Annotated in this window: 51 protein-coding genes; 13 read left to right on the top strand and 38 right to left on the bottom strand. The window is 60.2% G+C overall.

Going from position 1 to position 57,671, the window contains the following annotated elements:
• Positions 1-346 precede the first annotated feature (346 nt).
• From WCA85_RS12620 to WCA85_RS12495, 26 genes are all read right to left on the bottom strand, one after another.
• The gene (locus WCA85_RS12620) at positions 347-2,077 is read right to left on the bottom strand and encodes an AMP-binding protein (protein WP_424064292.1); all 1,731 of its coding nucleotides are present in this window, start codon (positions 2,075-2,077) and stop codon (positions 347-349) included.
• A 218-nt stretch (positions 2,078-2,295) separates the two neighbouring features.
• Entirely contained in the window at positions 2,296-2,721 is a 426-nt protein-coding gene (locus tag WCA85_RS12615) for a F0F1 ATP synthase subunit epsilon (protein ID WP_007180027.1), read from the bottom strand.
• A gap of 185 nt (positions 2,722-2,906) precedes the next feature.
• Positions 2,907-4,301: a F0F1 ATP synthase subunit beta gene (atpD, locus tag WCA85_RS12610; RefSeq protein ID WP_424064290.1), complete on the bottom strand. Its 1,395-nt coding sequence runs from the start codon at positions 4,299-4,301 to the stop codon at positions 2,907-2,909.
• A 100-nt stretch (positions 4,302-4,401) separates the two neighbouring features.
• The gene (gene atpG / locus WCA85_RS12605; protein ID WP_424064288.1) at positions 4,402-5,286 is read right to left on the bottom strand and encodes a F0F1 ATP synthase subunit gamma; all 885 of its coding nucleotides are present in this window, start codon (positions 5,284-5,286) and stop codon (positions 4,402-4,404) included.
• 140 nt (positions 5,287-5,426) lie between these two features.
• Positions 5,427-6,968 carry a F0F1 ATP synthase subunit alpha gene (atpA, locus tag WCA85_RS12600; protein WP_424064286.1) on the bottom strand — a complete coding sequence of 514 codons (1,542 nt, stop codon included), beginning with the start codon at positions 6,966-6,968 and terminating at the stop codon, positions 5,427-5,429.
• Between the two features lie 60 nt (positions 6,969-7,028).
• The gene (locus tag WCA85_RS12595; RefSeq protein WP_424064285.1) at positions 7,029-7,568 is read right to left on the bottom strand and encodes a F0F1 ATP synthase subunit delta; all 540 of its coding nucleotides are present in this window, start codon (positions 7,566-7,568) and stop codon (positions 7,029-7,031) included.
• Between the two features lie 2 nt (positions 7,569-7,570).
• Positions 7,571-8,041, bottom strand: coding sequence for a F0F1 ATP synthase subunit B (locus WCA85_RS12590; protein WP_424064283.1), 471 nt, complete (start codon positions 8,039-8,041; stop codon positions 7,571-7,573).
• Positions 8,042-8,179: 138 nt separating this feature from the next.
• Positions 8,180-8,449, bottom strand: coding sequence for a F0F1 ATP synthase subunit C (gene atpE / locus WCA85_RS12585; RefSeq protein WP_007180033.1), 270 nt, complete (start codon positions 8,447-8,449; stop codon positions 8,180-8,182).
• Between the two features lie 85 nt (positions 8,450-8,534).
• The gene (atpB, locus tag WCA85_RS12580; RefSeq protein ID WP_424064277.1) at positions 8,535-9,386 is read right to left on the bottom strand and encodes a F0F1 ATP synthase subunit A; all 852 of its coding nucleotides are present in this window, start codon (positions 9,384-9,386) and stop codon (positions 8,535-8,537) included.
• A gap of 153 nt (positions 9,387-9,539) precedes the next feature.
• A complete protein-coding gene (locus tag WCA85_RS12575; protein WP_424064275.1) occupies positions 9,540-10,085 on the bottom strand; it encodes an ATP synthase subunit I in 546 nt (181 codons plus the stop codon).
• A 281-nt stretch (positions 10,086-10,366) separates the two neighbouring features.
• Positions 10,367-11,515: an SLC13 family permease gene (locus WCA85_RS12570; RefSeq protein ID WP_424064273.1), complete on the bottom strand. Its 1,149-nt coding sequence runs from the start codon at positions 11,513-11,515 to the stop codon at positions 10,367-10,369.
• A gap of 12 nt (positions 11,516-11,527) precedes the next feature.
• Entirely contained in the window at positions 11,528-12,415 is an 888-nt protein-coding gene (locus WCA85_RS12565) for a ParB/RepB/Spo0J family partition protein (RefSeq protein WP_424064271.1), read from the bottom strand.
• Positions 12,416-12,453: 38 nt separating this feature from the next.
• Entirely contained in the window at positions 12,454-13,224 is a 771-nt protein-coding gene (locus tag WCA85_RS12560; protein WP_424064269.1) for a ParA family protein, read from the bottom strand.
• Positions 13,225-13,289: 65 nt separating this feature from the next.
• Positions 13,290-13,985 (bottom strand): 16S rRNA (guanine(527)-N(7))-methyltransferase RsmG, encoded by a 696-nt coding sequence (gene rsmG / locus WCA85_RS12555; protein ID WP_424064267.1) that lies wholly within the window; start codon positions 13,983-13,985, stop codon positions 13,290-13,292.
• Positions 13,982-15,940: a tRNA uridine-5-carboxymethylaminomethyl(34) synthesis enzyme MnmG gene (mnmG, locus tag WCA85_RS12550; protein WP_424064265.1), complete on the bottom strand. Its 1,959-nt coding sequence runs from the start codon at positions 15,938-15,940 to the stop codon at positions 13,982-13,984. Before mnmG ends, rsmG begins: the two co-directional genes overlap by 4 nt.
• Positions 15,941-16,113: 173 nt before the next feature.
• Positions 16,114-16,866, bottom strand: a complete 753-nt coding sequence (locus WCA85_RS12545) for an ABC transporter ATP-binding protein (RefSeq protein ID WP_424064302.1) — start codon at positions 16,864-16,866, stop codon at positions 16,114-16,116.
• Positions 16,867-16,877: 11 nt separating this feature from the next.
• Positions 16,878-18,662, bottom strand: a complete 1,785-nt coding sequence (locus WCA85_RS12540) for an ABC transporter permease subunit (protein ID WP_424064264.1) — start codon at positions 18,660-18,662, stop codon at positions 16,878-16,880.
• 4 nt (positions 18,663-18,666) lie between these two features.
• Complete coding sequence (locus WCA85_RS12535) at positions 18,667-19,722, bottom strand: branched-chain amino acid ABC transporter permease (protein WP_424064262.1); 1,056 nt, start codon at positions 19,720-19,722, stop codon at positions 18,667-18,669.
• Between the two features lie 192 nt (positions 19,723-19,914).
• A complete protein-coding gene (locus WCA85_RS12530; protein WP_424064260.1) occupies positions 19,915-21,075 on the bottom strand; it encodes an ABC transporter substrate-binding protein in 1,161 nt (386 codons plus the stop codon).
• Between the two features lie 213 nt (positions 21,076-21,288).
• Positions 21,289-22,455, bottom strand: coding sequence for an ABC transporter substrate-binding protein (locus WCA85_RS12525; RefSeq protein ID WP_424064258.1), 1,167 nt, complete (start codon positions 22,453-22,455; stop codon positions 21,289-21,291).
• A gap of 572 nt (positions 22,456-23,027) precedes the next feature.
• Entirely contained in the window at positions 23,028-23,999 is a 972-nt protein-coding gene (locus WCA85_RS12520; protein ID WP_424064256.1) for a branched-chain amino acid ABC transporter permease, read from the bottom strand.
• Complete coding sequence (locus WCA85_RS12515) at positions 23,999-24,883, bottom strand: branched-chain amino acid ABC transporter permease (RefSeq protein WP_424064254.1); 885 nt, start codon at positions 24,881-24,883, stop codon at positions 23,999-24,001. Before WCA85_RS12515 ends, WCA85_RS12520 begins: the two co-directional genes overlap by 1 nt.
• 153 nt (positions 24,884-25,036) lie before the next feature.
• Positions 25,037-26,251 carry an ABC transporter substrate-binding protein gene (locus WCA85_RS12510; protein ID WP_424064252.1) on the bottom strand — a complete coding sequence of 405 codons (1,215 nt, stop codon included), beginning with the start codon at positions 26,249-26,251 and terminating at the stop codon, positions 25,037-25,039.
• Between the two features lie 49 nt (positions 26,252-26,300).
• Positions 26,301-27,059 (bottom strand): ABC transporter ATP-binding protein, encoded by a 759-nt coding sequence (locus tag WCA85_RS12505; RefSeq protein WP_424064250.1) that lies wholly within the window; start codon positions 27,057-27,059, stop codon positions 26,301-26,303.
• On the bottom strand, positions 27,056-27,835 hold the full coding sequence (locus WCA85_RS12500) for an ABC transporter ATP-binding protein (RefSeq protein WP_424064248.1): 780 nt from the start codon (positions 27,833-27,835) through the stop codon (positions 27,056-27,058). Before WCA85_RS12500 ends, WCA85_RS12505 begins: the two co-directional genes overlap by 4 nt.
• A 242-nt stretch (positions 27,836-28,077) precedes the next feature.
• On the bottom strand, positions 28,078-29,793 hold the full coding sequence (locus WCA85_RS12495; protein ID WP_424064247.1) for a GMC family oxidoreductase: 1,716 nt from the start codon (positions 29,791-29,793) through the stop codon (positions 28,078-28,080).
• 961 nt (positions 29,794-30,754) lie between these two features.
• Between WCA85_RS12495 and WCA85_RS12490 the strand changes: the two genes are divergently transcribed.
• Both WCA85_RS12490 and WCA85_RS12485 read left to right on the top strand, forming a co-directional pair.
• The gene (locus WCA85_RS12490; RefSeq protein WP_424064245.1) at positions 30,755-31,654 is read left to right on the top strand and encodes a LysR family transcriptional regulator; all 900 of its coding nucleotides are present in this window, start codon (positions 30,755-30,757) and stop codon (positions 31,652-31,654) included.
• A 226-nt stretch (positions 31,655-31,880) separates the two neighbouring features.
• Positions 31,881-32,417, top strand: a complete 537-nt coding sequence (locus tag WCA85_RS12485; RefSeq protein ID WP_424064243.1) for a class IV adenylate cyclase — start codon at positions 31,881-31,883, stop codon at positions 32,415-32,417.
• Positions 32,418-32,491: 74 nt separating this feature from the next.
• Here the strand turns inward: WCA85_RS12485 and WCA85_RS12480 are convergent, their stop codons facing one another.
• Positions 32,492-32,983, bottom strand: coding sequence for an Lrp/AsnC family transcriptional regulator (locus WCA85_RS12480; RefSeq protein WP_424064241.1), 492 nt, complete (start codon positions 32,981-32,983; stop codon positions 32,492-32,494).
• Positions 32,984-33,151: 168 nt separating this feature from the next.
• Here WCA85_RS12480 and WCA85_RS12475 point away from each other — a divergent pair, with 168 nt between their 5' ends.
• Positions 33,152-33,571, top strand: coding sequence for a 4a-hydroxytetrahydrobiopterin dehydratase (locus tag WCA85_RS12475; protein ID WP_424064240.1), 420 nt, complete (start codon positions 33,152-33,154; stop codon positions 33,569-33,571).
• 98 nt (positions 33,572-33,669) lie between these two features.
• Here WCA85_RS12475 and WCA85_RS12470 read toward each other — a convergent pair whose 3' ends face one another.
• Positions 33,670-33,894 (bottom strand): DUF3717 domain-containing protein, encoded by a 225-nt coding sequence (locus WCA85_RS12470; protein WP_424064238.1) that lies wholly within the window; start codon positions 33,892-33,894, stop codon positions 33,670-33,672.
• 119 nt (positions 33,895-34,013) lie between these two features.
• Between WCA85_RS12470 and WCA85_RS12465 the strand changes: the two genes are divergently transcribed.
• Entirely contained in the window at positions 34,014-34,700 is a 687-nt protein-coding gene (locus WCA85_RS12465) for a response regulator transcription factor (protein WP_027815974.1), read from the top strand.
• Positions 34,701-34,859: 159 nt separating this feature from the next.
• Positions 34,860-36,356 carry a sensor histidine kinase gene (locus tag WCA85_RS12460; RefSeq protein ID WP_424064236.1) on the top strand — a complete coding sequence of 499 codons (1,497 nt, stop codon included), beginning with the start codon at positions 34,860-34,862 and terminating at the stop codon, positions 36,354-36,356.
• A 51-nt stretch (positions 36,357-36,407) separates the two neighbouring features.
• Here the strand turns inward: WCA85_RS12460 and WCA85_RS12455 are convergent, their stop codons facing one another.
• From WCA85_RS12455 to mnmC, 7 genes are all read right to left on the bottom strand, one after another.
• Positions 36,408-36,887 carry an SET domain-containing protein gene (locus WCA85_RS12455; RefSeq protein ID WP_424064234.1) on the bottom strand — a complete coding sequence of 160 codons (480 nt, stop codon included), beginning with the start codon at positions 36,885-36,887 and terminating at the stop codon, positions 36,408-36,410.
• 221 nt (positions 36,888-37,108) lie between these two features.
• Positions 37,109-38,221 carry an NADH:flavin oxidoreductase/NADH oxidase gene (locus tag WCA85_RS12450; RefSeq protein ID WP_424064232.1) on the bottom strand — a complete coding sequence of 371 codons (1,113 nt, stop codon included), beginning with the start codon at positions 38,219-38,221 and terminating at the stop codon, positions 37,109-37,111.
• Between the two features lie 148 nt (positions 38,222-38,369).
• Entirely contained in the window at positions 38,370-39,083 is a 714-nt protein-coding gene (locus tag WCA85_RS12445) for a glutamine amidotransferase (RefSeq protein ID WP_424064230.1), read from the bottom strand.
• Positions 39,084-39,206: 123 nt separating this feature from the next.
• Positions 39,207-39,845 carry a MarR family winged helix-turn-helix transcriptional regulator gene (locus tag WCA85_RS12440; RefSeq protein ID WP_424064228.1) on the bottom strand — a complete coding sequence of 213 codons (639 nt, stop codon included), beginning with the start codon at positions 39,843-39,845 and terminating at the stop codon, positions 39,207-39,209.
• A gap of 619 nt (positions 39,846-40,464) precedes the next feature.
• A complete protein-coding gene (locus WCA85_RS12435; RefSeq protein ID WP_424064226.1) occupies positions 40,465-41,580 on the bottom strand; it encodes a YbdK family carboxylate-amine ligase in 1,116 nt (371 codons plus the stop codon).
• 90 nt (positions 41,581-41,670) lie between these two features.
• Positions 41,671-42,873 carry a cation:proton antiporter gene (locus tag WCA85_RS12430; protein ID WP_424064224.1) on the bottom strand — a complete coding sequence of 401 codons (1,203 nt, stop codon included), beginning with the start codon at positions 42,871-42,873 and terminating at the stop codon, positions 41,671-41,673.
• A gap of 1,035 nt (positions 42,874-43,908) precedes the next feature.
• Positions 43,909-45,876, bottom strand: coding sequence for a bifunctional tRNA (5-methylaminomethyl-2-thiouridine)(34)-methyltransferase MnmD/FAD-dependent 5-carboxymethylaminomethyl-2-thiouridine(34) oxidoreductase MnmC (mnmC, locus tag WCA85_RS12425; RefSeq protein ID WP_424064223.1), 1,968 nt, complete (start codon positions 45,874-45,876; stop codon positions 43,909-43,911).
• A 557-nt stretch (positions 45,877-46,433) separates the two neighbouring features.
• Here mnmC and WCA85_RS12420 point away from each other — a divergent pair.
• Positions 46,434-46,712, top strand: a complete 279-nt coding sequence (locus WCA85_RS12420; RefSeq protein WP_122152956.1) for an HU family DNA-binding protein — start codon at positions 46,434-46,436, stop codon at positions 46,710-46,712.
• A gap of 85 nt (positions 46,713-46,797) precedes the next feature.
• Here WCA85_RS12420 and WCA85_RS12415 read toward each other — a convergent pair whose 3' ends face one another.
• On the bottom strand, positions 46,798-48,093 hold the full coding sequence (locus WCA85_RS12415; RefSeq protein WP_424064221.1) for a GTP-binding protein: 1,296 nt from the start codon (positions 48,091-48,093) through the stop codon (positions 46,798-46,800).
• Positions 48,094-48,225: 132 nt separating this feature from the next.
• Positions 48,226-48,672, bottom strand: a complete 447-nt coding sequence (locus tag WCA85_RS12410; RefSeq protein WP_424064219.1) for a lytic transglycosylase domain-containing protein — start codon at positions 48,670-48,672, stop codon at positions 48,226-48,228.
• A gap of 539 nt (positions 48,673-49,211) precedes the next feature.
• Here WCA85_RS12410 and gspD point away from each other — a divergent pair.
• From gspD to gspF, 3 genes are read left to right on the top strand one after another with little or no spacing between them, the layout of a single operon-like run.
• A complete protein-coding gene (gene gspD, locus WCA85_RS12405) occupies positions 49,212-51,536 on the top strand; it encodes a type II secretion system secretin GspD (RefSeq protein WP_424064217.1) in 2,325 nt (774 codons plus the stop codon).
• Positions 51,533-53,095 (top strand): type II secretion system ATPase GspE, encoded by a 1,563-nt coding sequence (gene gspE / locus WCA85_RS12400; protein WP_424064216.1) that lies wholly within the window; start codon positions 51,533-51,535, stop codon positions 53,093-53,095. Before gspD ends, gspE begins: the two co-directional genes overlap by 4 nt.
• A 4-nt stretch (positions 53,096-53,099) precedes the next feature.
• The gene (gene gspF, locus WCA85_RS12395) at positions 53,100-54,317 is read left to right on the top strand and encodes a type II secretion system inner membrane protein GspF (RefSeq protein ID WP_424064214.1); all 1,218 of its coding nucleotides are present in this window, start codon (positions 53,100-53,102) and stop codon (positions 54,315-54,317) included.
• 113 nt (positions 54,318-54,430) lie between these two features.
• On the opposite strand, the gene WCA85_RS12390 is transcribed toward gspF, so the two are convergent.
• Positions 54,431-54,844, bottom strand: coding sequence for a type II secretion system protein N (locus WCA85_RS12390; protein WP_424064212.1), 414 nt, complete (start codon positions 54,842-54,844; stop codon positions 54,431-54,433).
• A gap of 179 nt (positions 54,845-55,023) precedes the next feature.
• On the opposite strand from WCA85_RS12390, the gene gspG reads away from it, so the two are divergent.
• The 4 genes from gspG to WCA85_RS12370 all read left to right on the top strand — a co-directional run bounded on the left by gspG (position 55,024) and on the right by WCA85_RS12370 (position 57,215).
• Entirely contained in the window at positions 55,024-55,488 is a 465-nt protein-coding gene (gspG, locus tag WCA85_RS12385; RefSeq protein ID WP_424064211.1) for a type II secretion system major pseudopilin GspG, read from the top strand.
• A gap of 75 nt (positions 55,489-55,563) precedes the next feature.
• Complete coding sequence (locus WCA85_RS12380; protein ID WP_424064209.1) at positions 55,564-56,139, top strand: GspH/FimT family pseudopilin; 576 nt, start codon at positions 55,564-55,566, stop codon at positions 56,137-56,139.
• Between the two features lies 1 nt (position 56,140).
• A complete protein-coding gene (gspI, locus tag WCA85_RS12375; RefSeq protein WP_424064207.1) occupies positions 56,141-56,560 on the top strand; it encodes a type II secretion system minor pseudopilin GspI in 420 nt (139 codons plus the stop codon).
• Positions 56,538-57,215 carry a PulJ/GspJ family protein gene (locus WCA85_RS12370; protein ID WP_424064205.1) on the top strand — a complete coding sequence of 226 codons (678 nt, stop codon included), beginning with the start codon at positions 56,538-56,540 and terminating at the stop codon, positions 57,213-57,215. Before gspI ends, WCA85_RS12370 begins: the two co-directional genes overlap by 23 nt.
• Positions 57,216-57,671 lie beyond the last annotated feature (456 nt).

The raw sequence follows: 57,671 nt of genomic DNA, 5'->3' as shown, positions 1-57,671 counted from the left end.
CCACAATGCCCTTCAACGGTTTCAACACGGATGTGGCTGGGTGCGTGGTGTGAGCGGACATGATGCACTTGCCGGTCGGCGTTAGCCGAAGCCCTGTAAAGGGGCATCCCTGCTGGGGCCGTGGCTGACGCTTAGGGCGTCTACCCAGTCGGTTCCTCCAATGGTCTCCTCGCGCTAACCCCGTAGCGTGTGGTTTTTAGCGGGCTCCAGGCCCGCTTTTTTTTTCTCTAGCCAAACGTTTGCGTGTTCGTCGGTTTAGCTCTAGTCCGGCGTCTGTAGATGTTCTCGCTATGTCAGGCAGTTCCAGGCGGCGCTGCGCGATCCCTCGCGCGGCGCCGCTTTCGCATCAGGCCGTCTTGTCCTGTGTCAGTTGCAGCTCCCGGATCATCCGCTCACGCATGACGAATTTCTGTACCTTGCCGGTCACGGTCATTGGCAACTCGTCGACGAAGCGGATGTACTTCGGCACTTTGTAGTGGGCAATCTGATCGCGACAAAACGCCTGTATCTCCTCGGCGCTCGCCTGCTCCCCCGCCCGCAAAACGATCCACGCGCAGATTTCCTCGCCGTATTTTGCGTCCGGCACACCGAATACCTGCACGCTCTGAATCTTGCGGTGGCGAAATAGGAACTCTTCGATCTCGCGCGGATAGATGTTTTCGCCGCCGCGGATCAGCATATCCTTCAGCCGGCCGACAATATTGCAGTAGCCGTCGGCGTCGATCGTCGCGAGATCCCCGGTATGCATCCAGCCGTCAATGATGCTTTCCCGCGTCTTTGCTTCGTCGCCCCAATAGCCCTGCATCACCGAATAGCCCTTCGTGCATAACTCGCCCGTCACACCGACCGGCACGATCTCGCCTAACGGATCAACGACCTTCACTTCGAGGTGCGGCTGGACTCGCCCGACCGTCGACGTGCGCTTGTCGAGCGGATCCGTGGTCGAACTCTGGAACGAGACGGGGCTGGTTTCCGTCATGCCGTAGGCGATCGTGATTTCGGCCAGGTGCATCCTCGAGACGACCTTTTTCATGGTCTCGGTCGGGCATGGCGAGCCGGCCATGATGCCGGTCCGAAGCCGCGAGAGGTCAAACCTGGCGAAGTCCGGATGATCGAGTTCGGCAATGAACATGGTCGGTACGCCATGCAAGGCGGTGCAGCGTTCGTCCGCCGTTGCGGCGAGCGTCGCACCTGCGTCGAAGCCCTCTCCCGGGAACACCATGTTGGCGTCGACCGATACGCACGCGAGAACCGCCAGCACCATTCCGAAACAGTGATAGAGCGGGACGGGAATGCAAAGGCCATCCTGCTCCGAGAGGCGCATCGCCATCGCGATATAGCGCGCGTTATTGACCACGTTCCGATGCGTGAGCGTGGCGCCCTTTGGGTTGCCCGTTGTGCCGCTGGTGAACTGGATGTTGATTGGGTCGTCGGCGCTCAAGGTTGCGCCGATGGCGTCGAGCGCCACTGGGTCGAGCGTGGGACGGCCCAGTTCGATCACTTCGGAGAAATTTAGCATCCCCGGTGTTTCGGTGTCGCACGTGCGAATCACGACGCGCAGATCCGGCAGACGGGCGGCGTGCAGATCGCCGGGCACCTGCGTGGCGAGTTCCGGCGCCAAGGTCTGCAGCATCTCCAGATACATCGACGATTTGAAGCGTTCCGCGGCGATGATGGCTTTGCAACCCACCTTGTTCAACGAGTATTCGAGCTCGGCTAGCCGATAGGCGGGGTTGATGTTGACGAGCACGGCGCCGATCCGCGCGGTGGCGAACTGGGTGAGCAACCATTCGACGCGGTTTGGCGACCAGATGCCGACACGGTCGCCCTTGACGATACCGAGCGCAGCTAGCCCGGACGCGAACACATCGACCTCTCGCGCAAACTCCTGCCACGTCCACCGGATGCCCTGCTCGCGGAACACCACGGCCGGACGGTCGGGAAAGCGCTGCGCGGTATCGAGCAGGAATCGCCCAACGGTCGCATCGCTCAACGGAATATCGGTCGCGCCGCGCACGTACGATAGACCGTCCTTGGGTTCGATGAGTGCGCCTTCACCTGACGCCTGCGTTGCCATGGTGCTGCCTCCGTGACGGTACCGCTGCCTTGGTGGAATGAATTCGAAATCGATTGTGCCACCGGCGCCTGGCGCCACGGCATCAAGTCTTACCCGCAGCCCTGAGCCTTACGGACAGATAGCCCGACGTTGTGACCTTGCTAACCTTTCCGTAAACGTCAAGCTCGATGCGAAAAAAAAGCAGCCGGTTGGGCTGCTTTTCCTTTGATGCCTGATGCTCAGTGTTGACCGCGCAACTTGCGCAGACGCTGAATGGCCGCGAGTTGAGCCGTCGCATACGCGAGTTCCGCCTGAGCGGTAGCGTATTCGAGGTTCGAACCCGTGTTCTGCAGCGCCTCTTCCGCACGCTTGCGTGCGTCTTCGGCCTTGGCTTCGTCCAGGTCCTTGCCACGGATAGCCGTGTCGGCCAGAACCGTCACTGCACCCGGTTGAATTTCCAGAATGCCGCCGGCGACGAACACAAATTCTTCTTCGCCGTTTTCAGCTTCGATGCGCACCGCACCCGGACGAATCCGCGTAATGAGCGGCGTGTGGCCCGGCAGAATGCCCAGTTCACCCGCTTCGCCCGGCAGCGCGACGAATTTCGCCTGGCCCGAGAAGATCTGCTCTTCCGCGCTGACGACGTCTACTTTAATGGTTGCCATATCGACTCCTGTGCCGGCCAGAGTTAGCGCTTTAGCGCTTATTCTGGTCCCATGCAAAGCTCGACGAGTGTCAGCGCTTTAGCGCTTGCTCTCGTCCCATGAACGGCGGGTTGAGCGTGATACGTTCGGCGCGATCTCTGCGTGACTGCCGCGAAAACCGCGCCTCTTTGCCAACACTCAAACCGTTACTGGATCTTCTTGGCCTTCTCGAAGGCTTCGTCGATCGTGCCGACCATGTAGAACGCCTGCTCCGGCAAATGATCGCACTCACCGCCCACGATCATCTTGAAGCCGCGGATCGTTTCCTTCAGCGGAACGTACTTGCCCGGCGAGCCCGTGAACACTTCAGCGACGTGGAACGGCTGCGACAGGAAACGCTGGATCTTACGAGCACGCGCCACGGCGAGCTTGTCTTCCGGTGCGAGTTCGTCCATGCCCAGAATCGCGATAATGTCGCGCAGTTCCTTGTAGCGCTGCAGCGTTTGCTGCACGCCGCGCGTGATCGAGTAATGCTCTTCGCCGATCACGTTCGGGTCGATCTGACGCGAGGTCGAATCGAGCGGGTCAACTGCCGGGTAAATGCCAAGCGAAGCGATGTCACGCGACAACACGACGGTTGCGTCCAGGTGGCCGAAGGTGGTAGCCGGCGACGGGTCGGTCAAGTCATCCGCAGGGACGTACACGGCCTGAACCGACGTGATCGAGCCGGTCTTGGTCGACGTAATACGCTCTTGCAGCTTACCCATTTCTTCAGCCAGCGTCGGCTGATAGCCCACTGCCGACGGCATACGGCCGAGCAGTGCCGACACTTCAGTACCGGCCAGCGTGAAACGGTAGATGTTGTCGACGAAGAACAGCACGTCGAGACCTTCGTCACGGAAGTGCTCAGCCATCGTCAGACCCGTCAGCGCCACGCGCAGACGGTTGCCCGGCGGCTCGTTCATCTGGCCGTACACCAGCGCAACCTTGTCCAGAACGTTCGAGTCCTTCATTTCGTGATAGAAGTCGTTCCCTTCACGGGTACGCTCACCAACACCGGCGAACACGGAATAACCACCGTGTTCCTTGGCGATGTTGTTGATCAGTTCCATCATGTTCACGGTCTTGCCCACACCGGCGCCACCGAACAGACCCACCTTACCGCCCTTGGCGAACGGGCAGATCAGGTCGATCACCTTGATGCCGGTTTCGAGCAGTTCCGTCGACGGCGACAGGTCCTCGAACGCCGGCGCCTTCTGGTGAATGCCGCGCGTAACGTCCGAGTTGATCGGACCCGCTTCGTCGATCGGGCGACCCAGCACGTCCATGATCCGGCCCAGCGTCGGCTTGCCGACCGGTACGCTGATCGGCTTGCCGGTGTTCTTCACCGTCGTACCGCGGCGCAGGCCGTCGGAAGCACCCAGACAGATGGTACGAACGACGCCGTCGCCCAGCTGCTGCTGGACTTCGAGGGTCAGATCCGAACCGTCGAGAATGAGCGCGTCGTAAATCTTCGGCATGTGTTCACGCGGGAATTCCACGTCAATCACCGCGCCGATGCACTGTACGATCTTGCCTTCTACCAAAGCAGTAGTACTCATCGCTTTTCCTTTAGATACTCAATTCTTCACTCGCGCAAAGGCGCAGTTTCGGTGGTGCGCCTAACAGGCGCACACGAAGCGATATGCCTGACCGTGACGGTCAGACTGCCGCTGCGCCACCGACGATTTCCGACAGTTCTTTCGTGATCGCGGCCTGCCGGCTCTTGTTGTAAACAAGCTGCAGTTCGTTGATAACCGTCTTCGCATTGTCCGAAGCGGCCTTCATTGCGACCATCCGTGCCGACTGCTCCGACGCCATGTTTTCCGCGACGGCCTGATAGACCAGTGCTTCGACATAACGCACGAGCAACTCGTCCACCACCGCCTGTGCGTCCGGCTCGTAGATGTAGTCCCACGACGTGCTCGGCGTTGTGCCCTCGTCTTCCTTGCGCTCGAACTGGTCTGCCGACAGCGGCAGCAGCTGCTCGATCACCGCTTCCTGCTTCATCGTGTTGACGAAGCGCGTGTACGCCAGGTACACCGCCGAGATCTTGCCTTCCGAGTACATGTCGAGCTGCACTTTCACCGCGCCGATCAGCTTCTCGAGGTGCGGGGTGTCGCCCAGATGCACGACATTCGACGCGACCTTCGCGCGCAGCCGGTTCAGAAAACCGAGACCCTTGCCGCCGATCGCTGTTGCTTCGATCGTCTTGCCCTGGCCTTCCAGTTCCTTGAACTTCTGCAGCGTCGCGCGCAGCACGTTCGTGTTCATGCCGCCGCACAGACCCTTGTCGGTCGTGACGAGGATCATGCCAGCGGTCTTCGCGCCGTCGTTCGACACCATGAATGGGTGACGATACTCGGGGTTCGCACGGCTCATGTGCGCAGCGATGTCGCGGACCTTGTCGGCATACGGGCGAGCAGCGCGCATGCGCTCCTGAGCGCGGCGCATCTTCGATGCGGCCACCATCTCCATCGCTTTCGTGATCTTGCGCGTGTTTTGCACGCTCTTGATCTTGCCGCGAATTTCCTTCATTCCAGCCATTGCTTGCTCCTTTGTCGGCCCGAGTTAGCGCTTTAGCGGTTACTCGGGTCCCATGCAAAGCGTTCGAAGGAGCGCGGGGGCATTCTCATGCGGCCCGCGCCGCTTCTAGGTCCGTTTATGCCTTGCGGGTCACTCGCGGATCAATAAGCGCCGGACTTCTTGAAGTCTTTGAGGGCCGTGTGCAACAGGCCTTCGTCGTCCTTCGAGAGTTCCTTGGTATCTTCGATGCGCTTGATCAGGTCAGCGTGCTTCGACTTCAGTTGCTCACGCAGGCCCTTTTCGAACGGCAGCACTTGCGCGACTTCGAGATCGTCGAGGTAGCCGTTGTTCGCAGCGAACAGCGCAACCGCCAGTTCCCACACTTGCAGCGGTTGATACTGCGGCTGCTTGAGCAGTTCCGTCACGCGGCGGCCGCGTTCCAGCTGCTTGCGGGTCGCTTCGTCGAGGTCAGAAGCGAACTGGGAAAATGCTGCCAGTTCACGGTACTGCGCCAAGTCGGTACGGATACCGCCGGAGAGCTTCTTCACGACCTTCGTCTGAGCCGCACCACCCACGCGCGATACCGACACGCCGGCGTTAATTGCCGGGCGGATACCTGCGTTGAAGAGGTCGGTTTCCAGGAAGATCTGGCCGTCGGTAATCGAGATCACGTTCGTCGGAACGAAAGCGGTGACGTCGCCCGCTTGCGTTTCAATGACCGGCAGTGCCGTCAGCGAACCGCTCTTGCCCTTCACTTCGCCGTTGGTGAACTTCTCGACGTACTCTTCCGAGACGCGAGCAGCACGCTCCAGCAGACGCGAGTGCAGATAGAACACGTCACCCGGATAAGCTTCACGGCCCGGCGGGCGGCGCAGCAACAACGAGATCTGACGGTATGCCCAAGCTTGCTTGGTCAAGTCGTCATATACGATCAGCGCGTCCTGACCGCGATCGCGGAAGTATTCGCCCATCGAGCAACCAGCGTACGGTGCGAGATATTGCATCGCAGCCGATTCCGAAGCCGAAGCCGCGACGACGATCGTGTATTCCATCGCGCCGGTTTCTTCGAGCTTACGCACCACGTTCATGATCGACGAAGCCTTCTGGCCGATCGCGACGTAGATACAGAAGAGGTTCTTGCCCTTCTGGTTGATGATCGCGTCGACTGCCACGGCCGTCTTGCCGCACTGGCGGTCGCCAATGATCAGCTCACGCTGGCCACGGCCAACCGGCACCATTGCGTCGATCGACTTCAGACCGGTTTGAACCGGCTCCGATACCGACTTACGCCAGATCACGCCCGGAGCAATCTTTTCGATTGCGTCGGTTGTCTTCGCGTTGACCGGGCCCTTGCCGTCGATCGGGTTGCCCAGTGCGTCGACGACGCGGCCGAGCAGTTCCGGACCCACCGGCACTTCAAGAATGCGGCCCGTCGTCTTGACGATGTCGCCTTCCGAAATGTGTTCGTATTCACCCAGAATCACGGCGCCAACCGAGTCGCGCTCAAGGTTCAGCGCGAGACCGTAGGTGTTGCCCGGGAATTCGAGCATTTCGCCCTGCATCACTTCCGACAGGCCGTGAATACGCACGATACCGTCGGTCACGGAGATCACGGTGCCCTGGTTGCGAACGTCTGCGCTCGCTTCAAGGCCCTGGATCCGGCTCTTGATCAGCTCGCTGATCTCAGAGGGATTGAGTTGCATTATTCGCTCCTGATAGTCAATTCTGTTGCGTGCCAGCCGCTTCAGCGCTTACGAAGCGCTTCAGGCCGTCAGAGCCGTCTGCATGCTGGCAAGCCGCGCGCGGACCGAGGTATCGAGCACTTCATCGCCGACCGTCACGCGCACGCCGCCGATCAGCGACGAGTCGACCTCGACCACTGGCTTCAGCTTGCGCTTGAACTTGCGTTCGAGACTTGCGACGAGTTCGTTCAACTGCTCGCCTTCGAGCGGGAATGCGCTGACGATCAGCGCATCGGCCGCCCCTTCGCGGGCGTTCTTCAACTCTTCGAACTGCGTGGCGATTTCCGGCAACAGTTGCAGACGGTGGTTGTCCACCAGCATTTGCACCAGATTCTTCGCTTGCGCGTTGTCCTTGAGCGGCGACTTGACCGCGGCCAGCAGCAGATCGCTGACCTGGGCGCGGCTTACTTTCGGGCTCGTGGCGATCGACAGCACTTCGGGCAGACGCGCAACCTGTGCCAACTCCTGCACGAACGTGGACCAGGCGGCGATGTCACCGGCTTCGGCCACGCCAAACAGCGCTTCTGCGTACGGACGGGCGATGGTTGCAAGTTCGGCCATGATCAGAGCTCAGCTTTCAGTTGATTCAGCAGGTCAGCGTGAGCTGCCTGGTCGACTTCGCGCTTCAGGATCTGCTCAGCGCCCTTGACTGCGAGAGCAGCAACTTCGCCACGCAGCGCTTCGCGCGCCTTGACGACCTGTTGCTCTGCATCAGCCTTCGCTTGCGCGAGGATACGGGCGGCCTCAGCTTGTGCCTGAGCCTTGATTTCGTCAGCCAGCGCGACAGCGCGCTTTTCGGCATCAGCGATACGCTGTTGGCCGTCGTTGCGCGCCTGCGACAGTTCCTGGTCGACACGCTTATGAGCCGCTTCCAGTTCCGCCTTGCCCTTTTCAGCGGCAGACAGACCTTCGGCAATCTTCTTCGCGCGCTCGTCGAGGGCGTTGACCAACGGCGGCCACACGAACTTCATCGTGAACCACGCGAGGATCAGGAACACGACCATTTGCGCAAACAGGGTTGCGTTGAGATTCACGGTGTTTCCTTAAACGTTGCTAGTTCGGAAAGTGAAACGGCAAGGCGCTCATCGATTCTGTATTCGATCAGCGCCCGAGTGCCCGTTCCGCCCTGCGCCTTTACCAGTTATAGCTCAGGCGCAAACTTCCGAGGAACCTCAGCCTGCCAGCTTCGACAGCAGCGGGTTCGCGAACGCAAACAGCATTGCCACACCAACGCCAATCAGGAACGCCGCGTCGATCAGACCAGCCAGCAGGAACATCTTGGTTTGCAGCGGGTTCATCAGTTCAGGCTGACGAGCACACGCTTCGATGTACTTGCCACCCATCAGGCCGATACCGATACAGGCGCCGATTGCACCCAGGCCGATGATGATGCCGATACCGATGGCGGTCAGACCCTGGATGTTGGCGATGAAAGCTTGCATGATCACTCCTTTGTGAAAAGTCTTATGGAACTGGTTGGAACTAGGATTTAAAAACTTAAAGCGATTCTTTGGTCGACAGCACAGGTTAGTGCTTGTCGTGTGCCTGGCCGAGATACACCAGCGTCAGCATCATGAAAATGAACGCCTGCAGCAGCACGATCAGAATGTGGAAGATCGACCATACGGTACCGGCGATCACATGGCCGACAAAGCCAAGCACCGTCGTGTCCGCGCCGAAGCTCCAGAGGCTGCCCAGCAGGGCGATCAACAGGAACAACAGTTCGCCCGCGTACATGTTGCCGAACAGCCGCATGCCGAGCGAGACCGTCTTTGCGACGAACTCGATAATGTTCAGTGCCAGGTTCGGGATCCACAGGAGCGGATGCGCGCCGAAAGGAGCGGACAGCAGTTCGTGCGCGAAGCCGCCAACGCCCTTGATCTTGAGGTTGTAGTAAATCATCAGCACGAACACGCCAAGCGCGATGCCGATCGTGCCGTTCAGGTCGGCAGTCGGGACGATGCGATGGTGCGGAATGACTGCAGACAGACCCAGCCAGCCGATCACACGGCCCGGCAGGTCGACGGGGATGAAGTCGAGCGAGTTCATCAGGGCGACCCAGACGAACACGAAGAGCGCGAGCGGCGCAATGAAGGTACGGCTGCCGTGGATCATCGACTTGGATTGATCTTCGACCATTTCGACCAACATTTCGATGGCGCATTGGAAACGACCCGGCACGCCGGGGGTCGCCTTGCGAGCAGCAAGATGCAGGATGAAGATCGTGACCAGACCGCAGACGATCGACCAGAACAACGTATCCAGATTCCAGACGTGAATATCGAAAATCGACGTCTGGTGCGCGGTGGAAAAGTTCTGCAAGTGGTGCGCGATGTACTCGGACGGATCCATCGCGCGCGTTCCTTCGCTAGCTGCCATATCGTTAATGCCACCCAAATTGTCGAAAATCAGTCCGGGCTGCTCCCGCCGCAATACTGTATTGCGGGAACACGCCGGCACGAGTCATGTCATACTCGCGCGCCTTATGCCAGCGCCATGCGCCAGCCAGTATGTGTTGCGTTACGTCGCCGCTCACCGCCAGGCGAGCGCGATCCAGTACGTCTTCAACGCAATGAGGTAGGTCACGAGCAGCGGCACCCAGCGTACGTCGTGATACCAGAACGCGATGGCTACAAACATCGCGATCGTTGTCCCCATCTTGAGCGCTTCGCCGATCATCCAGCTCATGACTGTTTCAGCGCCGCTCAGTGTTCTTAGTCGCGCCGCGAACAGCGCGCCTGGCACCCAGCAAATTGCTCCCCCCAGGAACGCGGACAGCGCAGCAGCGCCCGGCGGCTTGTAAAACAGCCACCACACCAGCGTAACACCCAGGGACAAAACCATTTGCGCAGCCACGACCTTGAAAGGCGTAACGCGCGATGGACGACTCACGTTCGGACCAAACAGCTTTTCGGCCTCAGCCCGCGTGAGCGGAACGATATTGTTATCTTGTTGCTCGCCATCCCACGCTTCGTCGCGAGTGACTGACTGACCGGTGGCCACGGCGGAAACGGTGCGTGCTTCGCGGTGTTCGTCGTGCCCATTCTTCGGCGCTTGATTCGACGTTTTAACCGCCATCGCAGTGTTCCGAAAGTCGTGTTCCAGCCCGTTAGCTTACGCGGTACTTACGGGGTTGTCGTGCAATTAAATCCGGGCGATTGTAAGCGATAGTTGCAGGCAATTCAAGACTTTAGGCCTTTCAATAAAGCGCGTGAAAAGCCACTCCATGATGCGGAAGAGCAGGTTTTGGACCCGCAAGGACGTCAACTGTAAGACTGTCGGGCGATCGCAAAAAAGGCTGCTTAAATCAGCCCGTTTGGCTGTACGAGGTGTAGCACGATGACGCTATTATGTCCGTGTCATATATGCAACAGAAGCCAGCCACCTACTGCCCCACCAACCAGCCAGAACGGCACGGCGTAAAGGTGGAACGGCATCCACATACCGCGCTCGTTTGAAAGCCGAACGGCGATCAGGTTGGCCAGCGAGCCAATCGCGATGCCGAATCCGCCCACACTCACGCCAAATGCAAGCGCGCGCCAATCCTTGGTGAACTCGGCGAGCATGATTGCAGCCGGCACATTACTGATTCCCTGTGAGAGAACCGCCCCTGCGGCATAAGCGCGCAGCGGCGTGGCGAGGCCCAGTTGGCCCACCGTTTGATGGACCCACGGCAGCGCTGCGACGCTGCGCAACACGATGAACATGAAGACGAAGATCAGCAGGAGCAGCCAGTCGATCTTGAGCACGACTTCGCGCCGCCAGATGAGGAAGCCGACCATGACGCCCGCGAGTCCGATACCGGCGCGGTGAGAATCCGCCAGCAGGACGAAGGCGACAAACAGCAACGCCGCGACGCCGACCAGCGTGCGGTCTACCGCATGCGGCTCAGCGTCCTTGGACAGGTCGAGCGGCGCGCCGCGAAAACTGGCCGCTGCCAGCACGTAGAGCATCACCATCAACGCGGCACACAGCGGCGCCAACGCCCAGACAAAGCCGCCAAATGAGACCCCGCTCGTCTGCCACAGAAACAGATTCTGCGGATTCCCAAGCGGCGTCAGAATCGAACCGGCATTCACGGCCAACGCGATAAAGATCACGAGGCGTTTGATTGGTAATGGCGTGAGCTTGTGCAGGGACAAGGTCAGCGGGACGACCACGAACAGCGCGACGTCGTTGGTCAGCAGTGTCGAAAGCGCGGCAGCGAGACCGATCAACAGAAATGCAAGGCTGCGCTCCGAGCGAATGTGGTGTACGACGCGGTGCGCCATCCACATCAGGAATCCTGATAATTCGACGGCCTTCGTCAAAATCAGGAGTCCTGCAAGTGTCAGGACGGTCTGCCAGTCAATTAGTCCGGGGAGCGAAAGCCATGGGCGCGGGTGGAGACACTGCAGCGCGATCAGTGCGACAACAAGAACCGACAGGACCGGTTCTTTTGCCGCCAAGGAGATCAGCTTGCGCAGCGGGTTTCTTGATGTTTGAGCGTCGTGTTCTGCAGTGGTCACGGCAACCCGCGATCACGCGGTCGCGTTGCCGCGCAGTCGGACGAGAATGCCCTCCAGCGCGTCGAGGTCGCCGAAATCCACAAGCACCTGCCCGCGACCACGGCGGCCGAGCTTGATCTTGACCGTTGCGGCCAACAAGTCCGATAGCTCTTCTTCCAGACGGCGCGTGTCCCGGCCGCCATCGTTACTGGCCTTCGCCTTCACGGCCGGTACGGCCTTGGTGGTCGTGGTCACCAGCTTTTCGGTTTCACGCACCGACATCCGCTTGTTGACGACCTGATTAGCGAGCGTAATCTGCGTCGCGGCATCAACGGCCAAGAGGGCGCGGGCGTGGCCCATATCCAGATCACCGGCGAGCAGCATGGTTTGCACAGGCGAAGCCAGATTCAACAAGCGCAACAGATTCGACACCGCACTGCGCGAACGCCCTACCGATTCTGCCGCCTGTTCATGCGTAAAACTAAACTCATCGAGCAGGCGCTGGATGCCTTGCGCTTCTTCAAGCGGATTCAGGTCTTCGCGCTGAATGTTCTCAATCAGCGCCATCGCGGCGGCGGCCTGGTCGGGCACATCCCTGACCAGTACTGGCACCTCATCGAGACCGGCAAGCCGGGCCGCGCGGAAACGACGCTCGCCGGCAATGATTTCGTACTTGTCCGCCGAGACAGGACGAACGAGGATGGGCTGCATCAAGCCTTGCGCGCGAATACTGGCGGCGAGTTCCTGGAGCGCGCCCTCGTCCATGCGAGTCCGCGGCTGGTACTTGCCGGCCTGTAGCTTGCCGAGCGGCAAGACGTTCGGCGCACCCTCGATCTTCACCGCCTCGGTGATGTCCGCGCTACCGCCGAGCAACGCTTCCAGCCCCCGGCCCAGTCCCTTCTTTCTTGCTACAGCGTTCATCGTGCTTCCTCGATCTGCTTGGGATGCCTGGCCGCGCGTTAAATCGCGCGCACCCGTTCAATCATTTCCGCGCCAAATTGCACATATGCCTGAGCGCCGCGCGAAGCCCGGTCGAACACCACGCCTGGCAGCCCGTAGCTGGGCGCCTCGGCAAGGCGCACATTGCGCGGGATGACGACGTCGAATACCTTGTCGCCAAAATGCTCTTTCAGTTGATCCGAAACCTGTTGTTGCAAGGTAATGCGTGGGTCGAACATGACCCGCAGCAGGCCGATCACCTTTAGATCGCGATTCAGGTTCGCATGCACCTGCTTGATGGTGTTGACGAGGTCAGATAGCCCTTCGAGCGCAAAGTACTCGCACTGCATCGGGATCACCACGCCGTGCGCGGCACACAAGCCGTTGAGCGTTAGCAGGGACAATGCTGGCGGACAGTCGATCAACACGAAGTCGTAGTCGCCCACCACCGCAGCCAACGCATCCTTTAACTGACGCTCGCGGTTTTGCACGCTAACCAGTTCGACTTCGGCCCCAGCGAGTTCACGGTTGGCGGGCACCACGTCGTAGGTCACAGCTTCGGGACGCATCCGCGCATCTGCGATCGACACGCCATCGACCAGCACTTCGTAGACCGTGTTTGTACACGCGGCCTTGTCGATGCCGCTGCCCATTGTGGCGTTACCTTGCGGATCCAGATCGATGAGGAGAACACGTTGTCCCTGCGATGCGAGGCTCGCGGCGAGATTGACTGTTGTCGTCGTCTTGCCGACGCCGCCCTTCTGGTTCGCAACGCAGAAGATTTTTGCCATCTTTGGTGTGTCCCTTTTTGCAACCTAGATAAGTCGGAATACGCTTGTGGCTGGCTAGCCGCGGCTCAGTGCCCGGCGTCCAGCACGACTTCGATGAGGTGGCGCTCGGCATCGAGAGACGGCACCTTGAGCCGGATGATCTGTTTGGCCTGCGCGCCGGCCGGCAGCCGCTCAATCTCGCCATCCGGGCGCACACCCTTCATGGCCCAGATCGCCCCTTGCTCCGCGACCAGATGACGGGCCAGTGTAACGAAATCCGCGAGCTCTGCGAATGCGCGAGAGACAATTACATCAAATTTAGCCGGCACTTCTACACCCGGCTTCAGTGTTTCAACGCGACCGGTCACAACGGAGAGATTGTTGAGAGCAAGCTCTGCTTTTGCCTGCGACTGGAACGCCGTCTTCTTATGGACGATGTCGTTGAGCGTCACCGTCCAGTCCGGCAACACAATTGCGAGCACGATGCCGGGCAAACCGCCGCCCGAGCCCACGTCCAATACCGACGACGGCCCTCGGCCAACAAGATGCGGCACGATCGAAAGCGAATCGAGAATGTGCTGGATCAGCATTTGCCGCGGATCGCGGATCGCCGTGAGGTTGTATACGGCGTTCCATTTGCCGAGCAGGGCGACGTAGTCGAGCAGCTTGCCGAGTTGCGCCTCACTGAGATCGAGTCCCAGTTCATCGACACCTTGCACGAGCAATGTCGCCAGCGCTTCCCTGCTATCGGCCCCGCCGAAACCCTTTTGCCCTGCCGTCATTGCGTCACCGGCGTTGAATCGTTACCCGTGTCGGCCGGTTTGGTAGTCCGACGTCCGAGACCGCGTTTCAGGTGAACCATCAATAGCGAGATCGCTGCGGGAGTGATGCCAGAGATGCGCGATGCCTGCCCGATGGTTTCCGGGCGGAACTGGGTGAGCTTCTGACGCGCCTCAAATGACAGACCACGTACCTCCGCATAATCAAGCCCATCCGGCAGGCGGGTGTTCTCATGCGACTCATTGCGTTCGATTTCGCCAGCCTGACGCTCGATGTAACCCTGATACTTGATGCCGATCTCGATCTGTTCCTTGATTTGCGCCAACAGAACGTCGTCGTCGGCCAAGACTTCGGTAGACGCGCAAGCGCCTTCGCGCAAACCGCAGACGCCATCGTATGTCACACCCGGGCGCCGCAGCAGATCGGCGAGACTGTATTCATGATCAATCGCCTTGCCCAGCAATGCCGTCGCCTCTTCCACGGACAGCGTCTTGGGGTTCACCCAAGTCGTACGCAGGCGCTCTGTTTCACGTGAAACAGCGTCGCGCTTACGGCTGAAAACGTCCCAGCGCGCATCGTCTACCACGCCCAGTTCGCGGCCGATCTCCGTCAGACGCATGTCTGCGTTGTCTTCGCGCAGGCTAAGGCGATATTCGGCACGGCTCGTGAACATCCGATACGGCTCCGACACGCCGCGTGTCACCAGATCGTCGACCAGCACGCCGAGGTAAGCCTGATCCCGGCGCGGACACCACGCGTCTCTGCCCTGTACGTGCAACCCGGCATTGATCCCGGCGAGCAAGCCTTGAGCGGCGGCCTCTTCATAACCGGTCGTTCCATTAATCTGGCCCGCGAAGAACAGCCCATTGATCACCTTCGTTTCTAGCGAAGCCTTCAGCCCACGTGGATCGAAATAATCGTACTCGATCGCATAGCCCGGCCGCAGGATGTGCGCATGCTCGAGGCCGACCATCGAACGCACCAGTTCCAGTTGCACATCAAACGGAAGACTGGTCGAGATCCCGTTGGGATAGAACTCGTTGGTGGTCAGGCCTTCCGGTTCCAGGAAGATTTGATGCGACTCTTTCGACGCGAAGCGGTGAATCTTGTCCTCAATCGACGGGCAATAGCGCGGCCCCACCCCTTCGATTACGCCGGTGTACATAGGCGAACGGTCGAGACCGCCGCGGATAATGTCATGGGTGCGTTCGTTGGTATGCGTGACCCAACACGGCACCTGACGCGGATGCTGCTCGACACGGCCCAGAAATGAAAAGACCGGTACAGGATCAAGATCGCCGGGCTGTTCTTCGAGCTTGGAGAAGTCGATCGTGCGCCCATCTATACGCGGCGGCGTCCCCGTCTTAAGTCGGCCTTGCGGCAGCTTGAGTTCCTTCAGACGCGCGGACAACGATACCGCGGCAGGATCTCCAGCACGCCCGCCCGTGTAGTTGTTAAGACCCACATGGATCTTTCCGTCGAGGAACGTCCCAGCCGTCAGCACGACCGCGCGCGAACGGAAGCGGATCCCAACCTGCGTGACCGCGCCCACTACGCGATCCCCTTCCACCATCAGGTCATCCACAGCTTGCTGGAACAGCCACAGATTCGGCTGATTCTCGAGCCGGTGACGAATCGCCTGTTTGTAGAGCAAACGATCCGCCTGGGCACGGGTTGCCCGCACCGCCGGGCCCTTCGACGAGTTCAGGATGCGGAACTGGATACCGCCCTCGTCCGTAGCTGCGGCCATAGCGCCGCCAAGCGCATCGACTTCTTTGACCAGATGGCCCTTGCCAATGCCGCCTATGGACGGATTGCAGCTCATCTGACCGAGGGTTTCGATGTTGTGGGTCAGCAGAAGCGTCTTGTTACCCATGCGGGCGGACGCCAAGGCGGCTTCCGTGCCGGCATGACCGCCGCCAACGACTATTACGTCAAATTCAGTGGGATAAAGCATGCGGATATCACGCCGCGACAGCGCGTGAACCTTCTAAAGGAAAAGTATGGGCGAATTATAGCGGGTTCGCTTTAGGCCCGAATTTCGTCCGAATGGCCAGGTCACAAAAAAAAGCGATGTGTTTCACGTGAAACACACCGCTGAATTCGCCGCTGCCCCTTCTGCCGCGGCCTCTAAGCCACTTTTTTGGTCAAACCGAGATAGGTTTCGATAACACGCGGATTTTGCGCCAGATCCGCCGCCGGCCCTTCCAGCGCCAACTCCCCTGTCTCCAGCACGTAGCCGTAATCGGAGATTTGAAGCGCCGCCCGCGCGTTTTGCTCGATTAACAAAGTTGCGACACCCGTCTGCCGCAGCGCGCTAACGATGTGAAAAATCTCCTTCACAATCAGCGGGGCCAAACCGAGGCTTGGCTCATCCAGCATCAGCAATTCCGGCTTGCCCATCAATGCGCGCCCCACTGCCAGCATCTGTCGCTCACCGCCCGACAATGTGCCTGCCGCCTGCTTGCGGCGTTCCTTGAGGCGAGGAAAAAGCGTAAATACCGGCTCAAGTTGATCGAGGTAATTTCGCTCCCCGGCTCGCTTCCGCCGGTAGGCGCCCAGCACGAGGTTGTCTTCCACGCTCATCGTCGCAAACAGCTCACGCTTCTCCGGCACGAGACACATGCCACGCGCGACGCGCTTTTCGACTGGGATCGCGCTGACATCCTCGCCGTGATAAACGATTGCACCCTTGGCATGCCCCGTCACCGGCAGCGCGCCCATGACCGCGTTAAGCAGCGTGGACTTTCCCGCGCCATTGGGTCCGATCACCGAAACGATTTGCCCCGGCCGCACCTTGATCGCTGCGCCGTGCAACGCCTCGACCTTGCCGTAGCGAACCGATAAGCCTTCCACCTCGAGAATCGGCACGGCGGAGTTCATCATTGTCCTCATCATTCCACCCCGCCCAGGTAAGCTTCAAGCACCGCAGGATCCTTTTGAACGTCTTGCGGCAGACCTTCCGCAATGCGCGTTCCAAATTCCATAACCACCAGGCGATCAGTCAGATTCATCACAAAATCCATGTCGTGCTCGACGAGCAAAACGCTCATCCCCTCTTCCTTCAGCCTGCGCAGCAAATCGGCTAGCTGCTGCTTCTCCTGATAACGCAGACCGGCAGCCGGTTCGTCCAGCAGGAGTAGCGTCGGATCGCAGCACAGCGCGCGAGCAATTTCCAGAATGCGCTGCTGACCCAACGCCAGGCTGCCCGCCTCGTCGTACATATGCGCCTCGAGACCTACGCGTCGAATCTGCCGCGCCGCTTCCGCCATCAACCGCCCTTCCTCGGCGCTGTTTAGCTTCGCGACGCTGCGCCAGACGCCAGCATGGCCTCGCAAGTGCGCGCCAATCGCTACGTTCTCCAGCACGCTCATCCCCCGTAGAAGTTTGACGTGCTGGAATGTGCGGCCAATCCCCCGTTTGACGATTTCACGTGAAGTCAGGGAATCGATGCGATGGCCACGGAAGGTGATCTCTCCGCTCGTGGCCCGCAGCACGCCTGTCACCAGATTAAAGGTTGTCGACTTGCCTGCGCCGTTTGGCCCGATCAAGCCAATGATCTCTCCCGCCCTGACCTGGAAGCTGACGTCATTCACCGCCACCAGACCGCCGAACTCCTTGCGTGCCTTTTCGACGCTCAGGAGCGTTTCGCCTGTATCCGGTTTGCTGCGCTGCGGCAACGGCTCCGCCTGATCCGGTACATGCGCCTGCGGTCCACGTGGGAACAGGCGCGCCACGTAGGGCCAGACACCTTGTCGTGCGGATTGCAGCAACACGACCATCAGCACGCCAAATACGATCACTTCGAAGTTGCCGCTCTCGCCCAGCAGTTTCGGCAGCAGGGTCTGCAAATAGTCCTGCAGGATGGTCAGAATGGCCGCGCCGAGCACCGCGCCCCATACGTGCGAAACGCCGCCCACCACGGCCATGAACAGGAATTCGATGCCGTGGTTAAGGCCGAACGGCGTCGGATTCACGGCGCGTTGCAGGTGAGCGTAGAGAAAGCCAGAGATCGAGGCCAGCACCGCTGCGTAAACGAAAATGACCACTCGCATCCACGCCGTGTTGACGCCCATCGCTTCGGCCATAGCACCGCCGCCACGCAATGCGCGTATCGCCCGCCCCGGTCGGCTATTAAGCAGATTTTGAACAGACACCACCGCGATGAGCACCACTACCCAGATCAGGTAATAGATATGGCGTCCGGACTCCAGGTTGATACCAAACACATTGAGGACCGGAATGCCGTTGATGCCGTCGTACTTGCCGAGAATATCCAGATTGCCGAACAGGTAGAACAGCGCCAGTCCCCATGCGATCGTGCCCAGTGGCAGGAAGTGCCCGGAGAGCCGCATCGTCACCGCGCCAAGCATCAGCGCGATCAAAGCTGTCAGGATGACGCCGGCAATCAACGCGAGCCATGGAGACACGCCGTACTGCGTGGTCAGGAACGCCGTCGTATAGGCGCCGACACCGACAAAAGCAGCCTGTCCAAAGCTGGTCATGCCGCCAATGCCCGTCAGCAATACCAGCCCAATCGCCACGATGGCATACAGGCCGATGTAATTGAGCAGCGTCACCCAATACTCGGGAACGTGAATCGGCTGCGGCAACACCGGCAACGCGAAAATCACCACAAGGAACAACCAGAAGAACTTGTTTTGCATGATGAGTCTCATCGTGTCACTCCTCGTCCTCTTCGGCGTGCGGGCTCGCGAGACTGCGCCACAGCAGCACCGGGATGATCAGCGTGAACACGATCACTTCCTTATAAGCGCTCGCCCAGAACGACGAGTACGACTCCAGCAGCCCCACCAGCACCGATCCTGCCGCCGCCAGCGGGTAGCTGACCAGTCCACCGATGATCGCCCCCACGAAGCCCTTCAGGCCGATCAGGAAGCCTGAGTCGTAATAGACGGTGGTCAGGGGCGCGACGAGGATGCCGCACAGCGCGCCAAGGCCCGCAGCGAGCGTGAACGCGAGCCGGCCGGCCTGAGTCGTGCCAATACCAACCAGCCGCGCACCGACCCGATTGACGGACGTCGCGCGCAAGGCCTTCCCTGAGATCGACCGGTCGAAGTACAGGTAAAGCGCCGCGATCAGCACCACGGCCGTACCGATCACCCACAGGCTCTGTCCAGAGATGGAGAGGCTGCCGAGATTGAAGGTCGCGTCGGAAAAGGCATTGGTCCGCGAGCCCTCAGCACCGAACATCACAAGCCCAAGACCCACCATCGCAAAGTGCGCGGCCACCGCGACAATCAGCAGCAACAGCGTCGTCGCCTCTGCGAGCGGCTCGAAGGCCAGCCTGTACACGAACGGCCCCATCGGAATGACGATCAGTAGCGTGAGCGCAATCTGCGCGAGCATCGGGAGCGGCTGCGCGAACAAGCCGTGCGTCACCTCGTACACGGCAATCGGAAACAGCAGATACTTGCCCGCCAAGGTGATCAGCGTACGTGCCGCATTACCGCGCCGCGCCGGATGCCGTACAAGGCCCGCTGTCTCGACCACGAAACACGCCGCGCCCATGGCCATCAATAACCAGCAAGTGGCCGGAAACTTCTGCGACTGCAGTGCGGCAAGTGTCAGCGCACCGTAGGAGACGAACTCTCCTTGTGGGATAAAGATGACCCTCGTCACCGAAAACACCAGCACCAGCGCGAGCGCGAGCAGCGCGTAAATCGCTCCGGTGGTGATGCCGTCTTGTGCGAGGATCGCCGCTATTGATAGATCCATACTTCCTCGTCCTGAAACGTCGTAATTGAATCGCGGGAAACGATCGCGGCAACAGGCGTGTTGTTGACCGCAAACGGGTAAAGGGGAAATCGTACTGTCCGAAAAATAAGCGCCGCGTCGGAATACGGCGCGGCGGTTTTTGCCACATTGTTATCGACCACAAAAAAGCGCAGCGCCGCGCCCTCTGCGTCTTCAATCGCTTTGCAGCTTCCACTTCCCGTCCACAATCTCCACGATCACCCGTGCACGATCGTCGAGACCGTTGTGATCGGTCGGCGTGGTGTTCATGATGCCGTGCGCGAGTGGCAGATCCTTCAGGTTCTCGAGCGCGCTACGCAGTGCCTCGCGGAACGCTGGTGTCCCGGGCTGAGCCGTCTTCAACGCCTCGGGAATCGCCCGCTGCAGCATCTGCCCTGCGTCCCATGCGTGGCCGCCGAATGTCGACACGGAGCCCACGCCGTAGGCCTTCTCATATGCGCCTTTATAAGCAGCAGACGATTTCTTCACTGGATTGGAATCCGGCAATTGCTCCGTGACTAGAATCGGGCCTGCAGGCAGCAGTTCTCCATCGCAATCCTTGCCGCACACGCGTAGGAAGTCGTTATTGGCGACACCATGCGTCTGATAGATCTTGCCCTTGTAACCGCGTTCTTTCAGCGATTTGGCGGGTAACGCCGCCGGCGTCCCGGAACCCGCAATCAACACCGCGTCGGGATCCGACGAGACGATCTTCAACACCTGTCCTGTCACTGACGTATCCGTGCGGGCGTAGCGCTCGTTGGAAACCACCTTCAAATGATGCGCAGACGCCGCCGCGCTAAAGACGTTGTACCAGTTCTCGCCGTAAGCATCCGAGAACCCGATGAAACCCACCGTCTTGACGCCGTGCCGCTCCATGTAGTTCGCAATCGCGTCAGCCATCAGGCTGTCGTTTTGCGGCGTCTTAAAGGCCCATGCGCGCTTTGCGTCCATGGGCGCGATGATCGCCGCCGACGCCGCCATCGAAATCATCGGCGTCTTGCCCTCCGAAACGGGGTCGAGCATGGCGAGCGAATTCGGCGTCACGGTGGACCCAATGATCGCGTCGACATGATCCTCGTCGATCAGCTTGCGAGTGTTCTGCACCGCCTTGCTTGGGTCCGTTGCATCGTCGAGCACGATGTACTGCACGCTCTTGCCGCCGATCTCTTTCGGCAGCAACGCAATGGTGTTCTTCTCAGGAATCCCCAGCGATGCGGCCGGCCCCGTCGCCGACACCGTCACCCCGATCTTGATCTGCGCGAATACCCCGCTCGCGCCACACATCAGCGTGAGCGCGATAGCTGCGCGGGCCCACTGCCCTGTCTTTTTCATTGCCTGTCTCCGAACGCCTGATGCGTTTATCGTTTTATCGCGTGTTGCCCGCTATGATCCGGCTTCTGGGCCGAGTGTCTGAATCTAGTGACCACGTCCTGGTGTGCCAAGCATGGTTTTCCCTGCTGCTCATGCAGATGTCTGCGAGCAACAAAAAAGGCACGTCAACTGCACGCGCCTTTTATACCCATCAATTCGTAGCGTCGCTTTCGCTCAGTCGCCGGCGAGCTTCCACTTACCGTCAACGATCTCCACCATCACACGCGCCCGCTGATCGAGACCGGCATGGTCGTTGGCGCTCATATTGAAGATGCCGTGCGACGCTGGCAGGTCTTTAGTACTTTCGAGCGCCGCCCGCAGCGCTTCCCGGAAGGCCGGCGTCCCGGGCTGTCCCTTCTGCAGCGCGATTGGAATTGCACGTTGCAGCAACAGGCCCGCATCCCACGCGTGACCGCCGAAGGTGGACACCGAACCCGCGCCGTACGCGGCTTCGTACGCGTGCTTATAAGCCAGCGCGCTCTGCTTGACGGGATTCGCGTCGGGCAACTGGTCGGCAACCAGCAACGGACCCGCAGGCAGGAAGGTGCCTTCGCAATCCTTGCCGCATACGCGCAGGAAGTCGTTGTTGGCCACACCGTGCGTCTGATAGTACTTGCCCTTGTAGCCTCGCTCCCTGAGCGTCTTCTGCGGCAGCGCGGCGGGCGTGCCGGCGCCTGCAATCAGCACGGCATCGGGGTTCTGCGACATCATCTTCAGCACCTGGCCGGTGACTGATGTATCAGTGCGCGCAAAGCGTTCGTTGGCCACGATCTTGATCTTCGCCAGATCCGCCGCCTTGCCGAATTCCTTGAACCAGTTCTCACCATACGCGTCAGCAAAGCCGATGAACGCCACCGTCTTCACGCCGTGATTCGCCATGTGCTGAGCGATGGCTGTGGCCATCAGGATGTCGTTCTGCGGCGTCTTGAACACCCATGCGCGCTTTGCATCCATTGGCTCGACGATGGAGGCCGCTGCGGCCATTGAGATCATCGGTGTTGATGTTTCTGCGGCGACATCGATCATGGCGAGCGAGTTCGGCACGACCGTGGAGCCGACGATTGCATCGACGTGGTCTTCGCTAGTGAGCTTGCGGGCGTTCTTGACGGCCTGGGTGGAGTCCGTGGCGTCATCAAGCACGATGTAATCAATTTTCTGCCCCGCCACCTGCTTCGGCAGTAACGCGATCGTGTTCTTCTCAGGAATGCCGAGCGAGGCCGCCGGACCCGTCGCCGACACGGTCACTCCGATTTTCACGTCCGCGAATGCATGGCCGCTTAATGCCGCCGAAATACCGGTGGCTACCCATGCCGCACTCATCCATCGCAATGCCGAATTCATTCCGCTCCTCGTGCTACCTGTTAATTCGCTTGAATTGAATTTACCCGCTCGTTTGCCCGCCGATTTCTCAGCCTTGTTAGCCTGCTCATTTGACGGCTAAAACCCCAGCCCAGCGGTTAGCGAATGGCGAGTTTAGCGGAGGCCTGACGCCTGCGGCAAGCGTCTTGCAAGGATCAGTGAGGGTGAAGAGGCAGCGGACGAGGCCGCAAAAACGAGGATCGATTTGACGCGAAAACGAGTATGAAACTCAACGAGCAATTTCATGAAAGCACAAATAAAAAGCGCTGTTGGATATCAATCCAACAGCGCTTCCGTCTGGGCACTTAGTGCCTCATGTCTCCTCGTTCTCCACCTGCAAATTCGGTGTTCATCAGAACTGGGTGAAGATTAAACAACCGCCCCCATCCGGACAACTAGCATTTACCCTAGTGGTGCATCGCAGCACTGTATTGGGGCACGTTTTGCTAGTTTTGCTACATCAGCCGCCAGCCGCCTATTAACGACTCTTAGCGACCCACTCGCCACTTTGCGTCGGACACCGAACTAATTGTGCACGGCGGGTCCTCGTCCCATCACGAACGCAACGGTCGAACCCGCGCAACGATCTCTCCGACAATGCCACGCCGGAACGCGAGCACGCAGGCAATGAAAATCAAACCCGTGACTATGGTCGCCGATTCGCCGAGCGAATCGAACCATTGAACCCCTGTCCATGAAGTCAACGCACCGCCAATGTCGCCAAGCCGGTCCTCGAGTGCAACGATCAGCGCCGCGCCCAGCAATGGGCCGAACAGCGTGCCCATGCCGCCCACCAGCGTCATCAGGATCACGAGCCCTGACATGGTCCAGTAAGCGTCACTCAAGGTCTCAAAACCGAGCACCAGCACCTTTAATGATCCAGCCAATCCGGCAATGCCCGCGGACAGCACAAACGCAAGCAGCTTGAAGCGATCCGTGTCGTAGCCGAGCGAGACCGCGCGCGGTCCGTTCTCCTTGATCGCCACCAGCACCTGCCCGAACGGCGAATGCACGATACGCACGATCAGAAGGAACATCAGCACCATCACCACCAGCACGACGTAGTACAGCGTGAGATCGGACGACAGGTCCAGCATCCCGAACAGCTTGCCGCGTGGCACCGCTTGTAGTCCATCCTCGCCATGCGTGAATGGTGCTTGCAAGAACACGAAATAAACCATCTGCGCGAGCGCGAGCGTCACCATGGCGAAGTAAATACCCTGGCGGCGAATCGCAAACAACCCGACGATAAGCCCGAGCAGCGTAGCCGCTGCCGTGCCCGCGAGCACTCCCAACTCAGGTGAGTAGCCGAGCGCCTGGATTGCATAGCCGGTGGTGTAACCCGCCATGGCCAGAAACATCGCATGACCGAACGACAGCAAGCCCGTGTAGCCGATCAACAGGTTGAACGCCGCGGCAAACAACGCAAAGCACAGCACCTTCATCACGAACAATGGGTAGATGCCAATGAACGGCACCGCGAGAAGCACGAGCAGCAGCAGCCCGTAGAGTGCTTTTCTTTGCATCATTTTTCCTTGCCGAAAAGACCCGCCGGACGCACGAGCAACACGAGCGCCATGATGACAAAGACGACGGTAGCCGAGGCTTCCGGGTAGAACACCCGCGTGAACCCTTCGATCACGCCCAGCAGGAGTCCGGTCAAGATCGAGCCCATGATCGAACCCATCCCGCCAATCACGACCACGGCGAACACGGTGATGATCATGGATTGGCCCATCAGCGGCGACACCTGGATCACCGGCGCGGCCAGCACCCCGGCAAACGCGGCGAGGGCCACGCCGAAACCATAGGTGAGCGTAATCATCAACGGCACGTTGACGCCGAACGCTTCGACCATTTTTGGGTTTTCAGTACCGGCACGCAGGTATGCGCCCAGGCGTGTTTTCTCGATCACGAACCACGTCGCGAAGCACACCACCAGCGATGCCAGCACGACCCACGCGCGATAGTTCGGCAGAAACATAAAGCCGAGATTGGTAGCACCGGACAGCGCCTCAGGCACGTCGTAGGGCTGTCCAGAGGACCCATAGATAGAGCGGAACACGCCTTCCACGACCAGCGTCAGACCAAAGGTCAGCAACAGCCCGTACAGATGGTCGAGTTTGTACAGCCAGCGCAGCATCGAACGTTCAATGACGATTCCGAACGCGCCGACAACCAGCGGCGCCAGTACGAGCATCACCCAGTACGGCAGATTGAAATACGCCAGCCCCATCCACGTGAGCATCGCGCCCAGCATGAACAAGGCGCCGTGAGCGAAGTTGATCACGTTGAGCAGGCCGAAGATGATCGCCAGACCCAGACTCAGGATCGCGTAGAACGAGCCGTTCACGAGCCCAAGCAGCAACTGGCTCAGCATCTCCGATAGCGGAATGCCAAAGATTTCCATTGAACCCTTAACCCGTCGTCAAGGCGAGATCGAGAGGTACGCGATCCGGCCGTGTGCGGACGCTCTCTGCCCGCACCCACCGTTAAGAACCATTGCGTCTGCCCGTTGCGCCCGAGCCGCGAAGCGCCAGCAGGCAGACAGCTTAGCCAGCGCTTATTTCCACAACGCGCAGCGTGTTTCCGCCTTGGTCGTGAAGGCCTGATCGCCAGGGATGGTCGCGGTGATCTTATAGTAGTCCCACGGTTCTTTCGATTCAGCCGGCGTCTTCACCTGCATCAGGTACATATCGTGGATCATGCTGCCGTCCTCGCGGATGTAGCCCTTGGCGTAGAAGTCGTCGATCTTCATCTTCTTCAACTGGGCCATCACCTTGTCGGAATCCGTCGAACCGACTGCCTTGACTGCGTTCAGGTACGTCGTGATTGCTGAGTAGTCGGCGGCCTGCAGGCTCGAGGGCATCTTCTTCGTTTTGTCGAAGTAGCGCTCCGCCCATTTGCGCGCGGTAGCGTCCTTGTTCCAGTACCAGCTATCGGTCAGCACGAGCCCCTGAGTGGTTTCCAGACCCAGGCTGTGGATGTCGTCGATGAAGATCAGCAACGCCGCCAGCTTCATGGTCTTCGTAATGCCGAATTCCTTGGCGGCCTTGATCGAATTCACCGTGTCGCCACCCGCATTCGCGAGACCGAGTATCTGCGCCTTCGAAGCCTGCGCCTGCAAGAGGAACGACGAGAAGTCAGACGCCGACAGCGGATGCTTCACGTCACCGAGCACCTGGCCGCCGTTGGCCTTCACCACCTCTGCGGTGGCCTTTTCCAGCGCCTTGCCGAACGCATAATCCGCAGTCAGGAAGAACCACGTCTTGCCACCCTGCTTGGTTATCTGCGAACCAGTGCCCTTGGCGAGCGCCGTCGTGTCGTACGCGTAGTGGACGGTGTACGGCGTGCATTGCTCATTGGTCAGCGTGTCCGCCCCAGCGCCTACATTGATGTAGACCTTGTGCTTTTCGGCCGCCACCTGATTCATCGACAGGCCGGTCGCCGAGTTCGTGCCGCCGAGCAGCATATCAACGCCGTCGCGGTCGAACCATTCGCGCGCCCGCGAGGCGGCAATGTCGGCCTTGTTCTGATGGTCAGCGTAGACCAGTTCAATCGGCTTGCCGTTGACCTTGCCGCCAAAATCGGCGATCGCCATACGAACCGCTTCGAGACCGCCCGGCCCGTCGATATCTGCATACAGGCCCGACAGGTCGGTGATGTAGCCGATCTTGACTGAATCGTCGGCGGCTCGCGCACCACCCGCGGTCAGCGCGACGCAGGCCGCTGCTGCAAAGCAGAACGCTGAAAGCCGCGCGAGGGTTTTAATTTTCATTCCTGTCTCCTTGTTTTCTTGCTTGTGGTTATCAGAGGCAATCGAACATCTACACGCCGAGCAGATCGTGTAGTGCCGGCATCTTGCTTTCGAGTTCGCTTGCGTTGAAGTGCTCTACGATGCCCCCGTGCTCCATCACATAGAAGCGGTCAGCGAGCGGCGCAGCGAAGCGGAAATTCTGTTCGACCATGACAATGGTGTAGCCGCGCGCCTTGAGCGTCATGATCATTCGTGCGAGCGCCTGCACGATCACCGGTGCGAGGCCCTCGGATATTTCGTCGAGCAGCAACAGACTCGCGCCGGTGCGCAGGATGCGCGCCACGGCCAGCATCTGCTGTTCGCCGCCAGAAAGCCGCGTGCCCTGACTCACGCGCCGTTCTTGCAGATTCGGAAACATTGCGTAGATCTCGTCGAGCGACATCATGTGCGCAGCGTCGCCGACCGGCGGCGGCAGCAGCAGATTTTCTTCGCACGACAGGCTCGAAAAGATCCCGCGCTCTTCCGGACAATAGCCAATGCCGCAGTGCGCGATGCGATGCGTCGGCATATTGATCGTCTCGCGCCCGCCCACGCGGATCGAACCGGTGCGCCGGCCGGTTAGACCCATGATCGCGCGCAACGTAGTCGTGCGGCCCGCGCCATTGCGCCCCAGCAGGGTGACCACTTCCCCGCGGTTCACGCTCAGATCGACGCCATGCAATATATGGGATTCGCCGTACCACGCCTGCAGACCAGCAATCTCCAACGCAGGTTCGGCAGCCGGGACACCGCTCACCTCCACGCTCTCGCGCTCAGCCATGGTGTTCATGCATGGGCTCCGGCTAGCGCAGCGTCGGCGCTGCCCATATACGCCTGCATTACCAACGGGCTCTTCGATACTTCGGCGTACGTGCCTTCGGCGAGCACTTCGCCGCGTTGCAGGACTGTGATGGTGTCCGAAATGCCGGCGATTACGTTCATATTGTGTTCGACCATCAGGATGGTGCGGCCGCTTGATACTTTCTTGATCAGCGCAGTCACGCGATCCACGTCCTCGTGGCCCATACCCTGCGTGGGTTCATCGAGCAGCATCAGCTCCGGTTCCATTGCCAGCGTGGTGGCGATTTCAAGCGCGCGCTTGCGGCCGTAGGAAAGTTCGACCGCCAAACTATCCGCGAAATCGGTCAGACCGACCTGGGTGAGCAGATCCATGGCGCGATCGTCGAGTTGACGCAGCGTGCGCTCGCTCTTCCAGAAGTGAAAGGCCGTGCCAAGCTGACGTTGCAGACCAATGCGCACGTTTTGCAACGCTGTCAGATGGGGGAATACTGCAGAAATCTGGAACGAGCGGATGATGCCGCGCCGGGCAATCTGTGCGGGCCGTTCGCGCGTGATATCAATGCCGTTGTAGACGATCTGGCCCGACGTGGGCACCAGAAATTTGGTCAACAGATTGAAGCAAGTCGTTTTACCCGCGCCATTCGGGCCAATCAGCGCATGGATCGACCCCCTGCGCACACGCAGGTTGACGCCATTGACGGCGACAAAACCCTTGAATTCTCTGGTCAGCCCGCGCGTCTCGAGAATCGTATCGCCGAGAATCATGTTCCCTTCCATGCGAAGTGAGGCGAAACATTACGATCTTCCGCGCGAAAGGCTGCGCGACGTGTGATGACGACGGCACCCCCGCGCCATTCGTTGGCGTGGTGCACCAATGCGGATAGTCATCCACGGCGCGCCACGTAGCAACGCGCCATTGTCGCGCCAATGATGCAGCGCATTCATTGGGATTTGCACTTAGTATGCGATGCGCGCCTACGGGCCGTGGCGCGCACCAAGCTTGCGTCTCACGCAATAGTCACCGGTGAGGCAGTGCGTGCCGCGGATTCTTGACCGGCCAGCCGGGCACGACGATCCTCACGAATCATGTCGCTTGCGCGCTCGGCGATCATCAGCGTCGGCGAGTTCGTATTGCCCGACGTGATGGTGGGCATGACGGACGCATCGACCACGCGCAGACCGTCGACACCGATCACGCGCAGGCGATGATCGACGACGGCCGCCGGGTCATCCGCGGTGCCCATGCGGCAGGTGCCCACCGGATGAAAGATGGTCGTGCCGACCTTCCCGGCCGCCTGCTGCAATTCTTCCTCGCTCTGGAATTCGATGCCCGGCAGGATCTCCTGCGGCCTATAAGGCGCGAGCGCCGGCGCGGCGGCGATACGGCGCGTCAGACGCAGCGCATTAGCCGCGACGTGACGGTCGTAATCCGTGGAGAGGTAGTTGGGTGCGATCAACGGGGGGGCGCTCGCCTGTGGCGAGACAATATGAATGCTGCCGCGCGAGGTTGGGCGCAGATGGCACACGGACGCAGTAAATGCATTGAAGCGATGCAAGGGTTCACCGAAGCGTTCGAGCGACAGCGGTTGCACGTGATACTGGAGATCGGGCCGCGTCAGGGAACGGTCGTTGGGGTCGGATTTTGCGAAAGCGCCCAGCTGCGACGGCGCCATCGACATGGGACCGCTCTGAAACAGCACATACTGCAAGCCAATCATCAGCTTGCCCCACCAGTGCGCGGAGGCGGTGTTGAGCGTACGCACGCCATCGACCTTGTAAGCCATCCGCAATTGCAGGTGATCCTGGAGATTCTCACCGACGCCGCGCAGATCCTGGACGACTTCGATGCCGAGGTTTTGCAGCCGGGTGCCGTTGCCGATGCCTGACAGTTCGAGCAGTTGCGGCGAGTTGACCGCACCGGCGCTTAGTATCACTTCACAGCGCGCCTTGGCGAGATAGTCGACGTCGTTGCCGCGATATTCGACGCCGACGCACCGCCGCCCTTCGAACACGACGCGCTGCGTGAGTGCGCCGGTGATGATGGTCAGATTCGGGCGCTTGAGCGCGGGGCGCAAGAATGCCTTCGACGCGTTCCAGCGAATGCCGCGTTTCTGGTTGACATCGAAATAGCCGACGCCGGAGTTGTCACCGCGATTGAAGTCATCCGTGGCGGGTAGACCCGTTTGCTGCGCGGCCTGCGAGAATGTCTCGAGAATTTTCCATTTGAGCCGTTGTTTTTCGACGCGCCAAGGGCCGCCTGCGCCATGCGATTCGCTGGCTCCGCCGTGGTAGTCTTCGCTGCGCTTGAAGATGGGCAGTACGTTATTCCAGGCCCATGAGGTGTCGTTGGTGACGCGGGCCCATTCATCGTAGTCATCACGCTGGCCGCGCATGTAGATCATGCCGTTGATTGAAGAGCTGCCGCCGAGGACTCTGCCGCGTGGATAAGAGAGTGCGCGGCCGTTCAGGCCGGGTTCTTCGCGGGTCTTGTAGAGCCAGTCTGTGCGCGGGTTGCCGATGCAGTACAGGTAGCCTACCGGCACATGGATCCAGTGGTAGTCGTCTTTGCCCCCAGCCTCCAGTAGCAGTACTGATGTTTCCGGGTCTTCGCTAAGACGGTTTGCAAGTACGCAGCCCGCTGTGCCGGCCCCTACGATGACGTAGTCGAATTCGCCTTCCAATGTTCTCGGGTTGGCACTACGTGGTTCTGATTGGGTGTTCATTTTGTGTCTCCGTAACAGGCCGTTCGTTGCTGTTCAGGCTTTGTGGCGATTTGCTTGCTTACTGTCTGGTGTTGGGGTTTTCTTGTTTTGTTGTTGGGTTGGTTGGCTTGCGGTGTTGGCCTTTTCTTGTTTTGATATTGGTTTATTTGCGTTGCCCCTGTGCGGGGCAGCACTCACTTTCTTTGTCCCCCAAGGGGACTTCCTTCGGGGCGCGGCCGCAAAGAAAGTAAACAAAGAAAGCGGCTCACACCGCCAGCTTGTAGGTGTCCACCTCTTGTTTGAAACCGGAGTGGTCCGAGACGAGATTGTCTCCCGCACAACTCGCGTTAGTGACGCAGCACTCATTCGTTCCAGCGTCGCGCTGCGCGCCCCGCCGACGGGCATAACATGTTCTGCATAGTTCACTGCAAGCCTCCAGGCATGACCACTACACGTTACAAGCCTGTCCTCTATCGTACGCACTACTTGATAAAGAGAAATGCCAAACTAGCACACGCGGCGACCGTCAACTCCGCAGACCCATCCGGCGCGCACGCAGTGCGTGGACGGGATGAATGACTGCTGTGCCACGGACGCCAGGAGTGCGAGGGCCGATCTCGTCTCGAACCACTCCCGGATTGCGAGAGTGGTGGACACCTACAGGCTGGCGGTGTGAGCCGCTTTCTTTGCTTACTTTCCTTGCGGCCGCGCCCCGAAGGAAGTCCCCTTGGGGGGGCAAAGAAAGTAAGGGCTGCCCCGCACAGGGGCAACGCTAATAAACCAATAACAGAACAAGGAACGGCCAACACCGCAAGGCAACCAAACCTGCGCGCCGCCCAGCACAAGGACAACCGCAACACAAACAGCAAACAGATCAAAAAAACAAAACAAGAAACCCGAAAACCCAAGCCTACCCGCCGACAGGCCCCCAAATCCAATGAGTAAACCTCAACCATCTCATAAGCCGCGCTAATATCACCACATGGACCTGACCTTACTGCGAGCATTCGTCACCGTAGCCAACGAGGGCAACCTCACTCGTGCTGCTGTGCAACTGCATCTCACCCAACCAGCCGTCAGCCTGCAAATCAAGCACCTGCAGGAAACACTCGGCCTGACGCTATTCACGCGAACCTCGCACGGCCTTGCCCTAACCCGCGACGGACAGGCGCTCCTCCCGCATGCCGAGCGCGCGCTCACTGCCGCCAGTGACGTCCAGCGCGCAGCCGCATCCCTACGGCACGAAGTCCGCGGCCGTCTGCGCATCGGCACGATTCTCGACCCGGAATTCCTGCGTCTTGGCGGCTTCCTCAGACAGTTGGTCGAGACCTGGCCTCACATCGAGACAGCCCTGCGACATGGCATGTCCGGCTGGGTCCTTGATCAGATTCGCGCCGGCGAACTCGACGTGGGCTATTACATCGGCCAGCCCGCGGACGATGACTCGCGCGAGCGCGCCATTTTCCATGCAGTCACGCTCACCCATTTCCAATACCGCGTGCTAGCGCCCGCCGGCTGGAAAGACCGCGTGAAAACTGCGCGCGACTGGCGCTCGCTCGCCGCGCTACCGTGGATCTGGACGCCGCCCGCTTCGGCGCATAACCGCTTGCTGTCGCGCTGCTTTGCCGAAGCGGGCGTCAAACCCGTGAAAGTCGCCGAGGTAGATCAGGAGCCGTCCATGCTCGATCTGGTGAAATCCGGCGTGGGTCTGACGCTCGCGCGCGATGCCATCGCAATCGCCGAAGCCCACGCCCACGCGCTGACCATCGTCGACGGCATCACCGTCCCCACCCAGTTAAGCTTCGTCACGCTGGACGCCCGCAAGGACGAGCCCGCCATCGCCGCCGCCCTCAAGCTGATCGAGCAGCAATGGGCGATATGAGCCACACTCATGACGACTGTGTGGGCACGCGAACAATCTCTGACGACTTAACAGCATCGTCACGCGCTTTTTGCTAGATACAGGGTTTGCGCGCAACCGCGCTTTTTTTCTTCGCGCCCCGCCTTTGCTTTCGTTTCATCCAAGTTTGCCCTTCCTGGCGCGCTTCGACCTGTACCACGCCCCACCTGAGGCCGCCGACCAATCCATCCTTCGACAGGAGCCTGACATGGCACGCAACATCGAAATCAAAGCCCGCGCACAGCAATTCGATCAGCTTCGCGAACGCGCCGCCGAACTTTCGTCCGAGGCTCCGCTTATCTTCCGCCAGCAGGATTTTTTCTACGATGTGCCGCGCGGACGCCTGAAGCTACGTCAGTTTGACGACGGCACCCCCGCAGAACTGATCTTCTATCAGCGCGACGACCGAGACGGTCCAAAGGCGTCGTACTACACGCGCAGCCCCGTGACCAACCCGGAGGCGATGCATTCGCTGCTCGCCACCGCGCTGACCACCCGCGGCATCGTCACGAAAGAGCGGCACGTCTACATCACGGGACGCACGCGGATTCACCTCGACCGGGTGGATGGCCTGGGCGACTTTGTCGAACTTGAAGTGTTGCTGGCGCAGGACGACGACGAGGAAGGCGGCCACGCCGAAGCCCACGCGATGTTCGCCAAGCTAGGTGTGCCGGAGTCGGATCTGGTGGCGGTGGCGTATGTCGATCTGCTCAGTCCTCACACCCAGCCATTACAGACGGCTTGAATGAAACAACCGGCGAGGTCCTTCGAAGGAGAGCCGCCGGTCTGGTAAGTCGGGCCCTCCTCCGGTGTGTTGCTTCAACCGGAGGCCGCGCCTGGCGCCAGATGTCCCAATGGCAGCGGCCCGTTGCGCTTGAACGTGGTCAGCACGATGTTCGAGCGCACGCTGTCCACACCCGGTACCCGCATCAGTTTTTTCATCACGAACGACGACAGCGCGTTCAGATCCGGCGCGACGATGCGCAGCAGGTAATCCGCATCGCCCACCACCGCGTGGCATTCCAGCACCTCGGGTAGCACATCAATCTGTTGCTGGAACTGCTCGACGATCGAATCGCCGTGATGCTTGAGCTTCAGGCTCGTGAACGCAGTCACGCCGAGGCCGAGCTTCTCCGGGCGCAACACCACCCGATAACCGTCCACGACTCCTACCTGCTCAAGGCGCTGCAGCCGCCGGCCAATCTGCGACGGTGACAACGGCACCTGCTCGCCTAGTTGCTGATGGGTCGCGCGTCCGAAGCGTTGCAGGACCTCCAACAGCGCGAGATCGAAGTGATCCAGTTCAAGCATGACAAATCTCCGCATCAAGTACGTATTTTATGCACAATCATCGCATGTAGGTATTGAATAACGCTCATCCTGCGCGCCTTCCGCAGCGCTCTCGCTCTATTCATGCCAAACAGAACGGTTCAAGGGCGCGCGACTGCGGCGCGCGCCGATACGTGAAAAAATAGGTCAATGCGCCGGTATCGTGCCTGTCACCCACAACGCACGGACGACGCGCACGGTGCCGGTCACGCAGCGCTACCTGCGCGAGCGCGTCCACGTATCCATCCAGACAAGCAAGCGAGGTCTCTGATGATTCAAAAACTCACTCCGGAAGAGCGTGCCACCCGGCTAAGTCAATTGCACGGCTGGCAGTCCGTTACGGGTCGTGACGCGATCCAGCGGCAATTGAATTTTGCGGATTTCAACGAGGCGTTCGGTTTCATGACGCGGGTGGCGATCAAGGCCCAGGAAATGGACCATCACCCGGAATGGTTCAACGTCTACAACAAAGTGGACATCACCCTGTCCACGCACGAGGCCGATGGCCTCACCGAGCGCGATATCGCGCTTGCCCGTTTTATCGATCAGGCGGCAAAAGGGGCGCAGTAGCGCGAGGCGCTACTTGATGGTCGTGCAGCGCAGCGAGTCTGTTACGAAAAGTTTAATGAAAGCCCTTTGCAGGCTATTCTGCGCGCAATCCTTCACTTCTACAGGCCATTCTTAAGGCGAACGTAAGAATCCCACGCTTCCCTGGCAATCGCATCCAAAGCTTCCGGTGATAGCGTGGTCTGACGCTGTACAATCAGCAGCGCATACGGCTTGGAGAGCGCGCTTGCCTCCTTGCACAGAACGAGTTCGTCGCCGCTCGAAGGTGAGCGGGCGCGCCAGAAGTTGATCGCGGCTTCCAGTTCGTGGATCGTTATATCGGACATGATTTTCGTGATCGCCTGACGGCCGCAGGCAAGGTGGTGCCGCCTGGCATCCTGTGTAGCAGGCGCCCCGGCGAACCGCGTGCCAACAAGCCTAAACCCATTGTACTTGAGCGAAACCCATGCGACTCCTTCTGATCGAAGATGACCGCCCTATCGCACGCGGCATCCAAAGCAGTCTCGAACAAGCCGGCTTCACGGTCGACATGGTCCACGACGGCATTTTTGCCGAACAGGCCCTTACGCAAAACCGCCATGAACTCGTGATCCTCGATCTGGGCCTGCCCGGCATCGACGGCATGACGCTGCTCTCGCGTTTCCGTCAGAGCAACCGGCATACGCCGGTGATCGTGCTGACCGCACGTGACGAACTGAACGACCGTGTCCAGGGCCTGAATTCCGGCGCCGACGACTACATGCTCAAACCCTTCGAACCGGCTGAGCTCGAAGCGCGAATCCGCGCGGTAATGCGCCGCAGCGGCCCGCATGGCGATGTGCCGCGTCCCGAAGTCTCGCTGGGCGGCGTGCGCCTGTCGGGCGTCGACCGTCGCATCTTCAACGACGACAAGCCGCTCGAACTGTCGCCGCGCGAATTCGCCGTGCTCGAAATGCTGTTGCTGCGTCATGGCCGCGTTGTCAGCAAGGCCCAGTTGCAAGATCACCTGACGCACTTTGGTGGCGATCTCGGCGATACCGCGATTGAAGTCTATGTGCACCGTGTGCGCAAAAAGCTCGAAAACTGCCGTGTGGAAATTGTCACGGTGCGTGGCTTCGGCTACCTGTTGCAGGAAATCCGTCAGGCCGCATAATGGTCGTGAAGGTTCGGGCTCTGAGTGCTATCGGGGCCCGATAGCCTGACGACGCCAGTGCCGGCGTCGCACATTCCTCTCACGAATGCGCGCTTTGCCGGTGTCCGGCGGTTTTTTGCGGTGCTTATTTGCCGCTTTCTCTTTCTCGCGCGTTCGACCATGCCCCACCCGGCCGCGAATAGCCTGCGTCGCACGCTGCTGCGCCGCCTCGCTGCTCCCCTGTCGCTGCTTGCTCTGATGAGCGGCCTGATCGCCTACTGGCTCGCGTGGCAATACACGCAGCACGTGGTGGACCGCTCGCTCGCCGATCTCGCCACCGCCATCTCCAAGCAGATTCAGATCGCCGGTCCCAACGCGAAGGTCACCGTACCGCCGCTGGCCCAGGCCATGTTCTCTGATCCCGTCGAAAAACTCGTCTACCGGATCAGCAATGGCGACACCGAAATCGCAGGCGACCCGAAGCTGCCGTTGCAAGGCAAAAATGTTCGGATCATGCATTACGCGTATGTGTTCGAGACGCAGCATGACGACGTGACCGTCCGCGTGGCCCAGGTGCGAGTGGATCAACCAACGGGGAATCCGATCGTGATCGAGGTCGGCCAACCCGTCGAGCACCGTTTCGAGATCGCCGCCGAGTTTCTGGTGGCGATCATGATGCCATTGCTGTTATTGCTGCTGGCAGGCTGGGTGATCGTGTGGCGGGTGGTCAACCAGCAACTCAATCCGCTCACCGATCTGGCCGATTCGCTTAACCGGCAGACCCACACGTCGCTCGAACCCGTTGACGAAACCTATGTGCCGGTCGAAATCCGGCCGCTGACTGGTGCGCTGAACGCGCTGCTCGATCGCCTGAAAACCGCGCTCGATGGGCAGCGCAAATTCATCGCCGACGCCGCCCATCAACTCCGTACCCCGCTGACGGCCGTCAAGCTGCATGCAGAGCAAGCCGCGACTGCGCGCGATCCACAACATACACTCGCCGCCGTGCGCGAACTGCGGGCCGCAGCAGACCGCGCGGTGCGACTGGGCAACCAGTTGCTGTCACTCGCACGCGCAGAGCCAGGCGAGCAGGCAGCGCGTTTCGTGAACGTCGACATGGCTGCGCTCGCTTTCGAAACTGGCGCGGAATGGGTACCGCGCGCCTTGGGCGTGCACGTGGACCTCGGCTTCCAACGTCTGGACGACCCCGAAAATGATCGGCCGCTGACCGCGCGCGGCAACCCGGTGCTGCTGCACGAAGTCATTGCCAACCTGCTCGACAATGCGCTGAAGTACGTCCCGCCATCGCGCTTCGACGGCGGCCGCATCACCGTCACCGTGTCGCAAAGCCTGGTAGATGACGTACCGATGGCAGAGATCATCGTGGAAGATAACGGCCCGGGCGTGCCACTCGCGCAGCAGGTCGACCTCTTCAAGCGCTTTTTCCGCGGCGACGGTCAGAGCGAAAGCGGTGTCGACACCGGCGCCGGTCTCGGCCTCGCTATCGTTCACGACATCATGGTGCTACATCGCGGCAGCGTGCATTACGAAGATGCGCCGGATGGCGGCGCGCGCTTTATCGTGCGGATTCCGCTCACGGCAGCCGACGCGCCGCGCGACACCGTGATCCGCCGCGCGCCAAAGAAATCGGCGCACCAGGCGCCGATCGATCTGTAACTTCGCAGCGCCACCAACTGGCGGCTGGGCTGCATTCGTGCAGCCCCCGCGTCATTTCTTCTTCTTGCTTTTCTTCCCGCTCTTCTCCGGCGGCGCCAGCATCGTGCCACGGCATTTACGCGCGCCGCAGCGGCACTCGTATTCCTTCTGCAGCTTCTTGGTCTGGCGTGCGTCGATCACGAGACCGTAGTCATAGAACAGTTCTTCATCCGCCGCGATATTGCGCAACGCGTGCACATAAACATGCCCATCGATCTCTTCCGCTTCGCAGTTCGGAGCGCACGAGTGGTTGATCCAGCGGGCGCTGTTGCCATCCACCTTACCGTCGATCACCCCGCCACCGTCGAGTGCGAAATAGAACGTGTGGTTTGGTTCTTTCGGATTATGAGGATGACGCCGCAACGCTTCCTTCCACGAAATCCGCTCGCCCTTGTATTCAATCAGGCGCTCGCCTGCCGCAATCGGTTCGACAGCAAACACGCCTTTGCCATGCACTCCCGAACGGCGCACGACGATCCTGCGTGAACTCATTGAACGAATCCTTGTGAAGAGCTGGGGGTGAACATCTCGAGTGTCGCCAATACCGCAGCTTGACGACGCTTGCCGGTTTTCTGGCGCGAATAGCAAACGCGGCGCCTTGCGAGCGCCGCGTCGACTTGCAACGCACATGCGTCACAACCGGCATCGTACACGCTTGGCATGGCTTCGTTCAACCGCCAAAACACCATTAGCGTGAGGTGCGAGTTAAAGACTCAACGTTGTCCGAACGAAATGTCGCCAAACAGGGCCTTTTGTTCGCGGGGTTGCGAACGCCAATACTGCGGCGGTGCTTCAACCGTGGCACCCAGTTGTGCGGCAGCATGCCAGGGCCAGCGAGGGTTATAGAGCAATCCACGCGCCAATGCGATCAGGTCCGCATCGCCCTCTTCGATCAGTTGCTCGGCATGAAACGGATCGGTAATCAGACCGACGGCGATCGTCGTCATACCGGTGGCCTTTTTAACGGCATGTGCAAATGGAACCTGATAGCCGGGTTCAAGCGGAATTTTTTGCAGCGGGGATACGCCACCCGAGGACACGTCGACCCAGTCGCAATCACGCTTTTTGAGTTCTTGCGCAAAGGCAATCGTATCGTCGAGAGTCCAGCCGCCTTCGACCCAGTCAGTGGCCGACACGCGCACACCAACCGGCTTGTCCGCCGGAAACGCCGCACGCACGATGTCAAAGATCTCCAGCGGAAAACGCATGCGGTTTTCGAGCGACCCACCGTATTCGTCAGTCCGTTGATTGGCGATCGGCGAGAGAAATTGATGTACCAGGTAGCCGTGCGCCGCATGGACTTCCAGCGCGTCGATGCCGAGCCGAGCTGCGCGCCGGGCGGTCGCGGCGTAGGCTTCGCGGACCCGGTTAAGGCCCGCTGCGTCGAGCGCTAGCGGCGCTTGCTCACCGGCCTTGTGCGGCAACGCAGACGGCGCATGCGGCAACCAGCCACCCTCGGCCACCGGAATCAGCTGCCCGCCGTCCCAGGGCACATGACTCGACGCCTTGCGGCCGGCGTGCCCGAGCTGCATCGCAACCGGAATGGAAGAATACTGGCGGATAGCGGCAAGCACCGGCACGAGCGCGGCTTCGGTCGCATCGTCCCACAGGCCCAGATCGCCGGGGGTAATGCGGCCTTCAGGCTCGACCGCCGTCGCTTCGATGCACAGCATGCCGGCGCCCGAGAGCGCCATGCTGCCCAAATGGATCATGTGCCACGCGGTGGCTTCGCCACGTTCGGCGGAGTACTGACACATCGGCGACACGACGATGCGATTAGCCAGCGTCACACTACGCAGCTTGAGGGGGGAAAAAAGCGCGCTCATGGATTACGCCCTGGATCGACCGAGGAGCGAATGAGCATAGCACTGCGTTTGATTCGCTGCAGGACAGTTGCTCATGCAGATTGACCACTTGCAACAGTCAGGCCTCACCCGCAGCGCGCGGCGCCATGCGCCTGGCACTGCGTACCGATCAGGCTTTCTTCTCAACCTGATCCAGCCACTCGTTGAACATCAGCTGGGCAGCTTCTTCCAGACGGGCCCCAAGGCGGGCGGTATCAGCGCGCAATTCACGCGCGTCGATGCCTTCGGCCACCAGTTCGCCGGCATTGCCGATCAGCCAGGGTTCGAAGCGGTCGGCCCGAATCTCGGGGTGACATTGGAGGCCGAGCACATGATCGCCCCACACAAACGCCTGGTTTTCGCAGGCCGGTGTCGACGCGAGTCTTGTCGCCCCAGTGGGCAGATCGAAGGTATCGCCATGCCAATGCAGCATGGAGGTGAGCTTGCCGTCCAGATGACGAACCGGTGACACCCGTCCGGCGTCAGTCAGCGTAAGCGGGGTCCAGCCGAGTTCGGTATGGCCCGAGGGATAGACCCGCGCGCCCAGAGCGCGCGCAATGAGTTGCGCGCCAAGGCAGATGCCGAGGGTCGGCAGGCCGGCTGCAATGCGCTTTTCGATCATCGACAGCAACGGCACCAGCGTCGGATAGTGAGCGTCGTCGCTGGCACTGATCGGGCCACCCAGCACGACCATCAGCGAAGGTGCGACGGGATCCGGCGCTTCGATGCGGGCAAATCCCACATCAAGGTATCGCACCGGCCGCCCTCGCGTGCCCAGCACCAACTCGAGACCGCCCAGATCCTCGAAGTGCACATGGCGAATGGCCAGAACTTCGTGATTCATCGGCAGATCCCACCATCAATAGACAAAAGACACGCCGTTACACGGCGCAACACCGGCCCGGCAGGCCGCGCAACGCGGCTGCCACGACCGGCCAGGCAGTTTAACGAACGCTGGGATTTCGCCTTACTGCGCGTAGATCTTCCAGATTTTCTTCTGGGTTGCGACGTCCGCCGTCTCATGAACCGAGCAATCGAGACGCACGTCCGTGTCCGACATTTTCAGGTCGAGCAGTTTGCAATAATGCGGCGTCTTCTTCGGATTCTTGCTCGGTTCGAAATGTGTGCACGTCAGGCACATGCGGTGCGACGGGATGTTTTCCTGCGCCTCGAGCTGACGAACCGTCTTAAGCAGCGTGCGATAAAACATCGCCTGCTCGTCGTCGCGCAGTGTGCCCACGGCCTTGGCGAGGAAGTCCGGCCATTGAGCAGCGCGCTTGGCCGCCGTGCGGCCACGGGTCGTCAGACGCACCGCCAGCGCGCGGCCGTCGTCGAGCGCGCGGCGCTTTTCGACCAGCCCCTTGCTTTCGAGCGTACTCACCGCGTCGCTCGTGGTCGCGGCGGTCAAAGCCGTTTCACGCGCGATTTCGCCCAGACGCATCGGGCCCTTGCGTTGCATCAGCAGCACGAGGATTTCGCCCTGGGTGGGCGTGAGGCCCGCACCTTCCGCCCACTCCCATGCCTGGCTTCGCATGGCCGTGCTCAGTCGCAATAGGCTGTGGGTGACTCGCCCGGTTGCCTGCTCTCCGTATACGCCTTCGCTCATAATCTTTCGTTGGTTATTGACAGCTTGCCGCTGCGTAGCTGGCCGTCGGGCGCCAAACACGCCAGCAGCCTGTATGGGGGCAGCCTCATCCGGATCACGGACGGACTGAACTACTACTTCAAACTGATACCGCCAGACACGCCAAGCCTGGCGCGCCCTACAACACTTTTTGCATGCTCCGGCATCGTACCGTGTCGCGAAACCGGCCGGCAAGGCAACGGGATCGAAGCTGCGAAAACGACATTCTATGCGAGAGCGGAGAATCGTACAGCTAACTTATCCAGTGACGCCTGTGGATAACCACGGGAAAACGCCCAAATAGCGTGTGCACCGATTCTTGATAAGTCCTTTCGTCCTGCCTGCACCTGCAAGGTTATCCGCACTTTACCGGCTAACTGCGCCTGCGAACCGCCCACTTACCGTTTACGCAGAGCATTGAGTTTGCAGGAAATTATTCAGTTGTCCACAGGCCAATGCAATGCTTGTTAACTACTACTACGTTTGTATACGTAAACTTTAGAAACTTCTAAGGAACCCTGATCTGGAAATCACAGGTCGAAAAAAAACCCGCAGAAATTCAATTTTGCGGGTTCAGATACGGCTCGCACACGCCCATTTACTACGCGCGCCACTGCAAGCACTGCTGTCGTACGGCCTCGTGCAGGGACTTTTCATGTTCGAACACCGTGCGCACCCAGGTCGCATCGTTGACCTGACCTCGGGCGATCGACGCCACTTCGGCAAGCGCCTTGCCCGAGCCGAGCGCATCCGCGTGGGGCGCGATACGCTCGAGCGTTTCAATGATGTCTTCCGAAATAGTCTTGCGCTCGCCTGTCTGCGGATCGATACAAGTGCCGGCGAGACCAAACCGGCACGCTTCGAAGCGGTTGAAGGTGTAGACGAGGTAATCGTCCTCTTTCGGCGTCAACGGTTTGTCGAGCAACAAATGACGCGCGAGCGTCTGGATGTAGCAGGCAATCGCTGCGGCGCGATCCACTGAGAGCGGCGTATCCATCACGCGAACTTCGATGGTGCCGAAACCCGGCTTCGGGCGGATGTCCCAGTAGAAATCCTTCATGCTGTTCACGACACCCGTATGAACCATCTTCGAGAAATATTCTTCGAAGCTGTCCCACGTCAGCACGAACGGCGCGCGGCCCGATAGCGGAAATGCAAATACAGAATTGAGCCGCGCGGAATGAAAGCCGGTATCGACACCCTGCACGAACGGCGACGAAGCAGACAGTGCAATGAAATGCGGAATGAAGCGTGACATCGAATGAAGCAGATACAACGCACTGTCTGCATTCGGGCAACCGATGTGCACGTGCTGCCCAAACACCGTGAACTGCTTGGCGAGGTAGCCGTACAACTCGGAGAGGTACTGAAAGCGCGGCGTATCGACGATCTGCCGATCGCTCCATTGCTGAAACGCATGAGTGCCGCCGCCGCACAATCCAACGTTCAGCCGGTCAGCCGCGGCAACCAGCGTGTCACGGATCTTGCGCAAATCGGCCAACGCCTGCTCATGCGACGTACAGATGCCGGTCGAGAGTTCGATCATGCTCTCGGTGATTTCCGGCGTGATGTTGCCGGGAATCGGTTCATCCTTGATGAGTCGCAGCAGGTCGGAAGCCGCTTTGGTCAGATCATAGTCATGCGTGTTGACGATCTGCATCTCGAGTTCGATACCGAAGGTAAACGGTTTCGAATCGATGAAGCGTTCGAGTGACATAACGTCCCCTGATTCAAGTCGGCTGAGCGGGCCTTGCCGCAACAGCCGTTTTCAAATGTGGATTGCGCGCGCAGCACGCAACAAATCTCTTCACTCGCGCCGTTCGCCCACCAGCGCGAGACTGCGATAAACCAGCCACGGCCCGACGATTTGCAACACGACGATCGAGCACATCGTGATAGCGCGCAAACTCGGGTCGAAATTCGGATAAAGGCTATATGTGTCGTCTACAAGCAGATACGCCAGCGCTGACATTGGCGACAACGACAAACCAAGCGCGACGCCCTGCTTCCAGTTCAATCCGCTTGGCTTGGCAAAGGCCAGCACGCCGACCAGCTTGCCGACAAGTCGCGCAACAATCAGACCCAGCGCCGCCAGTCCGCCTATGCCAATGTCTTTCCATTCAAACGATGTCAGCGTCAGCACGAACAGAATCACCGTGAGCAGCCATCCTGCCGTGCCGAAATGCTGCGGCCACAATTGCGGACGCGCTTCCATATTTTTGACGATAATGCCGGCGACCAGCAGACTGAGAATAGTCGACAGCTTGAACAGATGAGCGATGGCGATGGCCAGCAGCACAAGACCGAACAGTGCAACGAACGAATGCTCGTCCTGCATGTTCATCCGGCGATATAAAAATATGCACGTGCGGGCAAGCACAAACGCAAGCACAAGCGAGCCGATCAGCAGATAAAGCGGCTGCAAAATCGTGGCGAACACATTGCCGTAGGCTTCCTGATGAATCCAGCTCGACACGAGCTTTTCGATCACGACTGCATACATGCTGTTGAGCGCGGTCAACGTCATCAGACGCTGTGTGACCTGGCCTTCTGCACGCAACTCGGTCTTCAACTGGATCACCATTGCGGGCGATGTGGCCATGGCGATAGAGGCGACCACGAGCGCAACGATCAGCGGTACATGCAGGAATAACAGCACCGGCAAGACCAGAACGAACGTGAGCGTTGCTTCAGCAATGCTCGACAGGATCAACCACGGATTACGGCCCATCCACCGCAGATCCAACCGGCTACCCAGTTCGAACAGCAGAAGACCCAACGCGACATCGAGCAAAGGCCGCGCGGCAGTCGCCGAATTGGAATCGATTACGCCGAAGCCGGCGGCACCGGCTACGAGGCCAATGACTGCGTAACCGGAAATGCGTGGCAGCCGCCACGCGCGATAGCAAAGTTCACCGCACAGACCCGCAGCGAATAACGCGAGTCCTGCCCAAAATATGGCATCGGGTGAGAGTGGCCAGCCGGGAAAAAACGAAAACGCCGACGTCATCGTGGTGCAGTCTCCTTTGTCGACCGGAGTGAAGCCTAAAGCGCCAACTTCGGTCGCATGCAAAATGGTTGCTGTCTGCAACGACTAGCGGCACCTGCTCGCAGAACAAACCAGCGAGCGTGCAAACGCGCAATGTCTTCATTGCCTGGTTTGCTTTGGGCCGACCAGCATTGCGAAATGTCACCGATCGGGTGAAAGCTGAACGCGCCGGACCCACGAACTCGCAAACGGTGAATTCGGTTGTGCCGTTACAGCGTGAACTGTGGCGGCACGGATCCCGCACGATGAAAGAACGCCACCGTCCTGAATCAGAGTCAGATCGCGAGGAACCGTTCCTTTGGTGCGTCCGCCGTTTGATGCGAAGCAGGACGCGAGAAGAACGGCGATTGTGCCATAGCTTTTCGGACAAGATCGAAAACGCTCGAACCCGTACTGGGAGCGGTAAAAATAGGCTTCTTTTGCGTGTTTAGAAGAAAAACCGACCGGTTCTCACCGTCATGATCCTGGAGGAAACCGTGCGTCCACATACGAAGTGAAGAGTCGAGGTAAGCACTCGCGCCTGAGCTTACGCAAGTATGGCCGCGCAGCATGACGGTGTCGTTCCACTATCTGCGACCCAGGCATTCAACGTGACGCTACTTTCGTTTGGCAGCTTCTGAACGATGCTTTTATCAGGCCATTTGCTGTGTCGCTCAGCGTCGATAAGCGACGGCCTTTCTGTTTATTGGTTTACTTGTATGTATACGTAGTAGCAGTTAACAAGTCTCCTCCGTTTCTGTGGATAACTCCGGTTTACCTAGCTGAATCAGTGCGTTGCCGAACGCACAACCCGCTGCACAGTGTGTGCGACTGTGACTCGTATCCTTGGGTAACTTTTTGCGTTTTTGACGCGCGGCGAAGTTACCCCGTTTACGTCCACATGCCGTCCACATCAGTTACACCTGCAATCAAAGCGGTTATCCACAGACAGAAGTGGATAACTTTTAGGCGGCGGCCGGTTGCCGCCGCTGCTCATTGCCGTGATTCCTTGACGCGCTAACGCGCGGTGCCTTGGCGTAACGCGCGCAACAGAAAGCGTGCGGGGTCGAGATATTCAGCGAGATCACGTTCTATCGGCCACGGCTCGCCTTCAATCTGCGACGCAATCAGTTCAGCGCCTAGACCGGCCCAAACCAGTCCGCGCGAGCCGTAGGCGAACGCGCCATATAGACCCGTAGCGCGCGGCAGATCGAGCGGCCAGGCGCCACGTAAACGCTCGGCGTCATGGATCGCGGCGGCTTCATTGGCTAGTGCGCCGATCATCGGCAGACGATCACTCGTCACACAGCGAAACGCGACGCGCCCAGCAAGCGAGCCGCTCCGTTCGGCGTCAAATGCATTTGCCAAGGTTGGCAGCATCCGTGCGACGCGTTCGAGGTTTTCTAACTGCCCAGCCGACTGAAGGGCGGCGTCGGGATCGTCAATGTCATAGGTCGCGCCGGTCAGCGTCATGCCATCTGAAAGTGGCACGGCATAACCCTCGCCGATAACAGGCACGCCTAACGAAGGAACGCTGCCCGCAGGCAATAAGGTCAACTGACCACGCACGCTGCGGGTCGGGGCATAGTGCAAGCCGGCCAAGTGCGCAGCATGGTGCGCATTGGCGAAGATCACGACCGGTGCCCGAACGAGCGTTTGTCCGCCGGCGTCAAACACATTCCATTCGTCGCCCTCATGTTCGACTTTCGCTACCTCTACACCGAAACGCCGCTCTATCAGATCGCCAGCCGCCGCGCATTGTGCAGCGCAAAGCGATGCCGGATCAATCCAGCCGCCTTGCGGAAAAAACCAGCCGCTTTGTGCAAGCGGCAGCTTTGCAATCTGCTCTGCCTGCGCTAATCCAAGTGACGTAACGTATTCGGATGGATAGGCAAAGCTCGCCAGTGCGGTGGCCATCAAGCGAGCTTCTTCTTGGTTGGCAGCGAGTTGCAGCAGCCCGGGAGCACCGCGAGTCAGACGATGACCGTTTTGCACGAGCGCATCCCAGCGCTGCAGTGCATACAAAAACCCCGCACGAGTGATGCGCGATGCAACGCTGTCGTCGCGCGAAAGCATCGGGTGAAATACACCGGCCGGATTACCGGATGCATCGCGCGCGACGGCCGCGTGCCTTTCCAGACAGGTCACGTGCCAGCCGCGCGCAGTGAGCCGCTCGATCAACGCACAACCTGCGAGACCCGCGCCGATCACAACCGCATGTCGTTCCCGCACCGCGAGCGGCGCCGGTGGTTCATGCCGACGCACGCGCCAGCGCGGCGCGAAATGACCTTGCAGCATGGCGCGCTTCCAGCCAAAACCTTCTACTTTTCGGTATTCAAAGCCATTCTGTGTGAGCGCGCGTTTGACGTCACCAGCACTGGTGTATGTGGCGAAGGTGGCGCCTTCACCGGCGAGGCGTGCCAGCGATTTGAAAATAGCAGGTGTCCATAACTCGGGATTCTTTGCAGGCGCGAAGCCGTCGAGATAGAAAGCGTCCGCCCTTAGCCAAAGTGTGGGAAGGGTCTGCGTAGCGTCGCCGAAGACGAGCGTACACGTAACCTTGCCGCCTTCGAATTCGAGGCGATGGGTGCCCGGTACGAGCATCGGCCACGCTTCGACGAGTGTCCGAGCTAGCGCAGCTATCGACTCGTCGGGCACAACCGCGCTGTGTGCAGCTAGCAGATCGGCCCGTGTAAACGGGTGTTTTTCTGTCGAAACGAAGTGCAAGCGCTCGCAACGTGCCGGGTCGGCGCGCCACGCGGCCCATGTCATCAGGAAGTTGATGCCCATGCCGAAGCCAGTCTCCAGCACAGTGAAAATGCGTCGGTCGTGCCATCGTTCGGGCAGTCCGTTGCCCTGCAAGAAAACGTGTTGCGCCTGGGCAAGACCGCCCACGGCGCTGTGGTAAATGTCATCGTGCTGGGGCGAAAACGGTGTGCCGTTGTCGCGAAACGCCAGCGTCGCGGGAATCAGCGGATCGGTCATGCGGAGCAAAATCCCTTTCGACGAAGCGGCCAGCGGTCGCCGCGCGCAGCGCTCAGACTCTCGCGTGGCGGCACCCCGCGAGCCATTCAACGGCTGCCAGGCGGTCACCTCGAGGCCATCAAGCAGGCGTCAGGCGACCACCAAACGGGCCAACAAGTAGTCAGCAAGCGACAACGAGCCGGTCGCCAACCAGGCGCGATTCGGCCAGACAGCACGCCAGACAAGGCGTTGAGCGTTGGCAAAAACCAACGCCAGCCTCATGTAAAGCCCTGGTTAGGTGACCGCTTCGACTTCAGAAATAACAAAAATCGTAAATTCATGGCTGACTGGGGCAACCACCGCGTATTTCTTGGAAACCCTTATCCAGATTGGGTTTGCGCTGCGCTATCATAGCAAGCGCCGCGAAGGGAAGCGGCAGCACGGCCGTCATGCAGCGAACTGCCAGACGCGTTTGCCCGCAGTGCTCCGAAGCCGTTGCTGCTCGACGGCGCGGCCCGCGCACGTATAATCGGCGCGTTCGCGCTGTTCGTGTCAACCTAAACCAGAAAGGAACCTTAATGAACAAACAGGAACTGATCGACGCCGTCGCAGGTCAGACGGGCGCCAGCAAGGCTCAAACCGGCGAAACGCTGGATACGTTGCTCGAAGTGATCAAGAAAGCTGTGTCCAAGGGTGATGCTGTCCAGCTGATCGGTTTTGGTAGCTTCGGTTCGGGCAAGCGGGCAGCACGTACTGGCCGTAACCCGAAGACCGGCGAGACCATCAAGATCCCGGCAGCGAAGACCGTCAAGTTCACGGCAGGCAAGGCGTTCAAGGACTCGGTCAACAAGCGCTAAGCAGATTGCTGCCTGGTTGTTGACACCCGCCACAGGCGGGTTTTTTTTCGCCCGCAGTTCAGCGGGCGGGATCGTTGGTAGCTCCTCAGTGATGGTGATGATCGTGGAGGATTTCACCGTCGCCATGATCGTGATCATCTTCCGCATCGAGATCCCACGCCGGGAACGGGTCGTTAAAGTGCAGCCATGCTTGCGGTCCCAACGCATACTCGTCATCGTTCAACAGACATGCATCGAACTTCGCGCGCCATACGGAAGGATCGATGTCGATGCCAATCATCACCAGCTCCTGACGCCGGTCACCAACGCTGAAGTCGTCCGCGGCGCCGTACCAGTCAGCAGCAATTTCCGCAGTGAGTTCATCGTCACCGTCGGGCCATTCGCTGCGGTCCTGTGCAGCCCACCACATGCCTGCTGGACCATGACGGCAAGCGCCGCCCGCTTGCGATAGCGAGCCGGCAATGTCGTTGCGCGTGGCGAGCCAGAAGAAGCCTTTGCTGCGAAGTACACCTTGCCATTCCTGATGCAGCAACGCCCATAGACGTTCGGGATGAAACGGCCGGCGTGCGCGGTACACGAAGTTACCGATACCGAACTCGTCAGCCTCACCATGATGATCGTGGCCGTGCTCATGGTGGTGATCATCATGCAGCGATGCGAGCCAGCCAGGCGCGCTCGCGGCTTCGTCGAAATCGAAGCGGTTGGTGTCGAGCACCTCATCGAGCGGTACCACACCGAAGCGGCTCACGACTTGCACAGCGCGCGGATTGATGCGCGCGAGGATGCGCTGCAAACGAGTGAGGTCGGACTCGGTGACGAGATCCGCCTTGTTCACGACGAGTACATCGCAAAACTCAATCTGTTCGATCAGCAGTTCAACCAGCGTGCGATCGTCCTCTTCGCTCGCGGCGATGCCTCGCTCGGCGAGCGCATCCGCTGAACCGTAGTCGCGCAGGAAGTTAAACGCATCGACGACCGTGACCATCGTGTCGAGTCGGGCGACTTCGGAAAGCGACATACCGTCGTCGTCGACGAAGGTGAAAGTCTCGGCAATCGGCATCGGCTCCGCGATACCGGTGGACTCGATCAGGATCGCATCGAAGCGCCCTTCTCCGGCAAGACGCTTGATCTCGGTCAACAGATCGTCGCGCAGCGTGCAGCAGATGCAGCCATTCGACATCTCGACGAGTTGCTCCTCGACATGCGACAGCGCGGCGGCGTCGCGCACCAGGCTCGCATCGATATTGACTGCGGCCAGATCGTTGACGATCACAGCCACGCGCAAGCCGGCGCGGTTGGCGAGGATATGGTTCAGGAGCGTGGTCTTGCCGGCGCCCAGAAAACCGGAGAGCACGGTGACGGGTAGTGTCGGCTGGTTCATCGCAGTACGGAAACACAAGAAGATTAGGAGGCGTGCCGGGCGCAACGCGTGTAGCAAGGCCAACGGCAGCACGAAGCCGCATTGTGCATCAAACCTGCGGCGAGCGCCGGGGCGAACGTCTGGGGGCGAGGATTAGCGAGAGGCGGTCAGAAGCTTCCACTTCTGCAGGATAGCCACAATTTGCCGGGCATACTGGTCTCGTAGCGTGGGCGTTTCCGAATGGTAGGCGCCGACCGCTTGCCACGTATTGCCATACTTGTTCATCTGCTGACGCAAATGCCACGCGGCGATGTAGACGTTCTTGCACGGTTCCATCAGCGTGCTGGTGGAAATACCGTATTGCGCGAGGACTGGCAGGTGGACCGAGTTGATCTGCATCAGGCCATAGTCGGTCGAGCCGTTGGCGTTTTTGTGCAGCGCGTCGGGGCGGTTATGCGACTCCTGCCATGCGATCGCGCGCAAGATAAGCGGGTTGACCTTCTGGTACTGAGCCGCCGCGTCGAAACAATCGGCGCGCGCCTGCCCCGCTGCAAGCAGCGTAGCAATTACCGCAACGACAGTGACGAGGGTTCGTTTCATCGGTCAAGACGACTAAACAAAAACTGCACAAACCGCGAAAGTAAGATGCCGTAAGGCACTCCGGCAGGCGCAAGCGTGAACCATAAAACGGCTGCAAGCCCGCCAACACAAAGATCATGTCGGACATCGGGGAAAACCCGCGTGAGCGAGCGGCTTCCAGGTCAGCTAACGGCTCGTATCATACCGGCAGACATTTGATCGTCAAGTTCGCTAACAGACATAAGCGCGAAGATAAACGAGCAAAAACAAGGTGCTCGCGAATTTTAGCCGGGGCTTACGAAAGCTTTCAAATCTTTAACAATTTGTGAATTTAATTAGAGTAATCGCACCCAAGCCGTTGTTTTGTGACAAATCGGACATGAAAAACTGTTACTGTTCATTTTTTTCGGACATAGGCTGGACGGTACTCGGGCTAACCGACACCTCTGCAGGTGCCAGCAGACCGAGGGGCCAGCTGGTGCGCACTTATGTCCGCTGCGCTTGACAGTCGACCGCGTTGGCGGTCGGCATCGACATCACATTCCATGAGAAGAAATCGTATGGCATTGCGTCGCGTCGCAACGGCGCTGCTGGTGGCTGGACTGATCACCTCGCAGATTGCACAAGCCCAGGTGACACTCAACTTCGTCAACGCCGACATCGATCAGGTGGCCAAGGCGATTGGCGCTGCGACCGGCAAGACGATCATCGTCGACCCGCGCGTGAAGGGTCAGTTGAACCTCGTCTCCGAGAACCCGGTTCCTGAAGATCAGGCGCTGAAGACCTTGCAGTCCGCGTTGCGGATGCAGGGTTTTTCGCTCGTGCAGGATCACGGCGTGCTCAAGGTCGTGCCTGAGGCTGACGCCAAGCTGCAGGGCGTGCCCACGTATGTGGGCAACGCGCCGGTAGCGCGTGGCGACCAGGTGATCACCCAGGTGTTCCAGCTGAGAAACGAGTCGGCCAATAACGTGCTGCCGATACTGCGTCCGCTGATCTCGCCGAACAACACGGTGGCGGCGTACCCGGCGAACAATACGATCGTCGTCACGGACTACGCCGACAACGTGCGGCGCATTGCCCAGATCATCGCGGGCATCGACACGGCGGCGGGCCAGCAGGTTCGGGTTGTCCCGCTGCGCAATGCCAATGCACTCGACATCGCACCACAACTGACGAAGATGCTTGACCCGGGCGCGATCGGCGCCACTGACGCCACATTGAAGGTCTCCGTCACCGCCGACCCGCGCACCAACTCGCTGTTGATACGCGCTTCGAATGCCGCGCGTCTCGCTTCGGCGGTTCAGCTTGCGCAGCAACTCGACGGGCCGACTAGCATGCCAGGTAACATGCACGTCGTGCCGCTACGCAACGCAGACGCGACCACGCTCGCCAAGACCCTGCGTGGGATGCTTGGCAAAGGCGGTGGCGACACCGGTTCGTCGTCCGGTTCGAATGAAGCGAATTCGTTCAACCAGAACGGCGGTTTTTCTTCCGGCGGCAACAATTCGACTGGCGCATCGGGCACGCCGCCGCTGCCGTCCGGCGGACTTGGAAGTAGTTCGACGTCCTCGCCATTGGGCGGCAGTAGCGGTGGAGGAGGATACGGCTCGAGTGGCGGTTCCGGTTCTAGCGAACTGCTTGGCAGCGACAAGAGCAAGGGCGACGACAACCAGGGCGGCGGCATGATCCAGGCCGACGCCGCGACGAACTCGTTGATCATCACAGCGGCCGAACCGGTGTATCGGAATCTGCGAGCAGTGATCGATCAGCTCGACGCACGGCGAGCGCAGATCTATCTTGAAGCGCTGATTGTCGAGTTGAACTCGAACACCGATGCCAATCTCGGCATTCAGTGGCAGGTTGCGAGCAGTTCAGTCTACGCCGGCACCAACCTCGCGGCCGGTACGGGCAACAGCATCGTCAATCTGACGGCAGCGGCAGCGGCCGCTGGAACCGGCGGTCTTGCAGGTGCACTCGGCGCCTCAAGTCTTCAGCAAGGCCTGAACGTTGGCTGGGTGCGCAACATTTTCGGTGTCCAGGGACTCGGCGCGCTGCTGCAAGCGTTGTCTCAGACCGCCGATGCGAATGTGCTGTCAACGCCTAGCCTTATCACGCTCGACAACGAGGAAGCCAAAATCGTCGTCGGCACAAACGTGCCGATTCAGACGGGTTCGTACTCGAACCTCACGAGCGGCACGACGAGCGCAGCGTTCAATACCTATGATCGTGTCGACGTGGGTCTGACACTGCACATCAAACCGCAGATCACGGACGGTGGGATTCTCAAGCTGCAGCTTTACACCGAAGACTCGGCGATTGTGAACGGCACGACCAACGTGACGACCAATCCGGCCGGCCCGGAGTTCACCAAGCGCTCGATCCAGTCGACGGTGCTCGCGGATAACGGCGAAATCATTGTGCTGGGCGGCTTGATGCAGGACAACTACCAGGTCAGCGACAGCAAGGTGCCGTTGCTGGGCGATATCCCTTGGCTCGGCCAGTTGTTCCGGTCCGAACAGAAAACCCGCAGCAAGACTAACCTGATGGTGTTCCTGCGCCCGGTAATCATTAACGATAACAACACGGCGCAGGCCGTGACGGCGAACCGCTACGATTACATCCAGGGTGTGCAGGGTGCGTACAAGACCGACAACAACATCGTGAAGGACAACGACGATCCGGTGATGCCGCCGATGCCGATTGGCCCGAGCCAGGGCGGCTCGCCTGCGATGAACCTGTTCGATCTCGACCGCATGCGCCGTACGCAAGTAGCGCCGCCGGGGTCAGTGCCTGTTCCCGCTTCCGCGCCCGCGACGAACGGCGCGGTTCAGACCAACCCCGTACCGGTGGCGCCTTCCACGGCGGTGCCTGGAGCGCAGCCGTGAACACGCCATCCACGGGAGCGCCTGTTCCAGGAGCGCCTGGGGGCGGTGCTGGGTTTAACCCGATCGGCGACGGTGCGCAGCCTCATAGCGGCGCACCGCTTGAGCGCGTGGCGCCCTCTCCGCTTGCCGCTCGGCTCGTGCCGTACGGCTTTGCGCGCAGCGGGCAGATTCTCGTTGCACATCAGCATGCCGACGGACTGGAAGTCTGGATCAGCGAACGCACCAGCGATGCTGCACTGGCCGAAGTCGCACGCAACTTTGGCGCGCTGACCGTTGTTCGACTCCCCGCCGACGAACTCGCACTGGCGATCAACCAGGCTTACGCGCGCCAGGACGGCAGCGCGGCGCAGGTGGTGGGAGAAGTGGAAGGCGAAGTCGATCTGTCGCGCCTGATGCAGGAGATTCCCGAGGTCGAGGATCTGCTTGAATCGGAAGACGACGCGCCGATCATTCGCATGATCAACGCCCTGCTCACTCAGGCGGCGCGCGAGCAGGCTTCGGATATTCACATCGAGCCGTTTGAGAATGCGTCGGTGGTGCGCTTTCGCGTCGACGGTACGCTACGCGACGTGGTCCGCCCGAAGAAGGCGCTGCACGGCGCGCTGATCTCGCGGATCAAGATCATGGCGCAGCTCGACATCGCCGAGAAACGCTTGCCGCAGGACGGCCGCATCACGTTGCGCGTGGGCGGCCGACCGGTGGATGTGCGGGTGTCCACCTTGCCGACCGGGCACGGGGAACGCGCGGTGCTGCGTCTGCTGGAAAAAGACGCCGCGCGGCTGAATCTCGAAGCGCTTGGCATGGGTGCCGACACGCTAGTCAAATTCGACAAGCTGATTGGACGGCCACACGGCATTGTGCTGGTGACGGGGCCGACCGGTTCGGGCAAGACGACCACGCTGTATGCGTCGATGTCGCGGCTCGAAACGGCGACCACCAACATCATGACGGTCGAAGACCCGATCGAGTATGACCTGTCGGGTATTGGTCAGACGCAGGTCAACGAGCGTATCGGGATGACCTTCGCTCGGGCACTGCGGTCGATTCTGCGGCAGGACCCGGACATCATCATGATCGGCGAAATCCGCGACCTCGAAACCGCGCAGATCGCCGTGCAGGCATCCCTCACCGGCCACCTTGTGTTGGCCACGCTGCACACCAACGACGCAGCTTCCGCCGTGACACGTCTGACCGATATGGGCGTGGAGCCGTACCTGCTCGCTTCGTCGTTGCTAGGCGTGTTGGCGCAGCGGCTGGTGCGGCGCCTGTGTCCGGTCTGCCGCGAACAACGTACCGATGCCGAAGGCCATGTGCAATGGCATCCGGTCGGCTGCGAAAAATGCGGCCACTCTGGTTATGCCGGACGCCGCGGAGTCTACGAGCTGCTGTTGATCGACGATGAGATTCGTACGCTGGTTCACCGCAATGCGGCCGACTCGGAAATCCTCACGGCGGGGCGCGCGCAGGGTATGCGCACCTTGCGCGAGGACGCCGACCGCTGGCTCGAATCAGGACTGACGTCCCTCGAAGAAGTGATCCGCGTGACGGGCGGAGTGTAAGCGCATGCCAGCCTTCCGTTTCGAAGCGATCGATGCAGCCGGCAAAGCGCAAAAAGGTGTGCTCGACGCCGACAGCGCGCGGGGTGCCCGCACCAATCTGCGCGGCCAGGGGCTGACTCCGTTGCTGGTGGAGCCGGCATCGACGCGCATGCGCGGCGAACGCAACCAGCGGCTGTCGCTTGGGCGCCGCTTGTCACAGCGGGAACAGGCGATTCTCACGCGCCAGCTGGCTAGTCTGCTGATTGCCGGGTTACCGCTCGACGAAGCGCTCGCCGTACTGACGGAACAGTCCGAGCGCGATTACATCCGCGAGCTAATGGCGTCGATCCGCGCCGAAGTGCTCGGTGGTCATTCGCTGGCGAATGCCCTGCAACAACATCCGCGTGATTTTCCGGAGATCTACCGGGCGCTGGTCGCCGCCGGCGAACACACGGGCAAACTGGGTCTCGTGCTGTCGCGCCTCGCCGACTACATCGAACAGCGCAACGCCCTAAAGCAGAAGATCGTGCTGGCGTTCACCTATCCGACCATCGTCACGATCATCGCGTTCGGCATCGTCACGTTTTTGCTGAGCTATGTAGTGCCGCAAGTGGTGAACGTGTTCGCCACCTCCAAACAGCAGTTACCGTTCCTCACCATCATGATGATGGCGCTGTCCGGTTTCGTGCGGAAATGGTGGTGGGCGGTGCTGATCGCTGTCGCGCTGCTGGCGTGGATGGTGAGATCAATTCTGGCCCAGCCAGGGCCGCGTCTTGCCTTTGACCGGTGGCTGCTCACCGCCCCGCTGCTCGGCAAGCTCGTGCGTGGCTATAACACGGTGCGCTTTGCGAGCACGCTCGGCATTCTGACGGCAGCTGGTGTGCCGATCCTGCGTGCCTTGCAGGCAGCGAGCGAAACACTCAGCAACCGTGCGATGCGCGACAACATCGACGACGCGATTGTGCGCGTGCGCGAAGGCACATCGCTCTCGCGAGCGCTGGGTAATACGAAGACATTTCCGCCGGTGCTGGTGCACCTGATCCGCTCAGGCGAAGCGACCGGCGACGTGACGACGATGCTCGACCGTGCCGCCGAAGGTGAAGCGAATGAACTGGAACGGCGCACGATGTTCCTGACGAGCCTGCTCGAGCCGTTGCTGATTCTGGCGATGGGTGGTGTGGTGCTGGTGATCGTGCTGGCAGTGATGATGCCGATTATCGAGTTGAACAACCTGGTGCAGTGAGAGGTGCCGGAAAGTGCTGGGGCCGCGTCCTGAGCGGTGCTAGACGCCGCGTTTCTCGCTGATCGCGGCGAGCATCAAGACTACCGCGATGGCGTTCAGCGCGGCTAACAGGCTCAGCGTACGTAGATGGTCGGGGCGGCGGTGTTAGCAGGCAGGAATATTTCCGAGCGGACGCCGTTGCGGTCGATGATGATTGAGCGCGGGCGCACTTCGGAGAGCTTGGCGCCCTGCATGATGGTGCTGCCGAGCGCCACAGCGTGTGGCGGCTCGCCGCCGGTGCTGACGATGGCGGCCGCGCCTTCCTGCAATGCCAGAATGCCGAACAGATGCACGTCCTGGTTCGCGCTGCGCTGCAACTGGCCGCCGAACAGCGTAGCCGCTTGCTCGACCGAAACCGGCGCGCGTACGGCGGCAGCCGGCAACGGTGCGCCCGACATCGACGTGAGCGTGACGATCCAGTAGGTGAGCGTCGCGCAGAACACGGCGAACAGCGCGAGCGACAGAAGGCGAATTTGGATGGCGTTCATGCGCATCATTGTACGGACTATTGCGAAATTTGCGTTGGTGAAAGCGCCCTTGGCGTTTTCTCGCAACCCTTCAACTGCATGACATTAAAATGACCGAACGGGCGTGTTAAAACGCGCACGGATCACCGCAGGCAGGATGCCCGCCGGAAACAGAATCTTTTGAAAAGAGGTAGCAAGCTATGCAAATGTGGACCACCCGCCGTACTGAAATTACGGGCCTGCGCGGCCGTCGTCAACGGGGTTTCACGCTGATCGAAGTGATGGTCGTGATCGCGATTCTCGGCATTCTGGCCGCGCTGATCGTGCCCAAGATCATGAGCCGTCCGGATGAAGCGCGGCGCGTCGCCGCGAAGCAGGACATCGGCACGATCATGCAGGGGCTGAAACTCTACCGTCTCGACAACGGCCGTTACCCGACCCAGGAACAGGGTCTGCACGCACTGGTCGAAAAGCCGACGACGGATCCGGTGCCGACGAACTGGAAGGACGGCGGCTATCTCGAGCGCTTGCCGAACGATCCGTGGGGCAATGGGTATCAGTATCTGAACCCCGGCGTGCATGGCGAGATCGATGTGTTTAGTTATGGAGCCGACGGCAAACCGGGCGGCGAAGGCAACGATGCCGACATAGGCTCGTGGGAGTGACCCGTTGAGCATTTGCGCCTGCTCGCACTGATTGCATCCCTGGCAGCCCTCGCACCCTTGTTCCACGCTCGCATCATGCGTAAGTCCGATTGCCTGGTTCGTGTTTCCATCCCGCGTGCGGCGCTGATGCCGCGCGCGTCGGGCGATGACGCGCGTCGGCCATGTCCGGAAGCGACGCGTGCAGGCGGTCGTGGGCTTCAACGTGCGAAAGGCTTTACGTTGCTGGAGATGCTGGTGGTGCTGGTGATTGCCGGGATGCTGGTTGGGCTTGCGTCATTGTCCATGACGCGCAATCCGCGCACGGATCTGAACGAGGAAGCTCAACGCGTCGCGCTGCTGTTTGAATCAGCCGGTGATGAAGCGCAGGTGCGAGCGCGCCCGATCGCATGGCAACCCATTGATGACGGTTTTCGTTTCGATATGCACACCGACGACGGCTGGCGTCCGTTGCGTGATGATCTGCTTGGCGCGCGGCGGTGGGAAGGTGGCGTGACGAGTGTCGAGATCAGTTATCCGGGCTCGGATGTGCATCCCTCGCGGGTGGTGTTTGGCACTGAAAGTATCGACGCGCCGGTGCAAGTCACACTGTTTTCTGCCGCAGGTCAGGCGACGATTGTTGGAACTGGCAATGGCCGCTACGAGGTGCGTTGAGATGGTCAGCGGAAGCGGATCTGTTTGCCGCGCGCCAGGGCGCCGGGTGGTGCAGCGCGGTTTTACGATGATTGAAGTGCTGGTGGCGCTGGCGATCATCGCGGTGGCGCTGGCGGCGTCGCTGCGAGCGGTCGGCAGTCTGGCGAATAGTGAACTGGAACTGCATCAGCGCTTGCTGGCGGGCTGGAGTGCTGATAACGCGCTGGCCCAATTGAAGCTTACGCGTAGCTGGCCCGAAGTGGGATCGAACAGTTTCGATTGCTCGCAGGGCAATCTGCAGTTGATTTGTACGGAGCGTGTGACGGCGACGCCGAATCCCGTGTTTCGTCGCGTTGAAGTGTTGGTGACGACACCGGGCCGCGCCGGCAATCTTGCCCAGATGGTGACGGTGGTGGCGAATGAAACGAGCCGGTCGCTGTGAGCGCGGCGGCCGCCGGCCGCAGCGTGGTTTTACGCTGATTGAGTTGCTGGTCGCGATTGCGATTCTAGCGGTGATTGCCGTGCTGTCGTGGCGGGGGCTGGACCAGATCATCCGTGGACGGCAGACCATTACGAATGCGATGGAAGACGAGCGGGTGTTTGCGCAGTTATTCGACCAGATGCGCATCGATGCACGGCATGCTGCGACGGACGACGAGTCGGGTCAGCCTGCGGTCTCGGTGAGGGGCAATGTGTTGCAGATTGTGCGCGAACTGGACCTACCGGGTGCGGCGCCCCGTCTGGAGGTGGTGCGGTACCGGGTGTCCGATGGACGCGTGATTCGCTACGCTTCGCCGCCGCTGGGTAATGTGCGCGAGTTGCAGGGTGCGCTGCGGGGTGGCGAAGGAGACGACTGGAGTGCGGTGCCGTTGATGGGTGGAGTGGGGTCGATCGATGCGCGGCTTTATGTGCCGAAGGTGGGCTGGACGACGCAGATGAAGGATGTGCAGTCGGCGATTACGCAGAACGACAATAATCTCAAGGTGCCGCAGTTGGGGAATGCGCCTTTGCCAAGGTCGGTGACTGGGCTTGAGGTTATTGTTGGGGCGACTTCTTTGGCTAGGCCTGTTACGCGGGTTTTTCTCGTCGGGGAGTAAAGGGATGTTCCTTGTTTTACTACCTCTGGTTTTTGCCTGTGGCGCTGGTTTCTTGCGTGGTTTGGTTTTTGTCTTTTCTTGCGTTCTTGTTGGGTTGTTGGTGGCGCTTCGTTTTGGTTGGCTTACGGGGTTGGCCTTTCCTTGTTTTGCTGTTGGTTTATTTGCGTTGCCCCTGTGCGGGGCAGCACTCACTTTCTTTGTCCCCCAAGGGGACTTCCTTCGGGGCGCGGCCGCAAAGAAAGTAAGCAAAGAAAGCGGCTTCACACCGCTAGCGTTTAGGTGTCCCCCACTCGACGTAACCCGGAGTGGTCCGAAAACGAGTTCTTCCCTCGCACAACTCGCCTTAGTGACAAAGCACTCATCCGCTCCAGCGTCGCGCTACGCGCCCCGCCGTTGGGCACAGCACCTGCTCCACACGTTGGCCGGAGGCACGCGCACCGCGCCGCCGCTCCGCGG

The sequence above is a fragment of the Paraburkholderia sp. genome (assembly GCF_049581445.1).
In the GTDB taxonomy this organism is placed as follows: Bacteria; Pseudomonadota; Gammaproteobacteria; order Burkholderiales; family Burkholderiaceae; genus Paraburkholderia.
The sequence above is the reverse complement of the archived record's forward strand: the minus strand, read 5'-3'. Positions and strand labels throughout refer to the sequence as shown.

Coding starts and splice junctions, on each gene's coding strand:
- atpG (WP_424064288.1), bottom strand. CDS start 5,286: ATGGCTGGAATGAAGGAAATTCGCGGCAAGATCAAGAGCGTGCAAAAC.
- WCA85_RS12490 (WP_424064245.1), top strand. CDS start 30,755: ATGGACCTGACCTTACTGCGAGCATTCGTCACCGTAGCCAACGAGGGC.
- WCA85_RS12595 (WP_424064285.1), bottom strand. CDS start 7,568: ATGGCCGAACTTGCAACCATCGCCCGTCCGTACGCAGAAGCGCTGTTT.
- rsmG (WP_424064267.1), bottom strand. CDS start 13,985: ATGACGGCAGGGCAAAAGGGTTTCGGCGGGGCCGATAGCAGGGAAGCG.
- WCA85_RS12485 (WP_424064243.1), top strand. CDS start 31,881: ATGGCACGCAACATCGAAATCAAAGCCCGCGCACAGCAATTCGATCAG.
- atpA (WP_424064286.1), bottom strand. CDS start 6,968: ATGCAACTCAATCCCTCTGAGATCAGCGAGCTGATCAAGAGCCGGATC.
- WCA85_RS12515 (WP_424064254.1), bottom strand. CDS start 24,883: ATGGAAATCTTTGGCATTCCGCTATCGGAGATGCTGAGCCAGTTGCTG.
- atpE (WP_007180033.1), bottom strand. CDS start 8,449: ATGCAAGCTTTCATCGCCAACATCCAGGGTCTGACCGCCATCGGTATC.
- gspI (WP_424064207.1), top strand. CDS start 56,141: ATGGTCAGCGGAAGCGGATCTGTTTGCCGCGCGCCAGGGCGCCGGGTG.
- WCA85_RS12520 (WP_424064256.1), bottom strand. CDS start 23,999: ATGCAAAGAAAAGCACTCTACGGGCTGCTGCTGCTCGTGCTTCTCGCG.
- atpD (WP_424064290.1), bottom strand. CDS start 4,301: ATGAGTACTACTGCTTTGGTAGAAGGCAAGATCGTACAGTGCATCGGC.
- WCA85_RS12545 (WP_424064302.1), bottom strand. CDS start 16,866: ATGAACTCCGCCGTGCCGATTCTCGAGGTGGAAGGCTTATCGGTTCGC.
- WCA85_RS12415 (WP_424064221.1), bottom strand. CDS start 48,093: ATGAACCAGCCGACACTACCCGTCACCGTGCTCTCCGGTTTTCTGGGC.
- WCA85_RS12620 (WP_424064292.1), bottom strand. CDS start 2,077: ATGGCAACGCAGGCGTCAGGTGAAGGCGCACTCATCGAACCCAAGGAC.
- mnmG (WP_424064265.1), bottom strand. CDS start 15,940: ATGCTTTATCCCACTGAATTTGACGTAATAGTCGTTGGCGGCGGTCAT.
- WCA85_RS12480 (WP_424064241.1), bottom strand. CDS start 32,983: ATGCTTGAACTGGATCACTTCGATCTCGCGCTGTTGGAGGTCCTGCAA.
- WCA85_RS12500 (WP_424064248.1), bottom strand. CDS start 27,835: ATGATTCTCGGCGATACGATTCTCGAGACGCGCGGGCTGACCAGAGAA.
- WCA85_RS12510 (WP_424064252.1), bottom strand. CDS start 26,251: ATGAAAATTAAAACCCTCGCGCGGCTTTCAGCGTTCTGCTTTGCAGCA.
- gspF (WP_424064214.1), top strand. CDS start 53,100: ATGCCAGCCTTCCGTTTCGAAGCGATCGATGCAGCCGGCAAAGCGCAA.
- WCA85_RS12380 (WP_424064209.1), top strand. CDS start 55,564: ATGCGTAAGTCCGATTGCCTGGTTCGTGTTTCCATCCCGCGTGCGGCG.
- WCA85_RS12370 (WP_424064205.1), top strand. CDS start 56,538: ATGAAACGAGCCGGTCGCTGTGAGCGCGGCGGCCGCCGGCCGCAGCGT.
- WCA85_RS12445 (WP_424064230.1), bottom strand. CDS start 39,083: ATGAATCACGAAGTTCTGGCCATTCGCCATGTGCACTTCGAGGATCTG.
- WCA85_RS12565 (WP_424064271.1), bottom strand. CDS start 12,415: ATGAACGCTGTAGCAAGAAAGAAGGGACTGGGCCGGGGGCTGGAAGCG.
- WCA85_RS12460 (WP_424064236.1), top strand. CDS start 34,860: ATGCCCCACCCGGCCGCGAATAGCCTGCGTCGCACGCTGCTGCGCCGC.
- WCA85_RS12435 (WP_424064226.1), bottom strand. CDS start 41,580: ATGTCACTCGAACGCTTCATCGATTCGAAACCGTTTACCTTCGGTATC.
- WCA85_RS12465 (WP_027815974.1), top strand. CDS start 34,014: ATGCGACTCCTTCTGATCGAAGATGACCGCCCTATCGCACGCGGCATC.
- WCA85_RS12560 (WP_424064269.1), bottom strand. CDS start 13,224: ATGGCAAAAATCTTCTGCGTTGCGAACCAGAAGGGCGGCGTCGGCAAG.
- WCA85_RS12615 (WP_007180027.1), bottom strand. CDS start 2,721: ATGGCAACCATTAAAGTAGACGTCGTCAGCGCGGAAGAGCAGATCTTC.
- WCA85_RS12530 (WP_424064260.1), bottom strand. CDS start 21,075: ATGAAAAAGACAGGGCAGTGGGCCCGCGCAGCTATCGCGCTCACGCTG.
- WCA85_RS12495 (WP_424064247.1), bottom strand. CDS start 29,793: ATGAACACCCAATCAGAACCACGTAGTGCCAACCCGAGAACATTGGAA.
- WCA85_RS12540 (WP_424064264.1), bottom strand. CDS start 18,662: ATGAGACTCATCATGCAAAACAAGTTCTTCTGGTTGTTCCTTGTGGTG.
- WCA85_RS12430 (WP_424064224.1), bottom strand. CDS start 42,873: ATGACGTCGGCGTTTTCGTTTTTTCCCGGCTGGCCACTCTCACCCGAT.
- WCA85_RS12440 (WP_424064228.1), bottom strand. CDS start 39,845: ATGAGCGAAGGCGTATACGGAGAGCAGGCAACCGGGCGAGTCACCCAC.
- WCA85_RS12455 (WP_424064234.1), bottom strand. CDS start 36,887: ATGAGTTCACGCAGGATCGTCGTGCGCCGTTCGGGAGTGCATGGCAAA.
- gspD (WP_424064217.1), top strand. CDS start 49,212: ATGGCATTGCGTCGCGTCGCAACGGCGCTGCTGGTGGCTGGACTGATC.
- WCA85_RS12420 (WP_122152956.1), top strand. CDS start 46,434: ATGAACAAACAGGAACTGATCGACGCCGTCGCAGGTCAGACGGGCGCC.
- atpB (WP_424064277.1), bottom strand. CDS start 9,386: ATGGCAGCTAGCGAAGGAACGCGCGCGATGGATCCGTCCGAGTACATC.
- WCA85_RS12470 (WP_424064238.1), bottom strand. CDS start 33,894: ATGTCCGATATAACGATCCACGAACTGGAAGCCGCGATCAACTTCTGG.
- gspG (WP_424064211.1), top strand. CDS start 55,024: ATGCAAATGTGGACCACCCGCCGTACTGAAATTACGGGCCTGCGCGGC.
- WCA85_RS12410 (WP_424064219.1), bottom strand. CDS start 48,672: ATGAAACGAACCCTCGTCACTGTCGTTGCGGTAATTGCTACGCTGCTT.
- WCA85_RS12575 (WP_424064275.1), bottom strand. CDS start 10,085: ATGGCGGTTAAAACGTCGAATCAAGCGCCGAAGAATGGGCACGACGAA.
- WCA85_RS12525 (WP_424064258.1), bottom strand. CDS start 22,455: ATGAATTCGGCATTGCGATGGATGAGTGCGGCATGGGTAGCCACCGGT.
- WCA85_RS12450 (WP_424064232.1), bottom strand. CDS start 38,221: ATGAGCGCGCTTTTTTCCCCCCTCAAGCTGCGTAGTGTGACGCTGGCT.
- WCA85_RS12535 (WP_424064262.1), bottom strand. CDS start 19,722: ATGGATCTATCAATAGCGGCGATCCTCGCACAAGACGGCATCACCACC.
- WCA85_RS12505 (WP_424064250.1), bottom strand. CDS start 27,059: ATGAACACCATGGCTGAGCGCGAGAGCGTGGAGGTGAGCGGTGTCCCG.
- WCA85_RS12390 (WP_424064212.1), bottom strand. CDS start 54,844: ATGAACGCCATCCAAATTCGCCTTCTGTCGCTCGCGCTGTTCGCCGTG.
- WCA85_RS12475 (WP_424064240.1), top strand. CDS start 33,152: ATGCGCCGGTATCGTGCCTGTCACCCACAACGCACGGACGACGCGCAC.
- mnmC (WP_424064223.1), bottom strand. CDS start 45,876: ATGACCGATCCGCTGATTCCCGCGACGCTGGCGTTTCGCGACAACGGC.